Annotated in this window: 54 protein-coding genes and 1 pseudogene (2 of these 55 cut by a window edge); 23 read left to right on the top strand and 32 right to left on the bottom strand. The window is 59.8% G+C overall.

Translation table 11 applies throughout. From position 1 onward, the window contains the following. From QA646_RS24020 to QA646_RS23995, 6 genes and pseudogenes are all read left to right on the top strand, one after another. Positions 1-186, top strand: the 3' portion of a protein-coding gene (locus QA646_RS24020) for a UDP-glucuronic acid decarboxylase family protein (RefSeq protein WP_283059245.1). 855 nt of this gene lie to the left of the window's left edge; 186 of the gene's 1041 nt are visible here — the last part of the coding sequence; its start codon lies off the left edge, out of view; it ends in the stop codon at positions 184-186. Then, the gene (galE, locus tag QA646_RS24015) at positions 186-1172 is read left to right on the top strand and encodes a UDP-glucose 4-epimerase GalE (protein WP_283059244.1); all 987 of its coding nucleotides are present in this window, start codon (positions 186-188) and stop codon (positions 1170-1172) included. Before QA646_RS24020 ends, galE begins: the two co-directional genes overlap by 1 nt. Beyond that, complete coding sequence (locus QA646_RS24010; RefSeq protein WP_283059243.1) at positions 1169-3031, top strand: glycosyltransferase family 2 protein; 1863 nt, start codon at positions 1169-1171, stop codon at positions 3029-3031. Before galE ends, QA646_RS24010 begins: the two co-directional genes overlap by 4 nt. A gap of 60 nt (positions 3032-3091) precedes the next feature. Further along, positions 3092-4051, top strand: a complete 960-nt coding sequence (locus QA646_RS24005; RefSeq protein WP_283059242.1) for a glycosyl hydrolase — start codon at positions 3092-3094, stop codon at positions 4049-4051. Positions 4052-4238: 187 nt separating this feature from the next. Next, a pseudogene (locus tag QA646_RS24000) lies at positions 4239-4343 on the top strand (hypothetical protein); the annotation flags it as partial. A 309-nt stretch (positions 4344-4652) separates the two neighbouring features. Further along, a complete protein-coding gene (locus QA646_RS23995; RefSeq protein WP_283060550.1) occupies positions 4653-5996 on the top strand; it encodes a GMC family oxidoreductase in 1344 nt (447 codons plus the stop codon). On the opposite strand, the gene QA646_RS23990 is transcribed toward QA646_RS23995, so the two are convergent. Both QA646_RS23990 and QA646_RS23985 read right to left on the bottom strand, forming a co-directional pair. Beyond that, on the bottom strand, positions 5993-7222 hold the full coding sequence (locus tag QA646_RS23990; RefSeq protein WP_283059241.1) for a CmpA/NrtA family ABC transporter substrate-binding protein: 1230 nt from the start codon (positions 7220-7222) through the stop codon (positions 5993-5995). The genes QA646_RS23995 and QA646_RS23990 overlap by 4 nt on opposite strands. Beyond that, entirely contained in the window at positions 7219-7821 is a 603-nt protein-coding gene (locus QA646_RS23985; protein WP_283059240.1) for an ANTAR domain-containing response regulator, read from the bottom strand. The genes QA646_RS23990 and QA646_RS23985 overlap by 4 nt, the downstream gene beginning before the upstream one ends. Positions 7822-8156: 335 nt before the next feature. Between QA646_RS23985 and QA646_RS23980 the strand changes: the two genes are divergently transcribed. Next, on the top strand, positions 8157-8657 hold the full coding sequence (locus QA646_RS23980; RefSeq protein WP_283059239.1) for a histidine kinase: 501 nt from the start codon (positions 8157-8159) through the stop codon (positions 8655-8657). A gap of 105 nt (positions 8658-8762) precedes the next feature. Here QA646_RS23980 and QA646_RS23975 read toward each other — a convergent pair whose 3' ends face one another. Then, entirely contained in the window at positions 8763-9251 is a 489-nt protein-coding gene (locus QA646_RS23975; RefSeq protein ID WP_283059238.1) for an NUDIX domain-containing protein, read from the bottom strand. A gap of 120 nt (positions 9252-9371) precedes the next feature. Here QA646_RS23975 and QA646_RS23970 point away from each other — a divergent pair, with 120 nt between their 5' ends. Continuing rightward, positions 9372-9656: a hypothetical protein gene (locus QA646_RS23970; RefSeq protein ID WP_283059237.1), complete on the top strand. Its 285-nt coding sequence runs from the start codon at positions 9372-9374 to the stop codon at positions 9654-9656. A 151-nt stretch (positions 9657-9807) separates the two neighbouring features. Here the strand turns inward: QA646_RS23970 and QA646_RS23965 are convergent, their stop codons facing one another. Then, complete coding sequence (locus QA646_RS23965; protein WP_283059236.1) at positions 9808-10002, bottom strand: hypothetical protein; 195 nt, start codon at positions 10000-10002, stop codon at positions 9808-9810. Between QA646_RS23965 and htpG the strand changes: the two genes are divergently transcribed. After that, entirely contained in the window at positions 9989-11878 is a 1890-nt protein-coding gene (gene htpG / locus QA646_RS23960) for a molecular chaperone HtpG (RefSeq protein WP_283059235.1), read from the top strand. The genes QA646_RS23965 and htpG overlap by 14 nt on opposite strands. Before the next feature lie 89 nt (positions 11879-11967). On the opposite strand, the gene QA646_RS23955 is transcribed toward htpG, so the two are convergent. Continuing rightward, on the bottom strand, positions 11968-13332 hold the full coding sequence (locus QA646_RS23955) for an FAD-containing oxidoreductase (protein ID WP_283059234.1): 1365 nt from the start codon (positions 13330-13332) through the stop codon (positions 11968-11970). Between the two features lie 329 nt (positions 13333-13661). Here QA646_RS23955 and QA646_RS23950 point away from each other — a divergent pair, with 329 nt between their 5' ends. Then, positions 13662-15407 carry a type I secretion system permease/ATPase gene (locus QA646_RS23950; RefSeq protein ID WP_283059233.1) on the top strand — a complete coding sequence of 582 codons (1746 nt, stop codon included), beginning with the start codon at positions 13662-13664 and terminating at the stop codon, positions 15405-15407. After that, positions 15404-16714, top strand: coding sequence for an HlyD family type I secretion periplasmic adaptor subunit (locus QA646_RS23945; protein ID WP_283059232.1), 1311 nt, complete (start codon positions 15404-15406; stop codon positions 16712-16714). Before QA646_RS23950 ends, QA646_RS23945 begins: the two co-directional genes overlap by 4 nt. 196 nt (positions 16715-16910) lie before the next feature. On the opposite strand, the gene QA646_RS23940 is transcribed toward QA646_RS23945, so the two are convergent. Further along, on the bottom strand, positions 16911-18350 hold the full coding sequence (locus tag QA646_RS23940) for a family 16 glycosylhydrolase (protein WP_283059231.1): 1440 nt from the start codon (positions 18348-18350) through the stop codon (positions 16911-16913). A gap of 295 nt (positions 18351-18645) precedes the next feature. Here QA646_RS23940 and QA646_RS23935 point away from each other — a divergent pair, with 295 nt between their 5' ends. Beyond that, a complete protein-coding gene (locus QA646_RS23935) occupies positions 18646-18987 on the top strand; it encodes a hypothetical protein (RefSeq protein ID WP_283059230.1) in 342 nt (113 codons plus the stop codon). 178 nt (positions 18988-19165) lie between these two features. Here the strand turns inward: QA646_RS23935 and QA646_RS23930 are convergent, their stop codons facing one another. Further along, the gene (locus QA646_RS23930) at positions 19166-19393 is read right to left on the bottom strand and encodes a hypothetical protein (RefSeq protein ID WP_283059229.1); all 228 of its coding nucleotides are present in this window, start codon (positions 19391-19393) and stop codon (positions 19166-19168) included. Positions 19394-19644: 251 nt separating this feature from the next. On the opposite strand from QA646_RS23930, the gene QA646_RS23925 reads away from it, so the two are divergent. Continuing rightward, positions 19645-20145: an invasion associated locus B family protein gene (locus QA646_RS23925; protein WP_283059228.1), complete on the top strand. Its 501-nt coding sequence runs from the start codon at positions 19645-19647 to the stop codon at positions 20143-20145. 283 nt (positions 20146-20428) lie between these two features. Here QA646_RS23925 and QA646_RS23920 read toward each other — a convergent pair whose 3' ends face one another. The 3 genes from QA646_RS23920 to QA646_RS23910 form a co-directional block, all read right to left on the bottom strand. Then, on the bottom strand, positions 20429-20683 hold the full coding sequence (locus tag QA646_RS23920; protein WP_283059227.1) for a DUF982 domain-containing protein: 255 nt from the start codon (positions 20681-20683) through the stop codon (positions 20429-20431). A gap of 274 nt (positions 20684-20957) precedes the next feature. Then, positions 20958-21200: a DUF982 domain-containing protein gene (locus tag QA646_RS23915; protein ID WP_283059226.1), complete on the bottom strand. Its 243-nt coding sequence runs from the start codon at positions 21198-21200 to the stop codon at positions 20958-20960. Positions 21201-21485: 285 nt separating this feature from the next. Beyond that, positions 21486-22811 carry an FAD-binding oxidoreductase gene (locus tag QA646_RS23910; RefSeq protein WP_283059225.1) on the bottom strand — a complete coding sequence of 442 codons (1326 nt, stop codon included), beginning with the start codon at positions 22809-22811 and terminating at the stop codon, positions 21486-21488. A gap of 255 nt (positions 22812-23066) precedes the next feature. On the opposite strand from QA646_RS23910, the gene QA646_RS23905 reads away from it, so the two are divergent. Then, positions 23067-23543, top strand: coding sequence for an Lrp/AsnC family transcriptional regulator (locus QA646_RS23905; protein ID WP_028752029.1), 477 nt, complete (start codon positions 23067-23069; stop codon positions 23541-23543). 36 nt (positions 23544-23579) lie between these two features. Here the strand turns inward: QA646_RS23905 and QA646_RS23900 are convergent, their stop codons facing one another. The 7 genes from QA646_RS23900 to QA646_RS23870 all read right to left on the bottom strand — a co-directional run bounded on the left by QA646_RS23900 (position 23580) and on the right by QA646_RS23870 (position 32035). Continuing rightward, positions 23580-25241 carry an ABC transporter ATP-binding protein gene (locus tag QA646_RS23900; protein ID WP_283059224.1) on the bottom strand — a complete coding sequence of 554 codons (1662 nt, stop codon included), beginning with the start codon at positions 25239-25241 and terminating at the stop codon, positions 23580-23582. After that, entirely contained in the window at positions 25241-26083 is an 843-nt protein-coding gene (locus QA646_RS23895) for an ABC transporter permease (RefSeq protein WP_283059223.1), read from the bottom strand. Before QA646_RS23895 ends, QA646_RS23900 begins: the two co-directional genes overlap by 1 nt. A 2-nt stretch (positions 26084-26085) precedes the next feature. Further along, the gene (locus tag QA646_RS23890) at positions 26086-27036 is read right to left on the bottom strand and encodes an ABC transporter permease (RefSeq protein ID WP_283059222.1); all 951 of its coding nucleotides are present in this window, start codon (positions 27034-27036) and stop codon (positions 26086-26088) included. A gap of 96 nt (positions 27037-27132) precedes the next feature. Beyond that, positions 27133-28743 carry an ABC transporter substrate-binding protein gene (locus QA646_RS23885; protein ID WP_283059221.1) on the bottom strand — a complete coding sequence of 537 codons (1611 nt, stop codon included), beginning with the start codon at positions 28741-28743 and terminating at the stop codon, positions 27133-27135. Between the two features lie 74 nt (positions 28744-28817). After that, on the bottom strand, positions 28818-29534 hold the full coding sequence (locus QA646_RS23880) for an HAD-IA family hydrolase (RefSeq protein WP_283059220.1): 717 nt from the start codon (positions 29532-29534) through the stop codon (positions 28818-28820). A gap of 273 nt (positions 29535-29807) precedes the next feature. Then, positions 29808-31181 carry an aspartate aminotransferase family protein gene (locus QA646_RS23875; RefSeq protein WP_283059219.1) on the bottom strand — a complete coding sequence of 458 codons (1374 nt, stop codon included), beginning with the start codon at positions 31179-31181 and terminating at the stop codon, positions 29808-29810. 11 nt (positions 31182-31192) lie between these two features. Next, complete coding sequence (locus tag QA646_RS23870) at positions 31193-32035, bottom strand: GNAT family N-acetyltransferase (RefSeq protein ID WP_283059218.1); 843 nt, start codon at positions 32033-32035, stop codon at positions 31193-31195. Positions 32036-32361: 326 nt separating this feature from the next. Between QA646_RS23870 and QA646_RS23865 the strand changes: the two genes are divergently transcribed. Both QA646_RS23865 and QA646_RS23860 read left to right on the top strand, forming a co-directional pair. Further along, positions 32362-33030: a haloacid dehalogenase type II gene (locus tag QA646_RS23865; RefSeq protein ID WP_283059217.1), complete on the top strand. Its 669-nt coding sequence runs from the start codon at positions 32362-32364 to the stop codon at positions 33028-33030. A gap of 12 nt (positions 33031-33042) precedes the next feature. Then, on the top strand, positions 33043-34320 hold the full coding sequence (locus QA646_RS23860) for an FAD-binding oxidoreductase (RefSeq protein ID WP_283059216.1): 1278 nt from the start codon (positions 33043-33045) through the stop codon (positions 34318-34320). Between the two features lie 15 nt (positions 34321-34335). Here QA646_RS23860 and QA646_RS23855 read toward each other — a convergent pair whose 3' ends face one another. Beyond that, positions 34336-34734, bottom strand: a complete 399-nt coding sequence (locus QA646_RS23855) for a RidA family protein (protein WP_283059215.1) — start codon at positions 34732-34734, stop codon at positions 34336-34338. Between the two features lie 159 nt (positions 34735-34893). On the opposite strand from QA646_RS23855, the gene QA646_RS23850 reads away from it, so the two are divergent. Further along, positions 34894-35487 carry a TetR/AcrR family transcriptional regulator gene (locus tag QA646_RS23850; RefSeq protein WP_283059214.1) on the top strand — a complete coding sequence of 198 codons (594 nt, stop codon included), beginning with the start codon at positions 34894-34896 and terminating at the stop codon, positions 35485-35487. Between the two features lie 85 nt (positions 35488-35572). Here the strand turns inward: QA646_RS23850 and QA646_RS23845 are convergent, their stop codons facing one another. From QA646_RS23845 to QA646_RS23795, 11 genes are all read right to left on the bottom strand, one after another. Continuing rightward, the gene (locus QA646_RS23845; protein WP_283059213.1) at positions 35573-37030 is read right to left on the bottom strand and encodes an NAD-dependent succinate-semialdehyde dehydrogenase; all 1458 of its coding nucleotides are present in this window, start codon (positions 37028-37030) and stop codon (positions 35573-35575) included. 20 nt (positions 37031-37050) lie between these two features. Further along, positions 37051-38094, bottom strand: a complete 1044-nt coding sequence (locus tag QA646_RS23840; RefSeq protein ID WP_283059212.1) for a tartrate dehydrogenase — start codon at positions 38092-38094, stop codon at positions 37051-37053. Positions 38095-38103: 9 nt separating this feature from the next. Next, positions 38104-39567: an aldehyde dehydrogenase family protein gene (locus QA646_RS23835; RefSeq protein ID WP_283059211.1), complete on the bottom strand. Its 1464-nt coding sequence runs from the start codon at positions 39565-39567 to the stop codon at positions 38104-38106. A gap of 126 nt (positions 39568-39693) precedes the next feature. After that, positions 39694-40566, bottom strand: coding sequence for a LysR family transcriptional regulator (locus QA646_RS23830; protein ID WP_283059210.1), 873 nt, complete (start codon positions 40564-40566; stop codon positions 39694-39696). Between the two features lie 48 nt (positions 40567-40614). Beyond that, positions 40615-42582 (bottom strand): hydantoinase B/oxoprolinase family protein, encoded by a 1968-nt coding sequence (locus tag QA646_RS23825; RefSeq protein ID WP_283059209.1) that lies wholly within the window; start codon positions 42580-42582, stop codon positions 40615-40617. A gap of 1 nt (position 42583) precedes the next feature. Then, the gene (locus QA646_RS23820; RefSeq protein WP_283059208.1) at positions 42584-44629 is read right to left on the bottom strand and encodes a hydantoinase/oxoprolinase family protein; all 2046 of its coding nucleotides are present in this window, start codon (positions 44627-44629) and stop codon (positions 42584-42586) included. A gap of 89 nt (positions 44630-44718) precedes the next feature. Then, complete coding sequence (locus tag QA646_RS23815; protein WP_283059207.1) at positions 44719-45183, bottom strand: GNAT family N-acetyltransferase; 465 nt, start codon at positions 45181-45183, stop codon at positions 44719-44721. Then, positions 45180-45536, bottom strand: coding sequence for a cupin domain-containing protein (locus tag QA646_RS23810; RefSeq protein WP_283059206.1), 357 nt, complete (start codon positions 45534-45536; stop codon positions 45180-45182). Before QA646_RS23810 ends, QA646_RS23815 begins: the two co-directional genes overlap by 4 nt. 22 nt (positions 45537-45558) lie before the next feature. Next, on the bottom strand, positions 45559-46482 hold the full coding sequence (locus QA646_RS23805) for a glyoxylate/hydroxypyruvate reductase A (RefSeq protein ID WP_283059205.1): 924 nt from the start codon (positions 46480-46482) through the stop codon (positions 45559-45561). Positions 46483-46602: 120 nt separating this feature from the next. Next, a complete protein-coding gene (gene argE / locus QA646_RS23800) occupies positions 46603-47727 on the bottom strand; it encodes an acetylornithine deacetylase (RefSeq protein ID WP_283060549.1) in 1125 nt (374 codons plus the stop codon). Positions 47728-47735: 8 nt separating this feature from the next. After that, on the bottom strand, positions 47736-49064 hold the full coding sequence (locus tag QA646_RS23795) for an FAD-binding oxidoreductase (RefSeq protein WP_283059204.1): 1329 nt from the start codon (positions 49062-49064) through the stop codon (positions 47736-47738). 270 nt (positions 49065-49334) lie between these two features. Here QA646_RS23795 and QA646_RS23790 point away from each other — a divergent pair, with 270 nt between their 5' ends. From QA646_RS23790 to QA646_RS23780, 3 genes are all read left to right on the top strand, one after another. Continuing rightward, the gene (locus tag QA646_RS23790; RefSeq protein WP_283059203.1) at positions 49335-50234 is read left to right on the top strand and encodes a GNAT family N-acetyltransferase; all 900 of its coding nucleotides are present in this window, start codon (positions 49335-49337) and stop codon (positions 50232-50234) included. Positions 50235-50320: 86 nt separating this feature from the next. Further along, positions 50321-50875 (top strand): DUF4334 domain-containing protein, encoded by a 555-nt coding sequence (locus tag QA646_RS23785; RefSeq protein WP_283059202.1) that lies wholly within the window; start codon positions 50321-50323, stop codon positions 50873-50875. 232 nt (positions 50876-51107) lie between these two features. After that, positions 51108-51446 carry a hypothetical protein gene (locus tag QA646_RS23780; protein WP_283059201.1) on the top strand — a complete coding sequence of 113 codons (339 nt, stop codon included), beginning with the start codon at positions 51108-51110 and terminating at the stop codon, positions 51444-51446. Positions 51447-51514: 68 nt separating this feature from the next. Here QA646_RS23780 and QA646_RS23775 read toward each other — a convergent pair whose 3' ends face one another. Together QA646_RS23775 and QA646_RS23770 are read right to left on the bottom strand one after the other, a co-directional pair. Continuing rightward, positions 51515-51796: a hypothetical protein gene (locus QA646_RS23775; RefSeq protein WP_283059200.1), complete on the bottom strand. Its 282-nt coding sequence runs from the start codon at positions 51794-51796 to the stop codon at positions 51515-51517. A gap of 146 nt (positions 51797-51942) precedes the next feature. Then, positions 51943-52965: an LLM class flavin-dependent oxidoreductase gene (locus QA646_RS23770; protein WP_283059199.1), complete on the bottom strand. Its 1023-nt coding sequence runs from the start codon at positions 52963-52965 to the stop codon at positions 51943-51945. Between the two features lie 232 nt (positions 52966-53197). On the opposite strand from QA646_RS23770, the gene QA646_RS23765 reads away from it, so the two are divergent. After that, positions 53198-53473, top strand: a complete 276-nt coding sequence (locus tag QA646_RS23765; protein WP_283059198.1) for a hypothetical protein — start codon at positions 53198-53200, stop codon at positions 53471-53473. Positions 53474-53681: 208 nt separating this feature from the next. Further along, positions 53682-55514 (top strand): methyl-accepting chemotaxis protein, encoded by a 1833-nt coding sequence (locus tag QA646_RS23760; RefSeq protein WP_283059197.1) that lies wholly within the window; start codon positions 53682-53684, stop codon positions 55512-55514. A gap of 38 nt (positions 55515-55552) precedes the next feature. Here QA646_RS23760 and QA646_RS23755 read toward each other — a convergent pair whose 3' ends face one another. After that, positions 55553-56218 carry an alpha/beta family hydrolase gene (locus QA646_RS23755; protein WP_283059196.1) on the bottom strand — a complete coding sequence of 222 codons (666 nt, stop codon included), beginning with the start codon at positions 56216-56218 and terminating at the stop codon, positions 55553-55555. A gap of 177 nt (positions 56219-56395) precedes the next feature. Here QA646_RS23755 and QA646_RS23750 point away from each other — a divergent pair, with 177 nt between their 5' ends. Beyond that, on the top strand, positions 56396-56588 hold the 5' portion of the coding sequence (locus tag QA646_RS23750; protein ID WP_104826442.1) for a DUF2282 domain-containing protein. Its footprint extends 122 nt past the window's final position; 193 of the gene's 315 nt are visible here — the first part of the coding sequence; the start codon lies at positions 56396-56398; its stop codon lies beyond the right edge, outside the window.

Below are 56588 nucleotides of genomic sequence, written 5' to 3'. Positions count from 1 at the left end.
TCCAAGACCATTTGCAAGCCGTTGCCGACAGACGATCCGCGCCAGCGCCGCCCGGATATATCCCTTGCCCAGGACAAACTGGGATGGAAGCCGCTGGTGCCGCTCTCAACCGGCTTGGAAAAGACGATCTGCTATTTCGACCGTCTTCTCACCGAAGAAGCACATGAATGGGTGGGGACCGCGTGATGTCGCAGAAAAAAGTTCTGGTAGCCGGTGGCGCCGGATATATCGGCAGCCACACGGCCAAGCTGCTCCGTTCAAAAGATATCGAGCCGATCGTCTTTGACAATCTGGTTACGGGGCATCGCTCTTCGGTGCGTTGGGGACCATTCGTGCATGGCGATATCCTCGATACCAGCGCCCTGACCCGAGCCCTCCTGCAGTATAAGCCGGATGCGGTCGTGCATTTTGCCGCATCCGCCTATGTCGGCGAGTCCGTAGAGGATCCCGCCAAATATTATCGCAACAATGTCAGCGGGACGTTGTCCCTTCTGGACGCCTGCCGTCATGCCGAAATCGACAAGATCATTTTCTCGTCAAGTTGTGCGACCTACGGCACCCCGGCGTCTCTCCCCATAACCGAGACAACGCCGCAGGTGCCGATCAATCCATACGGCAGGACGAAACTCATCGTTGAGCAGATCCTGAAGGATTACGCGGCAGCCTATCAAGTGAAATATGTTGCGCTGCGATACTTCAACGCCTGCGGCGCCGATCCGGATGGAGAACTCGGCGAATGGCATGAGCCGGAAACGCATCTCATTCCGAGAGCTTTGCTCGCGGCCGCCGAGACAATCCCGCATCTTGCCATCTTCGGCGACGACTATGACACGCAAGATGGAACCTGCGTTCGCGACTATATCCATGTGACGGATTTGGCGCGTGCCCATGTTCTGGCGCTCGAGCACCTCGTCAATGGCGGCGACAACCTTTCCGTCAATCTCGGAACGGGCTACGGCGCTTCCATCAACGAGATCGTCAGCGCCATCGGCCGTATCACCAAACGCGAAGTCCCGGTCGAGATGCATGCAAGACGGGCCGGCGATCCGCCGGCGCTCTATACCGACCCGACCTTTGCGCGTGAGGCGCTTGGCTTCTCGCCTGAATACTCCGACATCGACACCATCATCAAAACTGCGGCTCCCTTTTTTGGTTTGGAGCCGCGGACATGACAAACACGACCAACACGTCCAATGAAGCGACCGAACCGCGCCTGATATCGGTTCTCCAAGGCCGCGATCGGTTGGAATATCTCGCCGGTGCTGCAGTCTGGCTGGCGATGCTCATGTATTTTTGGGCCTGGTGGCTGAAGCCGGGGCATTATATCGGCTTTTGGCGCTTTACTTTGGTGACGGCCATACTTGCTTGGGTCACCCTTCTGCCGGCCTATTTCATCGCAATATTCTATCGTGCGAAGAAACCCGCCGGACCGCTGCAATTGCCGGCAGGCAGCCGCGTCGCCATGGTGGTCACCAAAGCGCCGTCCGAGCCTTTTTCCGTCGTCGCGACGACCTTGCAAGCCATGCTCGATCAAGCATTTCCGCATGACACATGGCTCGCCGACGAAGATCCGATTCCCGAGACGTTGAACTGGTGCCGCCAGCATGGCGTCCTCGTTTCCACACGAAAGAACAGGCTGGATTATCACCGCACGACCTGGCCGCGCCGCACGCGCTGCAAGGAGGGCAATCTCGCCTTCTTCTACGACCACTATGGCTATGAGCGCTATGATTTCGTTGTGCAGCTCGATGCCGATCATGTTCCGGAGCCTGGTTATCTCGTCGAAATGTTGCGTCCGTTTGGCGACCCAAAGGTTGGTTATGTGTCGGCGCCGAGCATTTGCGATCGTAACGCATCGGAAAGCTGGGCGGCACGCGGGCGGCTTTATGCAGAGGCGAGCATGCATGGTTCTCTCCAGGCCGGCTACAATGACGGGCTCGCTCCTCTTTGCATCGGATCGCACTATGCCGTGCGCACCGTCGCCCTCAAGGAAATCGGGGGGCTGGGGCCGGAACTTGCGGAAGATCATTCGACGACGTTGATGATGAACGCCTATGGCTGGCGTGGGGTGCATGCGCTTGATGCCATCGCGCATGGCGACGGTCCCCGCACGTTCGCCGATCTCGTCACCCAGGAATTTCAGTGGTCACGCAGCCTTGTCATGCTGCTGCTGCGATATTCGCCGATTTACGTTCCGCGTCTGCCGCTGAGATTGAAATGCCAATTTGTGTTTTCCCAGTTGTGGTATCCGCTCTTTGCGCTGTTCATGGGCCTAATGTTCGTCACGCCAATTCTGGCGCTCGCCTTCCATCAGAACTTTGTTGCGGTCACCTATCCCGAATTTTTCGCCCACTGCGCACCACTCTCCATCACCTTGATGCTGTTGGCCTATCGGTGGCGCGCCAGCGGCTCATTCCGGCCGTTCGATGCCAAGATCCTGAGCTGGGAGGGAGTATTTTTCCTCTTCGCCCGTTGGCCTTGGGCGGTAGCTGGAACGGTCGCTGCTGTCAGGGACTGGATGACCGACTCCTATGTCGACTTTCGCATCACGCCCAAGGGTGCGTCCGAAGTCGATCCGTTGCCTTGGCGAGTTCTGCTGCCCTACGGCTTTCTGTCGGTGGCTTCCGTTCTGCCGGTTCTCCTTGTCGACAGGGCTGGTGAAACGCGGGGTTTCTATATCTTCGCGATTATCAACTCCGTGCTCTATACCCTTCTGCTGCTGACCATCGTCATCCAGCACGCTCGGGAGAATGTCGTCAGAATTCGAGCAAGATTATATCGGCCGGCAATGGCTGCGGGCCTTCTTTGCCTTATCGCCGCTCCTGGATTCGCCACCATCGAACGCGGATCGGAAGGGCTGGCGTCTCTGACGTGGGGTACCGGACGCTTCCGGCTTTATGAAACACAGTATGCGGTGGCCGGTGCCGGTTTTGGAAGGCAGGACCTCCAAAAACTGACGTTCAAGCCACACTGGTTGGCCGATACGTCGAATAGCGACCTTTCGCAAGATGAAACATCAAATCCGAGCTAGTCGATCAGAAACGATTAGCGGCAGACGTTGCCGATGTGTTGTTGACAGGAGGAAAAACCAATGAGCAACAAGAAAACCAAAGCAGCGACAGTCGCCTTATTTGTAACCTTGGCGACGACTGGAACAATTTTGGCGGCAAGCATACCCCGCGGGATCCCCGTCGGTGAAGCGACTCATCCCGCACCGATTACCGACAAGCGGCCGCAGATCGGTCCGGACTCGGTTATCTTCGGCGCATATGATCCGCACGGTGATTTCAAGGACGACGCGAACTCGAAGATCGAACATATTTTCCTTCCCTGGGAAGATGTCGATCTGGGAACGCTGCCGCTTGCCGATGATTATGCCCAGAAGCGGGGACGGAAGCTTTTGATCACCGTGGAACCGTGGTCTTGGGCAGTGGGTTGGCGATTGACATCCGAAGCGCTGCTCCAAGGCATTCTCGCCGGCAAGTATGATAGCAACATGGCTGCTGTCTGCGAGGCTGCAGCCACGTTGAAGAGCGATGTGACCATCCGCTGGGCGCAGGAGATGGACGAAACCGACAACCAGTTCACCTGGGCGCACTGGAAGCCCAGCAGCTACGTCACGGCTTATCGGCGAATGGTGAATGTTTGCCGCCAGCACGACAAGTCGGCGAAATATATGTGGTCGCCTAAAGGCGAACCCGGTCTTGCCGCCTTCTACCCAGGCGACGATGTTGTCGATGTCATCGGCCTTTCGGTGTTCGGGCTGCAACAGTTTGACAGGGATCATTTCGGCGCGGACCGGACGTTTGCCCAATTGCTCGCGCCGAAATACAAGCTGGTCAGGGCCTTCAACAAGCCCGTCGTCGTGGCTGAACTGGGTTATGAAGGCGATTCCACTTATGTCGCCAATTGGGCTGCGAACGCGGCCAAGCAATATCCGGAATTTCCGAAGCTGACGGCCGTCGTCTACTTCAATGACAAGGAGCTCTATCCTTGGCCGAAACCCTACGGTCTTCCCAATTGGCGGGTCGTCAAAGAGGCGAGCTTCTGATCGTGAAGTTTTTCGACCTATGCGCGCAGGATGATCTTTCACACGAGGCTCTGACGTCTCATAATATAATAGGCGTCTGAGCCTCCACTTTTTGGTCATCTTGGTTATCGACCGAAAATTTCGTAGAAGGCAGGTCTGGTCGTTTTGACGTCGGAATACCTGCTTGCAGTAACGGAAGCTGACCGTGATGAAAATCGAGCAACTGTCTAATTACGACGACAATTCGGTCATTACAGCGGACCTCGTAATCGTAGGGGCTGGCCCCACGGGGCTGACGATTGCAGCCCAATGTGCGAGAGCGGGCAGGAAAGTACTCATCGTCGAAAGTGGACTTGAACTCGAAGATTCCGAGCACTCGGCGCTCAACGAGGTCGAGAGCGTCGGCCAACCGCAGTCCGAAGCGCAAACCCGCAAGCGGATCGAATTTCACAGCCCACAAGCCAAGTTCTGGTCCCAGGAAATCCAGCCTTTCGGTGTACGCTGCCGAGCGCTTGGTGGATCGACGCATGCCTGGGCCGGGAAATCTGCATCTTTTGATTGTATTGACTTCAAGCTTCGCTCGTGGGTTCCGAATTCCGGTTGGCCAGTCGATCGCGAACACATGGATTCTTATATCCTGCGCGCAATGGACGTGCTGAATCTCAGCCCGAAGGAGCCATTGGGCCGCTTTGACAAGGAGGGACTTCATTCCTTCTATTGGCAGTTTGCCCGCTCGCGCGTGGATCGGCTTGACGTCATGCGCTTCGGCAGCGAATTCATGGCGCAACGGCCGGATAACGTTCATGTTCTTCTGAATGCGACGGTGACGCGTGTCGGCCTGAGCCCGGACGGAGCGCGTTTCTCACACCTCGACGTCGCAAGCATGGAAGGCAAGCGCGCGCGCATCCAGGCCGGACAGTGCGTGCTGGCCGCGAGCGGGATTGAAAACGCCAGGCTGCTGCTGGCGTCTAACGATGTGCATTCCAATGGAATTGGCAACCACCACGATGCCGTCGGGCGATATCTCATGGATCATCCCGGCGCACGCATCGGTGCCATCCCGCCCGACCAAATGGCCGTGCTTACCCAGCTCTTCGGCTTCTTCGGCGTTCATCACAATGGCCGCGCGCACATGTTCATGCATGGCTTGGCGCTGACCCCGGAGATACAGGAGCGCGAGAAGCTGCTGAACGCCGCTGTCTATTTCGCCACGGAGCGCGCACCGGACGATCCATGGGATGCGTTGAAGCGGCTGATGCGCCGACAGACTACAAATGTCGGACGCGATCTGCTTTCGGTTGCGACGGGTTCCGGGCTTATCGTCAAGGGACTCGGAATGAAGGTCCTTTCTGACGGCCGGACGCCCAAGGCCCTCAAGGACATCGTAATCAATACCGCCATCAGGATGTCCCCGAATTTGGTCGCCAATGAATTCCAGGATCATGGCGTGCCGCACAAGCTGGTCGGCTTGAGGATCGAGGCGATCTCCGAGCAAATTCCCAATCCCGACAGCAGGATCACTCTCAGCTCCCGAAAGGACCGGTTTGGTGTGCCATTGGCCAAGATCGCCTGGCGGATCAACGATGTCGAACGTCAAACACTGCTGAGGATTGCTGAGCTTTCACGCACCGCCCTGATGAGTGCCGGCCTGCCTGCCCCTATACTGGAAGATTGGGCGCTGGAGCGGCGGCCACAGGACATCGTCATCATCGACATGGCACACACGCTTGGCACGACGCGCATGTCGGCCGACGCGAAGACAGGCGTCGTCGACCAGAATTGCAGGGTCCACGGATTGCCCAACCTTTATGTTGCCGGCGGATCGGTGTTTCCAACCAGCGGCCACGCAAATCCCACATTGATGATCCTGGCTTTTGCGATAAGACTGGCCGATCACCTGGATTCAAACTGGCAAGGGTTTGAACCTTCCGCGTCGGATTATCACCGAACGCTGGAAACGCATTAATCAGCCGCCTTCGGCTGTCTCTGCGCTTCGATATAGGCATCGATCTTGTCCGGATCGAACAAGCCGCCATCGAAGAAACCATCGGGGCCGAGGGTCAGGCTGGCGTCGGTGGAGCCAACCGGCGTTTCCACGCGAAGAGCGCCTTCGACCTTGGCGCTGGCGCCGGGCAGGGGCACACCAAGCGCCTGCAATGCCGATCGATATATGTCCGGCCTGTAGGTATTACGGGCGATGGTCTCGTTGTGTTCATCATGGGCGACCTGTCCCCAGCGCACCATTTGCGTATAGAACCATAGCGCATGGCTCTTCCACGGGAAGGTTGCCGCCTTGGCACGCGGAACGAAGAAATCCCTGACGCTGGTGACCTGACCTCCCCCGACCTGCAAATTGCCGGAAAGAGCCGGCAACAGCCAGTCGACGGGTCGGCCGATATAGGCGGGCTTGGCGAGAATAGATGCCAAGGCCTCCCGGTTTTGCGGGTCGGAGCACCAGACAGCCGAGCGATATAGGGCTCTAAGAAGGGCGGCCATCGCGTCGGGGTGATCGTCCGCCCAGCTGGCATTGGCGCCGAGCACTTTTTCGGGGCTGGACTTCCAGATGGCGGCTTTGACCGTTGCCATATGGCCTTTGCCGCTTAAGACACCAGCAGTATTCCACGGTTCGCCGACGCAATATCCGTCGATCTGCCCGGCACCGAGCGCATCCGCCATCTCCGGCGGTGGCAGGATGATGATCTCGATGTCGCGATCTGGATCCATGCCGCAAGCTGCAAGCCAATAGCGCAGCTCGTAATTATGCCCGGAATGCGGATGGACGACGGCGAAACGCAGCGGACGTTCCGAGCGGCTGAGGACGACCTGATGCAGGGCTTTGCCGTTGCGTCCGGCATCGAGGTCATCCGTTGCGTCGGCGGCGGCCATTTCTGCCCAAAGCGCATTCGATACCGTCACCGCATTGCCGCCGAGGCCGAGCGCCATCGGTACGATCATCCGCGGAGCCAGCGGCGTCAGTCCGAGATTGCAGGCAATCGGCATCGGAGCGAGCATATGCGCCACATTGTAGCGACTGACTGCTAGGCGGTCGCGAATATTGGCCCATGAGACCTCGCGGGCGAGCTGGAGGTCGATCGCCTCGGCCTCCGCGAAACCCTCTTCCTTGGCGATGACGAGCAGGGCGCTGTCGAGCAGGGGCAGGAACCCGGCGATGATCTCGTGTTTCTGCGTCATGCATTTTCTCCTGGATCGAGCAGGCCGATCGCGGTTACCAGACTTTGCGCTATGTCTATGATCTTTCGGTTCTGGTTCATGGCCGTCCTGCGCATCAGCGCATAGGCCTCGTCTTCGGAAATGCCCCGCGATTTCATCAGCAGTCCCTTGGCGCGGTCGATCACCTTGCGGTTCTCGAGTTCGCCCCGGGTCTCTTCCAATTCGCGATTGAGGCGCGCGAATGCGTTGAAGCGGCTGATGGCCATCTTCAGGATCGGCCGTACGCGCTCCTGCTTTAGCCCGTCGACGATGTAGGCGGAAACGCCGGCATCGACGGCCGCTTCGATCGAGGCTTCGTCCGAGCTGTCGACGAACATGGCGATCGGCCGCTTCACGGCGCGCGAGAGCTGGAACATGTTTTCGAGCATGTCTCGATTGGGATTTTCCAGATCGATGACGATCACATCCGGATTGATCTCGCTGATCCTGCGGGCGATGCCATTGATGTCATGGACGACCGTGACATTCTGATAACCGGCCTCGCGCAATCCGGCCTCGATGATTGAGGCGCGAATGCGGTTCTCGTCTATGACCAATACGGCAAGGGTATGGGATTTCATCGTCGCATATCGCCTCCGGCCCAAGCTCGCTGGGTTGTTCAACCGCCAGAGCCGCCGCGTGCTTCCTTACGATCGGTTCGCCGCAATCGCAACGGCAAAGGGGGACCTATAAGTTCCTATGGCGGGAAATTTGTAAACCAGTACCGCAGAACGTTCGGGAGAGGTCCGCAGGGAGCTCGACATTGCTATCGGAAAACACCCCAAATTTGGGCCTCGGGGCGATCGGCCTTTGTCTCGTGTTCGCAATAGCTTGTCGATATTTTGGCCTTAGCAACGTGAGTCTCACGCCTGCCGCTGACAAAACAGCACACAACGGACGCTGACAGGACCTATCCATGAAAAAAACGCTTCTCATCGCCGCGGCATTCGCAGCAGCCTTTCCGCTTCTTGCTCACGCCGAAACCATACAGTTCCCAAGCGAGGAACCGATCGCCGAGGTTTCGATTCCGCATAGCTGGGGGCCTAAGGAAACGGAAACCGGCGTCGACGCAACGTCACCGGACTCCGCGATCTATTTTTCGATCGATATCGCCAGCGACAAGACGGTTGATAAGACCCTCGACGACGTTATCGATTTTCTGTCGAAGAATGGCGTCGAAATCGATGACAAGTCCAAGCATGAGTTTCCGGATTCCGTGCTCAACGGCATGAAGATGGCGCATCTCGAATGGGATGGCAAAGACAAGGACGGCCCGGTCGATGTCGAGCTCGGCTTGCTCCAGCCTTCCGAGCATAAGCTTCTGATCGTCACCTACTGGGGATCGAAGGAAACTCAGGACAAGCATGACGAAGCGGTGCAGAACATCATGCATTCGCTGAAGCCGCTCAACGACTGATCAGCCGGCGGCAAATGGCGGCAAAGGCAATCGCATATGCCTTTGCTTTTCGCCTTCATATTGGTCGACCCTGGATGTTGCGGCTGCGACGAGGCGGTCGAGCCCTCAGTCCGTGGGGTCGACTGCACCCTGCTTTGTCAAAGGGCTGAGCGCTTCCAGGCGTTCCAGGAAAGGGAGTTGGCTGCCGAGGATCTTCCGGCGGGCGTCGGTGAGAGTGAACCATTCGGCCCGATCGACTTCGGGAAAAGACTGAAGGCGGCCGCTTCCGGGCGGCCATTCGATTTCGAACAGATTACTGCGCAGGGCGGCCACGTCGAATTCGCCTTCGAGAGCAAAAGCAGTCACGTGTTTTCCGCCCTTCTGACGCAGCTCACCCAGCGGCTGCAGCCTCCCTTCGGGGAGATGGCCCATTTCCTCGGCGAATTCGCGTCGGGCGGCGGTCTCGGCCGGTTCGTCCTCCGGATATTCGCCTTTTGGAATAGACCAGGCGCCTTCGTCCCGTTTGCGCCAGAAGGGACCGCCGGGATGAACGAGCAGCACCAGCATGCCGCTTTGCGTCCTTCTGTATATCAGGATGCCGGCGCTCTTCTTCATCGACAATCATTCCCGCACATGGAGTCGTACCCTACGAGGTACATGCCCTGCTGGCCCGGCCGTGATTCAGGTCGCTGTCAGAAGGTGCCTATAGGCTACCGCAGGTAATCAGATAGATCGATGAAAATGGCACACCAGATCGTCGACAGCTACGAGATGAAGACGGTTATTCTCGGACCGGATATGCGGACTATCTTCGTCGTCAACGGCGCTTTGCCGGAAGAAGGCGCAGTATTCCCGCATTGGGCGAATGAGCGTGTTGTTATTGCCCAGGTGATGATAGCCTACATTCAAGGAGAGGCGCATCGTCTCGATATGGTCCAGGGGTATTTCGAGGATCTGGACGACAGCGGCAAGCTGAAAAACAATTCGCAACTGAACCTGTTCCACACGATCGCCAAATAGTTTTTCTCGACGATTTCGGGAAGAAATCAGCAGCCGGCGGCGCTCGGCGAGATGCTGGAACAAACGATGTGGCGCTGCAGTCCGAGGGAAAATGCAGGGATTTATGAGCGGCTGCTGGCCTATTTCGTTTACGGCCGCAAAGATCCCCTTATCAGGCAATTTCCCACCGCAGGGTCCAGCCAGCAGCCAACACTTCACTGAGATGCAGGAAAAGAACCGCCAAGCAGGCGGCCAGTTCGTCAGGGTGGCACGGATGACGGCTCTTGAATTTTTGTCCTTCTTCCGCCACCTCTTCCGCGCGACTTTTAACATTCTCAGGAGACCAGACGCACATGACGACGACCACCGCAGAAAATCCCGCTGAGAGCCACGTCTTTGAGGCCGACGTCGCCCGCCTTCTGCACATGATGGTTCACTCGGTTTATTCGGATAAGGATGTTTTCCTACGAGAGCTGATTTCGAACGCGGCCGACGCCTGCGAAAAACTTCGATATGAGGCAATCGCCACGCCGGCGCTTCTTGCGAACGATCCCGACAGCCGCATTGTACTGACGCTCGATGAGGAGGGCGGCAGGCTTCTCGTCGAAGACAACGGCATCGGCATGAGCCGCGACGAGATGATCGAAGCACTCGGAACGATCGCTCGCTCGGGAACACGGGCGTTCATGGAGCGCATCGAGGCAAACAAGCAGGGCGAGGGCGCGCAACTCATCGGACAGTTCGGCGTCGGCTTCTATTCCTGCTTCATGGTCGCCGAGCGCGTCGATGTCGTATCGCGTCACGCGGGCGCTGATAGTGCCTGGCTTTGGTCTTCCGACGGAAAGGGTGGCTACAGTGTCAGCCCGATCGATGTGAGTGAGGCGCCGGCGCGGGGCACGCGCATTACTCTGCATCTGATGGAGGACGCCAAGAGCTTCGCGTCTCGCTGGACCGTCGAGCGGATCGTCAAAGAGCAGTCCGGCCATGTACCGGTTCCGATCAGGATCGCAGAGAAGCCCGGTGCTGAAGCCACGCAGCTAACCGACGGCACCGCGCTCTGGACCAAATCCAAGAATGACATTACGAGCGAGGAATATACTGATTTCTATCGCGGCGTGTCCGGTCAGTATGACGAGCCGGCGCTGACGGTGCATTTCCGCGCCGAAGGCCGCCATGAATATTCGGCTCTCGCCTTCGTGCCCGGTTCGCAGCCGTTCGATCTCTTCGATCCGGATCGCAAGGGCCGCATGAAGCTTTATGTGAAGCGCGTCTTCATCACCGATGAGGCGGAATTGCTGCCCCGTTATCTCCGCTTCGTGCGCGGCCTCGTCGATACGGCAGACCTGCCGCTCAACGTCTCGCGTGAGATGATTCAAGAAAGCCCGATCCTGACGGCGATCCGCAAGGGCGTCACCAACCGCATCATTACGGCCATCGAAAAACAAGCGGAAAGCGATAAGGATGCCTTCCTGAAAATCTGGGAGAACTTCGGCAGCCTTATCAAGGAAGGCATCTACGAGGACTTCGAGCGCCGCTCGCAACTTCTGGCCCTGTCGCGCTTCCGCACGACTGCGTCTGCGGACGGTTATCGTTCGCTCGCCGATTACGTTGGAGATGCCAAGGAGGGTCAGCAGTCGATCTACTATCTCGTGGGCGGCAGCCTGGATCAACTGAAGGCTTCGCCACAGCTCGAAGGTTTCCGTGCCCGCGGCATCGAAGTTCTGCTGCTCACCGATTCCGTCGACAGCTTCTGGGTAACCAATGCCCCGGAATTCGAGGGCAAGAGCTTCAAGTCGATCACCCAGGGCTCCGCGGATCTCGCGCAGTTCAAGAAGCAGGAGGACGACAAGCCGGAAAGCGAAAGTACTCCGGCCGAAGTACAAGCCTTCCTCGACTATGCCAAGCAGAAGCTCGCCGATGAGGTATCCGACGTGCGCGCATCCGATCGCCTGATCGAAAGCGCCGTCTGCCTCGTTGCTTCCGAACAAGGTTATGACCGGCAACTCGAGAAGATCCTGCAGGGGGCCGGCCGTCTGGAATCCGGCGCCAAGCCAATACTCGAAATCAACATGGATCATCCCGTCGTCAAGGCTATCGCCGCCAAGGCGGATGCGCCTTCGTTGCGCGACGATGCGGCCTTCCTGTTGCTCGATCAGGCACGGGTTTTGGACGGTGACAAACCGGCCGATCCGCGCGCTTTCGTTGAGCGGCTGGCGCGGCTGATGGAAAAAGCGCTGCAGTAAGCAGGCTCATGAGCGATTTCCGCAATCCAAGACTTCGCAGCGGCTGGGTCGTTTCCCATCCGCTGCGGGAGACATCATACCCGAACCGGTTAAGCCGATTTGAGCCCGCCAAGAAGCGTGGGAATAAGTTCAGACACTGTGGGGTGGATCGGCACAGCCCATTTCAGCACCGGGTAGGGCGTGCGCGCATGCATCGCATCGATGAAACCGTGGATCGCCTCGTCGCCTTCGACGCCGAAGATTGCGGCACCGAGGATCTGTCCGGTTTCAACATCGGCGACGACCTTCATCAGGCCTTGTGTCTCGCCCTTTTCGACGGCGCGGCCGACGCGGCTCATCGGCATGGTCGATGTAGCGACTGATCGTCCTTTTGCCCGCGCCTCTTTCTCCGTTATTCCGACGCGCCCGAGTGGCGGATCGATATAGAGCGCGTAGGCGGGGATACGCTCGCTTACCTTCCGGTCTTCGCCGTCCAGGAGATTGGCGGCGACGATCTCGAAATCATTGTAAGAGGTGTGCGTGAAGGCACCGTGGCCGTTGCAATCGCCAAGTGCCCATATGCCGTCGACATTTGTGGAGAGGTGATCGTCGACGACGATATAGCCCTTGCTGTCCAGCGCTACACCGGCCTTTTCGAGGCCGAGATCGTCGGTATTGGGCCGGCGTCCCGTGGCGATGAGGAGATGGCTTGCTTCGACATCCGGATTGCCTGCGGTGGAGATGCGGATATTCTCGCCGCTCTTCGAGAGCCTGATGTCCTCGGCGTTCTTATGGATCGATATACCTTCGGCGCGAAGAACATCACCGATCGCCTGGCAGATATCGTCATCCTCCCGCGGCGCCAGGTACGGGCCGCGTTCGATGATGCTGACCTCGGTGCCGAAGCGCCGGTACATCTGCGCGAATTCGAGGCCGATATAACCGGCGCCGATGATGGCGAGATGCCGGGGCAGGGCCGTCAGATGGATGATGGAGGTACTTGTCAGGTACTCGATGTCTGAAAGTCCGGGCAAAGGGGGAATGACCGGCCTTGCGCCGACGTTGAGAAAAATGCGCGGCGCCGTCAGCGTCTCATCTCCGACGCGGATGGTCTTCGCACTCTCGAAGCGGGCATGTCCCCGTATCAAGGAGATTCCCTCGGTGGATGTGAGCGAGCTCGTGAGTGAATTTCTGGCGTTATTGATAACGGTCGCCGCACGCTTCTCGACAGCCGCCATGTCCGTCTGCATGCCGCCATCTCTGCGGATGCCGTATTCCGCGCTTCGTCGTATCACCTGAGCGGTGCGGGCGCTGGCGACCAAGGTTTTGGTCGGCATGCAGCCGGCATTGACGCAGGTTCCGCCGACGAATTTTCGTTCTATCAGAGCCACCGTCATGCCGGCAGCCGCAAGACGTCCCGCCAGAGACGGCCCCGCTTGCCCGGCACCGACGATGATTGCGTCGAAGGTTCTCATGCTTATCCCTCCCGCAGTTTGATGTCTGTTTTCATGTCCGGTTGAACTGGATGCCGACGCCCAGCCTCTTCCAGTTTAGCAGACTTGAGCGGACCCAGGTCGAAAACCTAAAGGAGCGGCGGCTATGAATTTGGAAGAGGCTCTTATCTGCGGCAAATCCATGCAATTCCGCATCCTGGTTTGTACTTAAGCGGTGCGCAGCCTTGACGACCAGCGCCGCTAGACCATCTCTGGTCGCATACCTGCCGTAAGGGAATATATGTGCCGTAGTCGACAAGCTTCAGGTGCCTCTCTGCCGCGTGTGACGATAACGTAAGGATTTAAGCAACGTGCTTGCTGTCCCGAAAGAGCCACCACAGAAGTTCATCCTGCTGATACTCTCGTCCCTTCGAAAGGCGTTTTTCAGCATTACCATTGCGAGCGCTGCGATAAACACGCTGGCGCTGACCGGCTCCTTCTTCATGCTGCAGGTTTACGATCGGGTTATTCCGGGCCGCAGCCTTCCAACGCTCGCCGGCCTCGCGATCATCACTGCGACCCTGTTCATCTTTCAAGGGGCGCTGGAATTGCTGCGCTCGATGCTGCTTGCGCGTGTGGGCGTATCTCTCGATGAACGGCTGAACCAAAAGGTCTTCGGCTCGCTCATTTTTTTGCCGACGAGGATGCAGACGCCCGATGATGGGCTGCAGCCCGTCCGCGATTTGGAGCAGGTCCGATCGTTCCTGTCCGGAGGCGGGTCTACGGCGTTGTTCGATTTGCCCTGGATGCCTTTCTATCTTGTCCTGTGTTTTCTGTTCCATTTCTGGATCGGCTTTACAGCCCTTTGCGGCGCCATCGTGCTCATTGTCCTGACGATGCTGGCAGAGGTGCTGTCCCAAAAGCCAGCGCTGCAGGCCGCGAAGTCCTCCGCCGCCCGTCTCGGCTTCGCACAGGCGGCGCGACGAAACTGGGAAGCAGTGGTCGCAATGGGTTTTAGCGGCCGTCTTACCGAGAAATGGACGGCAATGAACGAGGACTATCTGGGAAACCAGCTCTCCGCCGGCAACATCGTCGGCACGCTGACCACGATCGCGAAGATATTGCGGATGATGCTGCAATCCGCCGTATTGGCTGTCGGTGCAATCCTCGTCATCAGGCAGGAGGCAACGGGCGGCATCATCATCGCCAGCTCGATCATGGTCACCCGTGCGCTGGCTCCGGTGGAGCTTACAATCGGGCATTGGAAGAGCTTTGTCTCCGCCCGCCAAAGCTGGTCGCGGCTCGCCAAGCTGCTGGATGTGGTCCCTAGCGAACAGCGGGCAGTGGCCCTGCCGGCCCCGCAAAAGGAGCTCAGCGTCGAAAATATCAGCCTAACGCCTCCTAGTAGCCGCGACTTCATCCTCCGCAACATCTCGCTCAAGATAACTGCTGGGACAGTGCTGGGCGTGATCGGCCCCAGTGCTTCCGGAAAATCGTCACTTGCCAGAGCGATCACCGGTTTGTGGCCGGTCGTGATCGGCGCGATCCGGCTCGACCAGGCAGCGTTGTCGCAGTGGGAGCAAGGCGAGCTAGGCTGCCATATCGGATATCTGCCCCAGGATGTCGGCTTGTTCGACGGCTCGATAGCCGAGAATATTTCCCGCTTCGCGACGGACATGCAGCCCGGACCGATTATCGCGGCGGCCAAGGCGGCCGGCGTCTATGACATGATCGTCAAGCTGCCGGATGGGTTCGACACGGTCATCGGCGAGGGCGGCTCGCGGCTTTCCGCCGGTCAGAGGCAGCGCATAGCCTTGGCCCGGGCACTTTATGGCGATCCGTTTCTGGTGGTTCTTGACGAGCCGAACTCCAATCTCGATGCCGAGGGCGAGGCATCCTTGACCAAAGCCTTGATGGGCATCCGGGCACGCGGCGGCATCGCCATCGTTGTTGCGCACCGGCCGAGTGCTCTGGCTGCTGCGGATAAAGTCGCGATCATTGCCAACGGCCAGTTACAGGCATTCGGAGCCAAGGATGAGATTCTTGGAACACCGGCGAGACATTCGGGGACCGGACCGGTGCGCTTGATGATCGCCGGCGAGGATGTGAGTGGATGAAAAACACGAGCTTGTCTTCCACAGAACGAGCGATCCGCCGCCTTTCCATTTTCATAGTGGCGACAGTTCTTCTCCTTTTCGGCGTCCTCGGCGGCCTTGCGGCAGCAACGAAGATTTCGGGAGCGGTCATTGCCTCCGGTACCCTTGTCGTCGACAGCTATGTAAAAGCCGTTCAACACCTCAAGGGCGGGATCGTCGGGGAAATCCGTGTGAAGAATGGCGACCACGTCGATGCCGACCAGATATTGATCCGCCTGGACGATACACAAACCAGAGCCAATCTCGGCATTATCAGAAAGCGTTTGAATGAGCTTTCCGCCCGAACGGCGCGTCTGGTCGCCGAGCGTGACGACAAGGATGCGATCAGCTTTCCGGCAAACCTGCTCTCCAATGCCGGTGACGATGGTGTGGCGAGCATACTTGCCGGCGAGCGGCAACTGTTCGCCGACCGGTTGGCGTCGCGACAGGGCCAGAAGTCGCAGTTGCGCGAGAGAGTTCAGCAGTTGAAACAGGAAGTGGACGGCTTCGTCGCGCAGGAGAAGGGGAAACGGATCGAGATCGAGCTTGTCACCAAGGAACTGAGCAGCCTTCAGCGACTGTTCGATCAAGGCATCGTTCCGGCGGCAAAGGTCTATTCGCTGCAAAGGGACAGCGCTCGTCTGACGGGGGAACTTGGTAACCTCATCTCATCGATCGCTCAGACCAACGGCAAGATCACCGAAACCGAGCTTCAGATCATTCAGATCGACGATGACCACAGCTCCGAAGTCTCCGATCAATTGCGGCAGGCCGAAAGCGATACCGGTCAATTTTCGGAACGGTTGATCGCCGCGGAGGACGATCTCAAACGCGTGGATATAAGAGCGCCGCAGGCAGGCATCGTCGATCAGTTGAATGTCCACTCGGCCGGCGCCGTGATCGGGCCGAAAGAGACCATCATGCAGATCGTCCCCGACAAGGATGCACTGGTCGCCGAACTCAAGCTTCCGCCGCAGGATATTGATCAGATCGCTGTCGGGCAGGTGGTCGCCTTGCGTTTTTCCGCCTTCAACCAGCGCATTACACCGGAACTGAATGGGCATGTCGAAACCGTTTCGGCCGATCTGACGACCGACCAGCATTCAGGGCTCAGCTATTACATCGTTCGCGCCAAAGTGCCGAAAGATGAATGGGATCGATTGGGGAAGCTGACGCCTCTCCCCGGTATGCCGGTGGAAGCGTTCATGCAGACGGGCCGAAGAAGCGTTCTCGCCTATCTGACCAAGCCGATGACCGATCAGATAAAGCGCGCATTCAGAGAGGATTAGGACGTTCCTCTGAGGCGTTATATGAGCCGATATACCGGGTTCAGGGTATAAGCGCAGCCGCCATGAACGGCTGCGCAGAGCGCTTAAAGCAATTCCCGGAAAAGTGCGCAGCGGTTTTCCATCCGGGATGCGTAAAAACAAAGAGATAGAGCAGGAAAGCGATTCCGTGAAACGCTTTCCTGCTCTGGGGCTTTTATCAGATATGCCAGTCCGGAGTATGGGCAGCCGCTGTCGCTGCGGTCTGGGTGAGATGGTCATTCAACTGATAGGCCTTGATGTAGTCAATCTTCATCTCAGACCCGTTTTGCAGGCTATCCGTCGGAGTGCCTGCTACGCCGCCGACGGCCTGATCCACCAGCATATACATGGGGCTGTGCATATCGGCTGGCGTGTCGGCATGGGCAACGGCCACATCGTCGAAATACCAGACGATCTGATCCTGATCCCACAGCACGCCGTAATTGTGAAAGCCATCGGTGCTGGGAACCTGCACCGGAATGAGCTGCTTCGTGTGCTGACCCGTTTCGTTCGAATGAACAGTGACATTGACCGTGCTCGGATCCTGCCCGCGCATTTCCATCACATCGAGCTCGGGCGGCCAGGAACCGTCTTCCGGCAGAAGCCAGAAAGCCGGCCATGTGCCTTGATCGTGGGGCATCTCGGCCCGCATTTCGAAATATCCATAAGTCTGGGCGAAAGTGGAGTGGGTCGTCAGAATGCCGGACGTATAGTCATAGCCGTCCAGAAGCGATTTCAGCGAATCGGGCGTCGGTTTGGCTGTAATCGTCAGCACGCCGTTCGAAACGGAAAATGGATTGGCCGATGCGGTCGGGCCATAGAGCGGATTGACAAACCACTGCAACTCGCCGTCTCCGGTTATGCTGCTGCCCTTGTCTGGCGCCCACCAGTATTTCGCATCCCAGGTGCCTTGCGTTCCCTGATGCAGAGAAAGCGTATTGAAATCGTCCGAAAATGTTTGCGTGAGGTCGGAACGGTCGAGCCCGAGCTGGAACTGGTCCGAATGCAGGTCGGCAGCGGTCTTGTTGGCAAAAACAAGGCTTTCGCCGTTGCCGAGATCCAGATGCAGATTGGCGCCTTGCTGAGTAAGATGACTGACGACCTGATCGAAAGACGTCAGCCCGTATTGGTTCAGGCGCACCTTGTCATCACTGCTGAAGTCGGTGATGAGGTCGCTGCCATTGCCCTTGGTGAAAATAAAGGTATCGGCGCCGCCTCCGCCGATCAGAACGTCGTTGCCCGCCCCGCCGTCGATAGTCTGGCTGCCCGTGCCGCCGGTGATGATATTGTCGGCGCTGTTGCCGAAGGCATGGCGGCCATCGCCGGTCACCGTGAGATTCTCGAAATTATCGGGAAGCGTGTAGTCCATCCAGGTGTTGATGGTATCTACGCCCCCGCCGGGCGCCTCGGACGCGTGGTTGATGTTTGAATAGAGATAATAAATATCGTCTCCCGTGCCGCCGACCATCGTTACGTTGACGGAGCCGTCACCCCAGATCGAATCATTTCCCGCCGTGCCGTAAAGCGTCGGACCGGAGCCCGTGGCGGAAAACCAGCTTGTGGAAGTGCCGCTGTAATAGAGCGTTTGGCCTAGTGCATTGAGAACCGTATTGGGCATCGGAAACCTCTCCATTGTGCTTGGCTGTCCCCTCCACAGAGCCAATATTCCTCCGTGCTTACGTTGGAAAGATAACATTTTCCGCGCCGCAGCATAGCCCCTTTGGATGTTAATTTCAGCCATGCGTAATGTTTTTCCGGCTAAAGAGCGCTGCATTCAATCTGAAGCTGTCCTGTTGTACGCATCATCCGAAAGGGAAGCGGCGGCGTCGCAATGAAAGATGGAAACAGGGTAGCGCGATTTCTTCCGGAACCAGAAAGGCACACAGAGGTTTGGTCGAGAGGAGGATTGATTCATGAGCAACTTTGATCATCAACCGACACCAAACGATCGGCCACCGGAAATCCCGCCGAAGCGGCGTTCAGGGATGGTCGGCACAGCGATTATCGCGGCGATCGTACTTCTCTTCGTCATCGCGGCTATTTCATCGAACTATTGGCGAGAAAACCCGGCGGGCACCGACCAGCAAACGACTTCGTCCACCACTCTTCCGGGTTCGGGATCGGGAGCAGGTACGGTTAACAACACGCAGCCGAATGAGCAGATGCAGCCCGCACCTGCGGATCGCAGTGAAAATAATCAGAGAGGCATTACCAGCACCCCTTCGCAGCCCAGTAGAAATGGCGTTCAGCGATAGCGGTCGTTCGCCGACGAGCTCGCCTGTTCCTGATGAGAGCCATATGTCATGTCAGCACGAATGCTGAACGCGCATGTCCGTTTTACGGTGAAGGTTGAGTAGCCTTTGCGATTGGTGAGGCTGTGGTGCCGAGCCGCTGTGGGCAAATGGCGAAATGGCGCAAGGCGTCAAGGAAGCACTACAAATAGCCTCCGAAAACCAACAGAAGCACGCCGGCAGCGATAAACAATAATCCCGGCCAGTTTCTTGACACTCCGAGAAAGCGGAGCCCCTGGTGCTGTGGCTCCAGCGTTTCACCACCTTGCATCGATCGGTGCGGTTCGCTCAACCGTCTGCCGAGGGCCTCCCTAAGCAGGTAAAGCAACCCTCCGATGACCAATATTACTCCGATTAAAATCGCTGACATGAACATCTCAGCCTTTTGTTACGGCCAATAAGACAGAAAGCAGTTCTGACCTTCATTGTTCCGATTATCTCTTCGGCGCATCGCCCGGGAGGATGTTTTTCAGCCGCGTTCCGGTGACCCCATGCGGCAAACATTAACAGATTTTAATCGACCCCTTAAGAAACAGATAACGAACATGCAGCCAGACTGCCCGAGCCAGAGAGTTGTACGCTCTTTTGGCTTCGGCACGTCATAGGAAGAGGCAGGAAATCATGTTCGCTAGAAGACTCCCCACCGCGTTTGCGCTCGTATTGTTCGGTTTTTCCACGGCATATGCTGAGCCACCCGCCCGTATCGGGCAATTTGACGCTTGGGGCGCCTATTCCTATCGGTCCGGAGGAGAGGTGAGCTGCTATGTCCTATCGACCCCGACCAGCCAGGCACCGTCGACGGTTGACCACGGGAACAACTACTTCATCGTCGCGCGAGGGCCCGACGGCAAGGCATATATGCCGGAAGCCGCCATGGGGTATGATCTGAAGCAGGGAGCGCCGATGCAAGCCACGATCGGGGACGCCACTTTTACCATGTTTACGAAGGACCGGCACGGCTGGGTCGAAGATCAATCAAAAGAGCCCACGATGGTGGATGCGATGAAATCGGGCAGCGAACTTAGCCTGCAAGCCACATCGCGGCGCGGGACAGCGACGAGTTATTCCTATTCGCTTTCAGGCATTACGGCAGCCCTGAAGCGAATAAAGGTCTGCGAATGAGATGGCGGCTTGTCGTGGAGCCCGGTGGCGACTTGCGTAAGAGCCGATGGCCGTGAACAAAAGCCCGCCGCAGACCGGGAGTCGGTAATCGCGGCGGGCTCACGCTCCAGTGGCCGGCGTGGTACACCGTGAGCTGCGGGGAAAGCGTCCCACTGGCATGAAACCAAGAAGAAGCATTTAAGTTCCGCGACTTGTCTGTGTTGCGACAATTCGCGCGTCGGACCATGGCCGCGTGCGATGCAGCCGGCCGCTCGCACCAGATGAGGAGCGGCTTGGGGGTCTCTTACTGCAGCAAAGCTACGCCGGCTTCTTCCGCCGCCTTGATGAATGCTTCTCGGGCGGCTTCCGCGCAGACCACACCCATCATCGCATCAAGGCATGTCCGTACGGCGGTCACATATTCTTCGCCATCTTCAATCGGCCAATGTTCCAGCAGCGTCTCAGCCGCATCCTGTACCGAATTGACCCGCCGATATCCCTCCGTGCCTCCCATCACGAGCGTCACGGCGGAGAAGGGCCGCAAGGTGTTTCGTTTCAAAACGCATTACCTCCGAAACATAAAGACCTTGGTAACCTTGCAAAAAGCATTCCGCGGAAAGCAGCACGACCCGTTCTCCTACATGTAAGGGGCTAAATCGCAGGGTATGCTTCCTGAGAACCAGGCATGCCGATGCCCGGCTGCGCGGCAGACAAGGCAGGGCTCGGCCTGAGGCGGCCAAAGCTCGGGCTGTGAGGGAGAGATGTCGATGAAGCGTAAAACAGGTTGCCGTGCTCCGCGTTACACGCGGCACGGGAGCGATCGGCAAATAACCTCAGCGACGGGCCAGAAGCGCCTCGATCGAGGCCATTTCAAAGGCGTCACGCGCCTCGCTCGCCGTACATTCGTGCTCGAGGGCGGCGCTGCAGACCTTCTTAGCTTCCCTTAGAAAGACGCCATCGGCAATCGGCCATTCTCTTTCCAGACACCCCACAGCTTCGGCCGGACTCTTGACGACCTTCTGTTTCCCACTGCTGACAATGACGGAGACGGGTGCCTTCCATGCGAGAGCGCTCATTCTGATCCTCCTTTGTCTTTCAGGTGAAGTTAGGCAAACGATGGTTTTGTCGGTCGGTTCCACGAGTGAGATCAAAAAGTTCCATCTCCGCACGAAAAAGCTGCGCAAGTAAACATGGCTTTGCAAAGCGGGCTGCTTCCGATGACGCCCTGTCAAGGGCATCAATCGTTGGACAGCCGGACTTAAGGCTACTGGCGTCCAGATTTTCGGCGATGGTGTTTGCAAGCACAATTCCGGTGCTGGCGACTGGCTATATTACGCGCGGTCGGGCCACCTGTGAAGCCGTCAAAATTCCGCGACCGCGCCCCAGACCGAGCCATTCAGCCGATCCGGATGATACGGTTTCGGATCGACGATCGGTTTCGCGCCCGTGACGAGATCGGCGACGAGATGACCCGCCCCCGGGCCGATTCCGAACCCGTGGCCGCTGAAGCCTGCCGCCAGGATCAATCCGGGGAGTGCCGGAATTTCGCCGATTGCCGGCACGCCGTCGGGCGTGCTGTCGATATACCCGGCCCACGCGGCGGAGACGGGCGTTTGGGCAAGCGCTGGAAGCAATGTCCGCGCCCGCTCTAGGGTCAATTCGATCTGCTTGCGATCCGGACGAGGATCGAGAATGCGGTTCTGCTCCATCGGTGTCGGGCGGTCGAGCCGCCAGCGCGACAGGGTTTCATGCCCGCTCTTTACACCTTCGAGACAGCCGGGAGCGAGGCTGCGCCAGCGCTTGGCGAACATCGGCACGAAATGGCGGGCGAAACGAAACTGCTGCAATGTCGGATCTATGCGGGCGCGGCCGCTGATCGCAAGCGTGTAGCCACCGTCACCTCTGCGCGTGGCCGAGACCGCGGCAGTGTGCAGCGCCGCCGGCAAACCCTCGGCACCGGGCGCGACCGAGAGGATCGAAGCGCGGATCGACGCTTGTGGAAAGCGAATGCCGAGCTGCCGGCAAAAGGACGATGCCCAGGCGCCGCCGGCCATCACCGCCGCGCGGGTGCGGATTATGCCGGCCTCGGTCACCACGGCACTGACATGGCCGGCTTTGGTCTCGAGGCCGCGAGCGGCGCACATCTGATGAACGCTGCCGCCGAGCGCCATGATGGCACGGGCGACCACAGGGGCAGCGCGAGACGGATCGGCAGTGCCGTCAGTCGGCGAGAAGACGCCGCCCTTCCAGCGCCGGCCGGTCGCCGAGCCGAATTCGCTTGCCTGCTTTTGGTCCAGCATATGGGTGGTGACGCCGACGCCGCGGGCAAACTCACCCCAGCGCGCCCAGCCGGCGAGTTCCGCATCGTCATTGCTCAGATAGAGCAGGCCGCAACGGCTGAATCCTGTGTCCTCTCCACTGTCATTGCCGAAGTCCTCCCAAAGAGCCAGGCTCTTGGTTGCCATCGGCAGTTCGCGGGCATCCCGGTTCTGCTGCCGGCACCATCCCCAGTTTCGGCTGGACTGCTCGGCGCCGATCCGCCCCTTTTCCAGAAGCGCGACCTTCAAGCCCCGCCGCGCGAGATAGTAGGCGGCAAAGCTTCCGACGATGCCGCCGCCGATCACCACGACATCAGCCTCGTCGGGCAGGGCAGGGCTGGTTGCGATGTGCAGAAGGGGGGCGGGCATGGCACTCTCCGGTTTACAGGCGAGCATTTTAGTCGAGGTTTCCCAGCGCAAATGCTGCAGATCGCCGTCAGACAGCATTTCCTTCGGTCGCATGCAGCTATGGCGAATACTTGTGCTAAGGTGCGGATTTTACGAAGTTATATTGGCGCGAACGGGTTGAATTCCGCTTGCTAAGTAAGGCTTTCCGCATAAGATGACAAAAGATTATTCCGCAAGGCGGCGGCGCCATGCCGCCCGCGAAATTGGAGCGCGCCGATGAAACTCGACCGGATCGACATCAAGATCCTCTACGAATTGCAGAAGAACGGCCGCATCACCAATGTGGAACTGGCCGAACTCGTCAACCTCTCTCCCAGCCCCTGCCTGATGCGGGTCAAGAAATTACAGGCGGAAGGATACATCGTCGGCTATTCGGCACAGATCAACATCGCCAAGCTTGGGCAGACGCTCACCGTGTTCACCGAGGTTACGCTCAAGAACCATCGCCAGATCGATTTTGCCCGATTTCTGGCGGCGGTCGAGAAGGTGGACTCGGTGGTGGAGTGCCATCTCGTCTCCGGCGGCTATGACTATCTGGTGAAGTTCGTGACCGCCGGAATTGCCGAATACCAGACGACCATGGAACGGCTGATCGACATGGAAATCGGCATCGACAAATATTTCAGCTTCGTCGTGCTGAAATCGCCGATCGTCAAAGCGCATATGCCGCTCACCAGCCTGTTTCCGGTCTGAGCCGTCTTCGCTGCTGTCTATTCGCCGGACGGCAGCTCAGCGTTTCGCAAAGGCGCCCACCAGCTCAGGATTTTGTTCCAGGCTGTCCAGCCAGCCGGTGCTGAGCTTCGGCACGGAGGAGAAGAGCAGTTTGGAATAGGGGTGTTTGGCGCCGCCGGCGAGATCGGCGGATGCGAGTTGCTCGATCTTCTCGCCTGCATACATCACCGCAATCTCATCGCAGATCGCCTGCACGGTCGATAGATCGTGGCTGATGAAGACGTAGGAGAGGCCGAGTTCGCGTTGCAGCTCCTTGAGGAGATCGAGGATGGCGGCCGCAACGACCGTGTCGAGGGCTGATGTAATCTCGTCGCAGAGGATGAGCTTCGGCTCGGCGGCAAGTGCGCGCGCGAGGTTGATGCGCTGCTTTTGGCCGCCGGAGAGTTCCGGCGCGCGCCGATGCTTGAGAGCCTTGGGCAGGTGGACCATGTCGAGTAGCTGATCGATGCGCGCCTCGCGCTCCCTGCGGCCGAGATTGTGATAGAAGGCAAGCGGACGCCCGAGTATTTCACCGATCGACTTGGCGGGATTGAGCGCCGTATCGGCAAATTGAAAGACGATCTGCAGCTTTTGCAGCTCTTCGCGCTGGCGATTGCGGGCATCGGCTGCAAGCTGTTTCCCGTTGAAGACGATGTTTCCGGAAACCGGTGGCAGGATGCCGGCTATGACGCGGGCAAGCGTCGATTTTCCGCAGCCGGATTCGCCGATGACGCCGAGGTTACGGCCGGCTTCGAGCCTGAGGCTCACGGATCTGAGTGCGGTCGCTGCCGGCAGACCGTCCGGCCGGATAGGGCCATAGCCCGCCACCACGTTGGTAACCTCCAGCAGGGCCGGTATCTTTTCTGGCTCCTTCGATACCGGAGAGGCATAGAGCTTGGGTTCGAAAGCACCCAGCAACTGGCGTGTATAGGGATGCGAGGGCGCAGAGAGGATCTGCTCCGTCTTGCCGATTTCCTGGACTTCCCCGCCCTTCAGAACAACGATGCGGTCGGCGACCTGCGCCACGACGGCGAGGTCGTGAGACACATAGACGCCGGCGATGCCGCCCTTTTTCATCACCGATTTGAAAGCTCTGAGAACCTCGATCTGCGTGGTGACGTCGAGCGCCGTCGTCGGCTCGTCGAAAATCATAAGTTTCGGATTGCCGATCAGTGCCATCGCGGCTGAAAGCCGCTGCAACTGGCCTCCGGACACCTGATGCGGATAGCGCGAACCGATCGTGTCCGGGTTCGGCAGGCTCAGCGCCTTGAAGAGCTCGACGGCGCGGGTCTTTGCCTCCTCGGCCGGCATCAGGCCGTGGATGCGGGTGATTTCGATCACCTGCTCCATGATCGTCTGCGCCGGATTGAAAGCTGCCGCAGCACTTTGCGGGACATAGGCGACCTCGGTTCCGCGAATGCGCGCTCTGGCCTTTTCGGGCAGGCTTGCCATGTCCTTGCCGGCGAGCAGGACCTGGCCGCCGCTGATGCGACAGCCTTGCCGGGTATACCCCATCAGGGTCAACGCGATCGTCGTCTTGCCCGAGCCGCTTTCGCCGATCAGGGCGACGATTTCCCCCTCCTGTATATCGAAGCTGACGCCGCGGATGATGTCGACCTGGCGGCCCGCATCCGTCTTGGCCTCGACCTTCAGGTCGCGAATGTCGACGAGTTTGGCCATCAATTGCTCCGGTCTCGAATCTTCTGGGGGAGGTTGTCGATCAGCAGGTTGACGCTGATCGTCAGGCTGGCGATCGCAATGCTCGGGAACATCACCGCCGGCGCGCCGAAGGGCAAGCCGCCGATGTTTTCGCGCACCAGCGCACCCCAGTCCGCATTCGGCGGCTGCACGCCGAGGCCGAGGAAGGAGAGCCCCGACAGAAGCAGCACGATGAAGACGAAGCGCAGGCCGAGATCGGCCATCACAGGCCCAAGGATGTTGGGCAGGATTTCCGAGCGGATGAGATAGAGCGCCCCTTCACCGCGGGCGCGGGCAACCGTGATGAAATCCATGGTGTTGATATTGACCGAGAGCGCCCGCGAGAAGCGATAGGCGCCGGGCGTATAGATGACGGCGAGCGTCATGATCAGCACCGGGATCGACGATCCGACGCCGGCGACGACCACAAGGCCGAACAGCTTGCTCGGGATGGAGTTCAGCGCGTCGAGAAAGCGGCTGAGCACGCTGTCGAACCAGCCGCCGATCACCGCTGCGATCATGCCGAGCGCGACACCGACGAAGCAGGCAATGCAGACGGCGGCAAGCGAAATGCCGACGGTGTAGCGCGCGCCCATGAGGATGCGGGAGAAGATGTCCCGGCCTAGATAATCGGTGCCGAGCCAGAACTTGGCCGACATCGGCCCGAAATAATCGAAATCGACGATGTCGCCGATCGGGTAAGGCGTCAGCAGCGGCGCGAAGATGGCGACCAATGCCCAGGCAAGGATGACGGCAAGGCCGAGCATACCGACGACATTGAATCGGAAACCGAACCGGCGAGGTGTGAGTGCGGTAAGAGCCATGGTCAGCGCAGCCTCGGATTGGACATGATGGCGATGATGTCGGCAATGGTGATCAGCAGCAGATAGACCAGGCAGAAAATCATGGCGCAGGTCTGAATGAGCGGCAGATCTCGCGTTGCGACCGCGTCCACCATCAGCTTGGCGATGCCGGGATAGTTGAAGATGGTTTCGACGATGATGACGCCGCCGAGCAGGTAGGAGAGCGAAAGCGCCACGGCATTGACGATCGGGCCGAGCGCATTCGGCAGGGCGTGCTTCAGGACCATGCGCGGGCGCGAGGCGCCTTTCAGGAGCGCCATTTCGACATAAGGCGTGTTCAGCGTCTCGATGACGGCGGCTCGGGTCATGCGGATCATCTGTGCCGATATCACGAAGCTCAGCGTGATGACCGGCATCGCGAAGACACGCAGCATCTGGGAGAAAGAGTGGATCTCATTGGCGAAGGCGAGCGCGGGCAGCCATTTGAGATAGACGGCAAAGATCAGCACCGCCGATGTTGCGACCATGAATTCGGGCACTGAAATCACGCCGATCGAAATCACGGTAACAATCCGGTCGTAGAGGGAGCCGCGCAGCATGGCCGCGGTGATGCCCAGCGTGAGAGCGATCGGCACGGAAAACAGTGTCGTGGCCGCCGCAAGCTTCAGCGAGTTTCCGAGCCGGGCACCGATCAGATCGGCGATCGGCATGTTGTTGGCATAGGAAATGCCGAGATCGCCGGTGGCGAGCCCGGCAAGCCAGCGAACGAAACGCAGGATGGCCGGATCATTGAGATGCATGGCGGCGCGCAGGCCCGCGACAGCTTCGGGTGTTGCGGCTTGACCAAGGAGGATCTGAGCCACATCGCCGGGCAGCATTTCCGTTGCCGCAAACACCGTGAATGACACGATGAGCAGCGTGATCAAGGCTACGATCACGCGGCCGAGCACGAGAGATAGAACGTGGCGGTTCATGACAGATCCCCATCGCGAGAACGGAAGTGCCGACTATACGGCACTGTACCCGACAAGTGGTGCCGAGGCACCACCCGTCGGGCACGAAGGCAGGGATCAGGCATCAAGCCAGACATATTCCGCGAAGGCATAACCCATCATGCCGCCGAGCGGATTGGCCTCCAGGCCGTGCAGCTTCGAAGAAATCGCGTCGACATTGGAGATATAGGCCGGAATGGCGGTACCCGCCTCTTCGGCGATCATCGCCTGCATGTCGCCGTAGATCGCCTTGCGCTTGGCCTGATCGAGCAAGCCGCGCGCCTCGATCAGCATGCTGTCGAACTTCTCCGACTTGTACTGGCTCTCGTTCCAGGGAGCCTGGGAGGCGTAGAGCAGCGAGAACAGAATGTCGGGGGTCGGACGCGGATTGATATTGCCGAAATGCATCGGCGCCTTCAGCCAGTAGTTCGACCAGTAGCCGTCTGAGGGCACGCGCTGGACGTCGAACTTCATACCGATCTCGGCGCCGGCCTGCTGCAGCACCATCGCCATGTCGACAGACGAGGTTGCAGCGTCGGACGCGACAACAGGAATGGACTGGCCGAGCAGACCCGACTTCTGGAAGTGGAACTTGGCTTTCTCCGGATCGAAGGCCTTCGGCTTCAGATCGGCATTATGGTAGATGTTGGAAGGAGGCACAGGCTGGTCGTTGCCGATCTCGGCAAGTCCGCGTAGCGCCGACTTCTGGATGACTTCCCGGTTCAGGAGATACTTGACGCCGGTCACGAAGTCCTTGCTGTTGCCCGGGCTCATATCCAGACGCATGTTGAGGTCGGTATAATTGCCGGAGGTGGTCTTCGACAATGTCACGCCCTTCTGGCTGTCCAGGAGCCGCATGGAGCGTGGATTGATGGATGCGGCGAGCTGGATATCGCCCGAAAGCAGCGCATTGACGCGTGCGGAGTCGTCTTCGATCGCGAAGAACTCGAAGGAGTCGAGGTACGGACCGCTTTTCTTCCAATAATTCTTGTTCTTGACTGCGATGGACCGGACGCCGGGTTCGAAGCTTTCGCAGACGAATGCGCCGGTGCCATTGGCCTTGCTGAAGTCCGTGGTGCCATCGGCAATGATCATGAAATGATGGATGGCAAGGATGGTCGGAAGATCAGCGTTCGGATTGGCGAGGGTGATCTCGACGGTCTGCGGATCGACGGCCTTGATGCCGGTCATCTGCTTGGCGATCGCATTGACCTTCGAGCCGACAGCCGGATCAAGATGGCGCTTCAGCGAATAGACGACGTCGGCGGAAGAAAGGGTTTTGCCGTCGTGGAACGTCACGCCCTTGCGAAGCTTGACGGTCCATACCTTGGCGTCGGAGCTTTCGATGCTTTCGGCAAGTTCCATCTGCGTGACGCCGTCCTTGTCGAGGAAGGACAGGCGGTTATAGAAGGCGCAGCAGCGGACATAGTCCGTCGAAAGCGATGCCTTGGCCGGATCAAGCGTGTCGGCCGTCGATGACGACCAGCCGGCCGCTTTCAGTGAGCCGCCCGAGACCGGGGTTGCGGCGAAAGCCGCCGAGGCGCGGCCGAAGATCGCGCCGCCGGCTGCGGCAGCGATGCCGCCGGCAAGGAACATCTGCAGGAGATCGCGGCGGGTAGCACCGCGGCGAATGGCATTTTCGACCATGGCATCGTCTGCGCTGGTCCAATTCGTGATCTTGTCGTTCATTTGCGTTCCCCTTGTTAAGGTTTGATTGGCGCGCCTCGTCTTTTCACGCGAGGTCGGTACCGGATAGTCGTCACTCAGGCGGCCCTGACTGCCTCCACCGCATCGGCAAGCCCTGCTATGGAGGTGAAATGGAAATCGGGCCTGGTGAACTCCTTGGGCTCGATCGTGCCGCCATAGCCCTTCTGGGCATGGCGCCGCTCGATCCAGCAATTGGTCATGCCGAGCTGCCGCGAGATGCCGATGTCGTGATACTGGCTCTGTGCAACATGCAGAATGTCGTCTTTCGAACCGCCTTCCTTCGCGACAAAAGCGAAGACCTGCTCGAAGAAGGCCGGATCGGGCTTTTCCGTGCCGGTATCGTCAGTGGTGAATGCGGCATAAAACGGGTTGCCGAGTTCTTTGGAAAAGTGCTCGAACGCCCAGCGGCGGGCATTCGTCATGGCGATAAGCTTGTAACGCTGCGAAAGGCGCTGGAGAGCTGCGGCGCTATCGGGAAAGCCTTTCCAGCCCTTGCAGGAATCACGCAAGCGCTCGCCATATGCCTGTTTAGCCGGTAGCCCCAGCTTCGGCGCGATGGCCAGATAGACACGGAGCAGATCGTCGGGAAACAGATCGGCATCGTCGGAATAGCGTTCAGCGCGATAGAGGGCGAGCGCTTCCTCGCCATCGACGGAAACACCTGCTTGATCGGCGATTGCCGCCAGGCAATCCTTGATGCCGCCTTCGAAGTCGATCAGGGTTCCGACGACATCAAAGGTGAAATATTTGAAATCCGCTAGGCTCTTTGCCAAGTGTCTGCCCTCGCCAAATGTCTGTTCTTGATCGAGTGCACCCAGTTCCGATCGCCGGCTGAATGCAGAAGAAAATGCTGTTTTCATTCCAGTTGGAATTTTCGGGTATCTCCCGAAAATCCCGGCTTTTCGGCCTTTGAGCATCTGCAGTCAGCTCAGTTTCGCAGTAAAGGCTCGCCGGATTCTCTGAATGGCAGAGCTGCGGCGGCACAATATTGCGAATATGAGCGCAAAGCGGTATTTCGCCGCGCCCAACCAAGCCCGTTTTCGCACTCAGGCGAGCACCGCGCGCACATCAGGGTCTTCCAGGGTCTGGTCCAGCGTCCTGCGCGTGCGTTCGATGATCGCGTCGATCTCGCCATCGGTGCAGCAGAGCGGCGGCGCATAACCGAGAACACCGTTGCCGAAGGCGCGAATGACGAGCCCGTTGTTCCAGGCGCGATCGAAGATCCGCCGCGCCGGCTCGGCAGCCGCGGGCAAGGGCGTCTTGCGCGCCTTGTCGACCACCAGCTCGACGGCAGCGAGCATGCCGCGCCCGCGCACGTCGCCGACAAGCGGATGCGAGGAGAGATCGCGAAGGCCGGCCATCAGCCGCGCTCCGGCCTTGACGCCGTTTTCCAACAGGCCGCTCTCGTAAAGGCGCAGCACTTCCAGGCCAACCGCAGCGCTGACGGGATGCGCGGAATAGGTATAGCCGTGGCCAACCGCGGCGGCGCCGGCGCCGTCGGCAATCGTATTATAGACCCGCTCCGTTAGGAAGACGGCTCCCATCGGCACGTAGCCCGAGGTGAGCCCCTTTGCGGTGGTCATCAGGTCAGGCACGATGCCGTCGTCCGAACAGGCAAACAGCGGGCCGGTGCGCCCGAAACCGGTGATTACCTCGTCCGCAACGAACAGAATGTCGAGTTCGCTGCAAAGATCGCGCATTGCCTTCATCCAGCCGGCCGGCGGCACCAGCACGCCGCCCGAACCTTGGATCGGCTCGGCGTAGAAGGCCGCCACGCGTTCGGCGCCAAGCTCTTCGACCTTGGCGCGCAGTGCGGCTACCGAGGCGGCGATGATCGCCTGCGGATCGGTGCCGACGGGATTGCGGTAGGCGTAATGCGAAGGGATCTTATGCTGCCAGTCGAGCGGCATGCCGAAGCCGGCATGGAAGGCCGGAAGCGCCGTCAGGCCAGCGCCGACGGTGGATGAGCCGTGATAGCCCTGTTCGAGGGAGATGAACTGATCCTTCGTCGGCTTGCCGAGCGCGTGATAGTAATAGCGGATGAAGCGGACCGTGCTGTCGACGGCGTCCGAGCCGCCGAGCGTAAAATAGACATGGTTGAGGTCGCCGGGAGCGCGATCGGCCAATTCGGCGGCGAGCCGGATGGCCGGTTCGGAGCCGAGGCTGAAGTAGCCGGTGGCATAGGGCAGTTCGCGCATCTGGCGGGCGGCCGCCTCCACGATACTGTCATGACCATAGCCGGCATTGACGCACCAAAGACCGGCAAAGCCATCGATCATCTGATGACCCGATGCATCGGTAACAGTCGCGCCCTTGGCGGATTTCAACACGCGGACGCCGGCCTGCTCGTGACCGCGATAAGAGGCGACGGGGTGAACGAGGTGGGCGCGATCGAGTTCGATAAGGGAATTGCTCAGCATGATGTCTCTCTTCAGCCCAGAGCCTGACTGGCCAGGGCAAATGTGTGAACGCTGGGAACGGATGAAAGGGCGGATGAAGTTGTGCGGCGCATGGTGATGCCGCCACCGACATGGGCGAGGCCGTGTTCGAGAAGGAAGGAGGCAAGGCCGGTCTCGCTACCGGTATCGACGCGCATGAATGCACCCGACCGGGCTGCTGCGAACAGAAAGCTCAAAAGGTCTTCTGCATCGCCGGCGTTTTCCGCAACGACCGGGCCGCAGAGTTCGCCACGGCCGAAGGACCGCAAGGCCCCGTAACCGCGAAGCATGTCGGCTTCGCGGAGAACCGCCAGACGCCCAGCCTTGAACAGGGCTTGGACGAGTGCCCTGCGATCGGCGCCGAACGCAACGCGGTCGAGAGCGATGATCTGGTCGAGATCGTCGGCTATTGCCCATTCCACCGAAGGAGGCGCGATGCATGCTTGCAAGGGACCCTGGTGCTGAACGATCGCGCCGGTCCTTTCAAAGCCGAGGCTTTCATAAAGAGCCAGACCGTCAGCGGTCGCCACCAGCCGGCACTCGCGGTCACCGACGATCTCGAGAGCTGCCTGCATGATCCGGCGGCCGATGCCGCGCCCACGCATCGATTCGTCGACGATCACCATGTTGATCGTTGCGACGTCATCGCCATAGGGAGTGACGAAGATTGTCGCGACAACCTTGTCATTCTCGATAGCCACAAGGCCGCGGCTAAGCTCCAGCAGCATCTGCCACTCTTCCAGCCGGTGCGGCCAGCCGGCCTGACGCGACAGTGTCAGGGCGGATTGAAGGTGAGAGTGGTCGAGGGGGCGAAGATCGATCCCGTTTGCCTGCACAGGCTTTTTCTCCCGTCCGTTGCTTTTCTTTTTGATAGACCCGCAGCGAAAGAAGATCGTCCCGACGAAAGGGCATCAGCGGTATCTTCCACCGTCGGTCGGCATGCCCGCCGCATCTTATGCCGGGCGGCCGGCGTTGCGGGCTGCGATTGCGGATTTCGGCGGCAACATATTTGTGACGACACGCAACTCTCTGCCAAAGCGGAGCAGCGATACAAAACTTTCTGCTTCGTGACGGCTTAAATGCGGTGAACCGATGGAAGAAGGCTGCCTATGATGTTCTCGTTCATCAGCGCCTGCGCGGCATTCTGCAAGGATCTAAAGACATGACGAAGTTCCGGCCGAAATACATCACCTTCGACTGCTACGGCACTCTGACGAATTTCCAGATGGCCGAGGCAGCCCAGAAGATCTATGGTGGCGAGCTCGATCAGCCGCGCATGGCGCAGTTCGTCAAGAATTTCGCCGCCTATCGGCTGGACGAGATCCTGGGAGACTGGAAACCCTATAATGAAGTGATCCACAACGCCGTCGAGCGCACCTGCCGCAGGAACGGCGTCGCTTTTCGCGCCGAGGATGCCCGTTCAATCTACGAGACGGTGCCGAGCTGGGGGCCGCACCCCGACGTGCCGGCTGGGCTTGCCAAGGTCGCCAAGGAAATCCCGCTGGTCATCCTGTCGAATGCGATGAACGAGCAGATCATGCACAACGTCGAAAAGCTCGGTGCGCCCTTCCATGCCGTCTTCACGGCCCAGCAGGCCAATGCCTACAAGCCGCGGTTAAAGGCGTTCGAATATATGTTCGACATGCTCGGCTGCAATCCGGAAGACGTGATGCATTGCTCCTCGTCCTTCCGCTATGATCTGATGTCGGCCTATGATCTCGGCATCAAACACAAGGTCTGGGTCAACCGGGGTCATGAGCCTGCCAATCCCTATTATGAATATACCGAGATCAAGGATATTTCCGGTCTGCCCGGCGTCGTCGGGCTCTGACGGGAGGCGGCCATGCAGTTCAAATCCTATTGGCACGACACAGCCCCGCGCTTTGCAAAGCAGAGCGCCGCGCCCCTCGAAGGTCATTATGATGTCGCGGTCATCGGCGGCGGCTTTACCGGACTGGGGGCGGCGCGCCAGCTCGCCAAGGCCGGCGCCAAGGTGGTCGTGCTGGAGGCGGGCACGGTCGGTTCCGGCGCGTCCGGTCGCAATGGCGGTCATCTCAACAACGGCATCGCCCATAGTTTCATCGCAGCGAAGGAAGAGCTGGGAGTGGAGCGGGCGAAGGCGCTTTATCGCGCCTTCGACGATGCCGTCGACACTGTCGAGCGGATCGTCACGGAAGAGGGGATAGACTGCAATTTCCGCCGGGCGGGTAAGCTGAAGCTTGCATCCAAACCGGCACATTTTGACAGCATTGCCCGCAATTTCGAGGCGGTCCATCGCGAGATAGACCCGGAGACGGCATTGTTGACCGCTGACGATCTCAAGTCAGAAATCGGATCGACATCCTTTCACGGCGCCATGCTCTCCAAGAAAAGCGCCATGATGCATATGGGACGCTATGCCGTCGGTCTTGCAGAAGCCGCAGCGCGTAGCGGCGCGGTGATCTTCGAGAATGCCGCCGTGACCGACAGGAAGGTCAATGGTAGCCGGCATGAATTGACGACTGCCCGCGGCAAGCTCTCGGCAGACAACGTCTTTGTGGCAACCGGCGCCTATACTCCCGGCATCTTCAGCTATTTCCGGCGCCGCATCGTGCCCGTCGGCAGCTTCATCATCGCCACGCGTCCGCTGACCAAGGCGGAGATCGCCGCGACCATGCCCGGCAATCGCACCTGCGTCACCTCGCTCAACATCGGCAATTATTTCCGGCTCTCGCCGGACAATCGCCTGATCTTCGGCGGCCGAGCGCGGTTTTCCGCGACGTCGGATCAGCAATCCGACGCCAAGAGCGGCGAGATCCTGCGCGCCGGCCTAGCGGAAATCTTCCCGCATCTCGCCAAAATCGAGATCGACTATTGCTGGGGCGGCTTGGTCGACATGACGAAGGATCGGTTCCCCCGGGCCGGCTACGTCGATGGCCTCTGGTATGCGATGGGCTATTCCGGCCATGGCGCGCAGATGGCGACGCATATGGGCATGATGATCGCCGATGCCATCTTGGGAAAGGCCGACCGCAATCCGGTCAAGAGTCTCGAATGGCCGGCGGTGCCGGGGCATTTCGGCAAGCCCTGGTTCCTGCCGCTGGTCGGCATGTACTACAAGACGCTCGACCGGTTCCAATAGCCAAGCTTTCGAAAATCATGCCTTCGACGGGATACGGGCGATGACCTTGATCTCGAAGTCGAAGCCGGCGAGCCAATTCACGCCGACTGCAGTCCAGTTCGGATAGGGCGGACTGCTGAAAATCTCCTGTTTGACGGCCATGATTGTTGCGAATTGGTTTTCCGGATCTGTGTGGAACGTCGTTATGTCGACGATATGATCGAACGTGCACCCCGCCGCTTCGAGGGTTGCCTTGAGATTTTCGAACGCCAAGCGGACCTGGTGCCCTAAATCAGGTTCCGGTGTTCCGTCCGGACGGCTGCCGACTTGCCCTGACACGAACAGGAGGTCGCCGGAGCGAATGGCGGCCGAATAGCCGTGTTCCTCATATAGCGCATGCCTGCCGGCGGGGAAAATTGCCTCGCGTTTGGTCATTCTCGATCCTTTCTTCATTTGTCGTGGCGACAGTGGATGAGCGCAATGTAAGCCGCTTCACACGCTTTCATATCTGATATACGGTACGTATGTGAAATAGCCGACATACGCGCCGTATGTCAAGTCCACATACGCAATGTATATGAAATTGAGGGCAGGATGGCGAAACGACGTATCGATACGATGGAGGAGAACCGTGCCAAACTGATCGCGGCGGCGCGAAAGGCCTTTGCTGAAAAAGGGTATTCGGCTGCTTCGATGGACGAGCTGACAGCCGAGGTCAGCCTGACGCGCGGGGCGCTCTACCACAATTTCGGCGACAAGCGCGGGCTTCTCGCGGCAGTTGTCGATCAGATCGACTCGGAAATGGCATCGCAGGCCCAAGAGATCGCCGCACGGGAGGGTGACGATTGGAAGGGGCTACTTGCTGAAGGCGCCGCCTATATCGAGATGGCACTGGTTCCGGAAGTTCAACGTATCGTTCTGCTCGACGGACCTGCTGTGTTGGGTGATCCGTCAAAATGGCCCAGCCAGAGCAGTTGCTTTCAGGAAACCAAGCGGACGGTAGAGCGTCTTATCGCCAAAGAGGTTTTCAAGCCTCTCGACGCGGAGGCGGCCGCTCGGCTTCTTAGCGGCGCTGCGCTCAACGCCGCTCTTTGGGTCGCAGCCAGCGACGATCCGAAGCAGGTGCTGCCAAAGGCTATCGAGACCTTCCATGCCTTGGCTGCGGGTCTTCTCATGAAGCCCGCGTGAATCCCGGTCGGGCAGGAAAGCCGTCAAGATGTCCGCGCTGCATGTCGGTAGGGCGCCCCTTTCGGCGCGCCCTTTTTTAGCAGGCTCAGGCGAGCCCGCCGATGTGGAGGGTCTTCAGTTCGAGATATTCCTCGATACCATGTTGGGACCCTTCACGGCCAAGTCCGGATTGCTTGACGCCGCCGAACGGCGCGACTTCGGTGGAGATCGCGCCGGTGTTCAGGCCCACCATGCCGAATTCCAGTGCTTCGCCGACGGCCCAGGAGCGCTTGAGGCTTCCGGTATAAAAATAAGCCGCGAGCCCGAAGGGTGTGCCGTTGGCAATGGCGATCGCCTCCTCGTCGGTCTTGAAGCGGAAGAGCGGTGCGACTGGTCCGAAGGTTTCTTCGCTGGCAAGAAGCATGTCCGTTGTTGCGCCCGACAGGACGATGGGAGCGGCATATTGCCGGCCTTCCGGCAGGTTCGAAGCCTTCGCAACGATCGTCGCGCCTTTTTCGATGGCGTCAGTGACATGGCGCTCGATCTTTTCGATGGCGGCGGCATTGATCATCGGGCCGATATCGACGCCCGCCTGTGTGCCCGGACCGACCTTCATGGCGGAAACGCGGGCCGCCAGTTTCTCGGCAAAGGCATCGTAGACCTTGTCCTGCACCAGAATGCGGTTGGAGCAGACGCAGGTCTGGCCGCCATTGCGGAATTTGGAGGCGATGGCGCCTTCGACGGCGAGATCGAGATCAGCATCATCAAAGACAATGAAAGGCGCGTTGCCGCCGAGTTCGAGGCTGAGCCGCTTGATGTTGTCAGCCGCGCCGCGCATCAGGAGCGCGCCGACGCGGGTCGAGCCGGTGAACGAAATCTTGCGGACCGTTTCGTTGCGCAGCAGCTCGTTGCCGATCTCGGTCGGCAGGCCGGTCACGATGTTGATGACGCCGGCGGGAATGCCGGCCCGTTCGGCCAAAACGCCGAGCGCCAGCGCCGAATAGGGGGTAAAGTCGGATGGCTTGATGACGACTGTGCAGCCGGCTGCGAGTGCGGGCGCCACCTTGCGGGTGATCATCGCGTTGGGGAAATTCCAGGGCGTGATGATGCCGCAGACGCCCACCGGTTCCTTGAGGACCACGATGCGCCGATCGCGGGTCGGCGACGGAATGGTCGTGCCGTTGATGCGGCGGGCTTCCTCGGCAAACCATTTGACGAAGGAGGCGCCGTAGCGGATTTCTCCGCGCGCTTCGGCTAGTGGTTTTCCCTGCTCGGTCGTCAGGATCAGCCCGAGATCGTCACAATGTTCGATCATCAGATCATGCCAGGCTTCCAGCAGTTGCGCCCGCTCGGCATGGGTCTTTGCCCGCCAGGCCGGGAAGGCGGCACGGGCCGCTTCGATGGCAGCGCGGGTCTCCGTTCCATCCATGTCGGGAACCGTGCCCATTACCATCTGAGTCGCCGGATCGATGATGTCGACGGTCTTGCTGGAAGCGGCATTGCGCCAGAGTCCATCGATCAAGCCTTGCTGGCGAAACAGGCTCTGGTCCTTGAGGTCGATCATTGTCGTCGTTTCCTTGTCGTTCAGGCGAGTGCGTGCAGCACGGCATCAGTGATGGTGTCGGTCTTGTCCTTGCCGGGCACCGTGCCGATACCGGTCTCGGTTGCTGCGGCAATAGCATGGAGAATCGCATCCGCAGCAGTCTTTTCACCGAGATGATCCAACATCATGGCGGCTGACCAGATCGCGGCGATTGGATTGGCGATACCTAGATGGGCGATATCGGGCGCGGAACCATGCACGGGTTCGAACATTGACGGCGCAGTGCGGTTCGGGTTGAGATTGGCGGAAGCGGCAAAGCCGAGCCCGCCCTGGATGGCGGCCCCGAGGTCGGTCAGGATATCGCCGAAAAGATTGGAGGCGACGACAACGTCGAGGCTTTCCGGCGCCATGACCATGCGTGCCGCCATGGCATCGATGTGATAGCTCGTCACGGTGACATCGGGATATTCGGCAGCAAGCCGTGCGGTGATCTCATCCCAGAACACCATGGAATATTTCTGCGCATTCGACTTGGTGACGGAGGCGAGCTTTCCGCGGCGCGCACGGGCCTGTTCGAAGCCGAAGCGCAGGATGCGTTCCACGCCCGCCCTGGTGAAGATCGAGGTCTCGACGGCGACCTCGTTTGCCGTGCCCTGGTGCACCCGTCCGCCGGCGCCGGAATATTCGCCCTCGGTGTTTTCGCGAATGCAGAGGATATCGAAGTCGCGCGCCTTCAGCGGCCCTTCGACGCCCGGCAGCAGCCTATGCGGCCGGATATTGGCATATTGTTCGAAGGCCTTGCGGATCGGCAGAAGCAGGCCGTGGAGCGAAACGGAATCGGGCACCTCGGTTGGCCAGCCAACCGCACCGAGCAGGATGGCGTCGAATTTGCGCAAGGTCGCAATGCCGTCGGGGGGCATCATCGCACCCGTTTCCTTGTAGTAGGCGCAGGACCAGGGAAAGCTGGTCGGCTGCAGCTTGAAGCCCGCCTTTCCAGCCACTTTTTCCAGTACCTGCCACGCAGCGGCGGTGACGTCCTTGCCGATGCCGTCGCCGGGTATGAGAGCGATCCTATAGGTCTTCATGTCGGCTCCTCAGATGTTGATCAGCACGGACTTGGTGCGGCGATTGGCGAGATAGGCATCCCGGCCGAGATCCTTGCCGATGCCGGAACTCTTATAGCCGCCGGTCGGCAGAATATGGTCGCGGGAACGTCCATAGCGGTTGACCCAGACAGTCCCGGCCTGGAGACGACGCGTCACGCGAACAGCTCGGGAAAGATCGCGCGTGAAAAGCCCTGCCGCAAGCCCATAGGTCGGATGATCTGCAAGCTGGAGCGCTTCCTCCTCCGTCTCGAAGGTTTGCAGCGTCAACACCGGCCCGAAAATTTCTTCGGTGACCGCCGGCGAGGTCTGATCGACTCCGGCAAGCAGTGTCGGGGCATAAAAATAGCCTGCTCGATCCAGCCGCGAACCGCCCGTCAGGCATTCCGCGCCGGCGTCGATCGCGGCTTGAACGATGCTGCCTATCCGCCCGATCTGGCGCTCCGAGATGATAGGCGAATATTGGCTGGTCTCATCCCAGGTCGGGCCTGGTTTGATCTGACGCATATGTCTGAGGATCGCCTCGCTGAGAGGCTCGGCAATCGCGCGCTCGGCAATCAGCCGGGACCCGGCCACACAGGCCTGGCCGGCATTGGCGAGAATATTGCGCGCAATCGCCTCGGCGGCGAGATCGAGATCGGCGTCGGCAAAAACGACTTGCGGACTTTTGCCGCCGAGTTCCAGCGTCATTGGTTTGACGCCGCTACGGGCGATATTCTCCATGATCGCCGCGCCGGCCGATGTGGAACCGGTGAAGCTGATCTTGCCGATGCCAGGATGGCCGGTAATCGCCGCGCCGGTGGTCGGGCCGTCGCCGAGAACGATGTTGATCAGGCCGGCGGGAATGCCGGCGCGAACCGACAGCTCCGCCATGTACAGCGTAGAGAACGGCGTCATTTCGGAGGGTTTCAGCACCACGGCATTGCCCGCTGCCAATGCGGGGCCCAGTTTCCAACCCGCCATGGAAATCGGGAAGTTCCAGGGCGTGATCGCGCCGACGACTCCATAGGGTTCGCTCATGATCATGCCGAGGCTGTGCTCATCAGTCGGCACCAGATCGCTGCCTTCCTTATCGGCGAATTCTGCGAAGAAGCGGATCTGTTCGGCGGTGATGGCGATGTCGCCGGCGATGAGCTGTCCGATCGGGCGGGTAGAGGAGACGGCTTCCAGACGTGCAAGCGTCACAGCCTCTTCTTCCATGAGGTCGGCCCAGCGAACCAGCGCCTTCGTTCGCTCACGGGGCCGGAGCGACGACCAGCCGCTCGTCTTGAGAGCCCGGTTTGCGGCCTCGACGGCCCGATCGACCAGATCCTTTCCGGCAACCGGACATTCCGCGAAGGCAACGCCGTCAGAGGGTCGGCGCATGGTCATGCCGCCGCCGGCGGCGATATAACGACCATCGATGAAATGTCCGCTTGGGAGGTCGAGCGAATCTGGATCGAAACTAAGGGTCATGGCTGCTCCTTACCGCCGGGTAGGGCAAGTCTATCGGCTGCACCCTGGCAGTTTCGATTGAGTGCTTTTGCTGTCGCGACGGAATATCCCGTTTGCCCCCGGTGTTTCAGCGCAAGATTCGGCGCCTCAGAGAACATCACGCAACGTCGCGAGAAACGGCCGCACAAATCGGGAGGCGGGGCGAGCGTCGTTGGTGGCTGCTACCATCTGCATAGCGATGTGCGGTTCGAACGGGCGGGCAACCAGGCCCTCGAAGCCGTGCCAGGCAACAAGCCCGTCGACCAGGGCGATGCCGAGGCCCTCACGCACCAACGGTACCGCGCCGACGGAGGAGGCAATCTGAATGGCAACCTCGCGCTGACGGCCGCAGCTTGCGAAAGCCGCGTCCATTGCAGCACCTATTTCCGCATGGGCGCCGTAGGAGATCAGCGGCATACCGTCGAGATCCGAAGGGCCGATCCTTTCCTTTGACGCCAGAGGATCATCGGCCCGCATCACCGCCACGATGGGAACATCGCTGAGGATTTCGCTACGAACGGTCGGGGCTTCGATCACCGACAAGGTGATGGAGAGGTCGATGTCGCCGAGAAGCAGAGCCTCGGCGATCTCGCGTTTCGGCAGCGCATGGAGATGAACCTTCACTTCCGGATGCTTCGCGCGAAAGTGCAAGAGCGCCTTCGGAAGCACCGAATAGGTGACTGCCAGGCTGATACCGAGCCGCAACAGTCCGATCTTCTGCGCGCCGATATCCCGCGCCAGCGATTTCAGCGCTTCGATTTCGCGAAATACCCGGTCGGCATCCGCAAACAGCAGATTTGCCTCCATGGTCGGTACGAGCCGTCCGCCGATGCGATCGAACAGCGGATAGCCGAGCTGACTTTCCAGATGGTGGAGAAACTTGCTGGCCGCCGGCTGCGAGATCCCGAGCGAATTCGCTGCAGCGGTCAGCGTGCCGTCGCGCATGATCGCCCGGAAGATTTCTAGCTGGCGTGCATTCATGAGGTCCGCCTTCAGGTTATGGAAGTCATAACCATTCGGCTCTGACTGTCAAACGCCGTAGCGTTCGCGTATGTCGGCGAAGATGGCGCGCATTTGCTCGGCCATGCCACCGTCCGACCTGTTTGAGTGGGACGCGACCGCATCGAAGATCCTGTGCTTCAGAAAGAAACGCCAGCCGACCGGCACGCCGGCAAGGAAGGCCGTCAGCAGATCGTAGCGGCCCTCCGTCCACACCGATTCGAAGGCGATCCGCTCAGCGGCATAGGTGATGGGATCGGTCTTTGGTGATCGCTCGACCCGCAAGGCCGCCGTCGTTTCGTGGTCCACCACGCCATCCGACATCGCCACGCCATAGTCGCGTCGTGCGCTTTCCATCGAGACAGCGCCGCACCGTATATCTCGGATGACGGTTTCGACCGGCCGCTCGAAAGGATTGCCGTAGCCGCCGGCTCCAGGGCCAATGACGCGGATCACATCGCCGGGACTGCAGTGCACGATATCCGTATTCCCAAGCGAAATTTCGTCCTCTCTACCGGGATTGCGGATGAAGCGCGAAATCGTGCCGGCATGGCCGCCTGCGAGCCCCCAGGAGGGCATGACCGAGCGATTGCGGTTGCGGGCCGTCACCACGGTCTCCGGCGCCGAGACCTGGAACTCCATCACTGCCGACAAGCCGCCGCGATAACGACCCGGCGCGCCGGTATCGGCCTCCAATCCGTAACGCAGAAAACGGATCGGCACTTCCGCCTCGCTGATCTCGATCGGCGTGTTGCGCAGGAAACCCGTGGCGCCGCCGGCACCGTCGCTTCCATCGCCCATCGGCGTTCCTCCGCCGCCGCCGCCGACAGGGCCGATCGAGGCCATGACCGGCCGGCCGTTCCTATCGCTGGTCTTGATGTTCATGATGGCATTGCCGCCGGGAGATGCAGCCGGCATCAACTCCGGAAGCGCCTTCGCAAAGGCGCCAACCGTTACGATCTGGGTCATGGCGCAGGTCAGCGAGCGCATGCCGACAGCGGCGGGACGTTGACAATTGACGATACTCCCTTCGGGAAGCACCGCGCGCGCCGGCCGCAGCGTTCCGGCATTGAGCAGCAGGGAATTGTCGAGCGTGTACAAGACATAGGTCAAGCCCACCATCACCAGCGGATGGCGTTCGCGCCCGCCGGTCGGCATGTTGAGAGACGACCCCAATTGCGGATCGCTGCCGGTATAGTCGAGTTCGATCTCGTCGCCGCGGATGCGCAGCGTCAGCGCCACACGGCAGGGCTTGCCGCCGACGGAATCCTCATCGGCGTAGTCCGCGAAGAAATAGTCGCCATCCGGTATGCGCCTGAGAATGGCGCGCGTCTGTTCCTCGGCATAATCGAGGATCTGGCCGACACCATTGATGAAATCCTCAAAGCCGAAGCGCGCAATGATCTCCTTCAACTTGCGCTCGCCGATATTGACAGAGGCGATCTGGGCGTTGAGATCGCCGATGTTCTGATCCGGCAGGCGGACATTGGCGCGGATCGTGCGCAGCACGAAATCGTTCAGCACGCCGTTCGCGACGAGCTTGACCGGCGGAATACGCAGACCTTCCTGCTCGATTTCGGTGAGCGAGCGCGACAGCGAGGCGGGCACGGCGCCGCCCACATCGGTATTGTGGATATGGCCGACTACGAAACAGGCAATCTCATCGCCATGGAATACCGGTTTCCAGATATGGATATCGGGAGAATGGGTCGCGACGAAGCCGCTATAGGGATCGTTGGTGATGCAGATGTCGCCTTCGGCATAGTCGTCGAACATGTCGAGGAGCGGGCGGTAGTCGATGCCGCTATACCAGGGGGCTCCGAATTGTCGCGGGCTTGCGAAGGCAAGCCCTTCACGCGTCACCACCTGGCAGGAAAAGTCCTCCGTTTCCTTGACGAAGGCGGAATGCGCCGTGCGCATCAGCGTGAAGGCCATGGCATCGGCGGCGGCTGCACAGAAGTTGGCGAGCACTTTCAGATTTCTGCGATCGATCGCCATGTCAGGCCTCCATGCGGGTGATGACGAGATTGCCGAACCTGTCGACATCGACGGCGAAATCCGGCGGTACCACTGTGGTCGTATCGTCCTGGGCAACAATCGCCGGGCCCGTCAGCCGATGTCCCGCCCGCAAATCGCTGCGGTGATAGACCGCAGTCGTGGCTAGGCGTCCGTCGAACCAGGCTTCGACCGAAAAGCGCGGCTGGGCAGGTTCGTATGCCGGGCTGAGTTCGGAAAGATACGGTTTCGGCGTCGCACCCGATATGGTCAGGCGAAGATTAATCATCTGCACCGGCGAATCCGATGCGGCATGGCCGAAAAGCCGCTCATGTTCGGCGTGGAAGGCATTGACGATGGCATCGGCATCGATCTCTTCGAGCCAATCGCCCTGAAGTGCGACTTCGATCTCGTAAGATTGGCCCAGATAGCGCATATCGGCAAAGGCCTGGATGGAGGCAGACCCGGTGAAGCCCTGTTTTTGCCGTAGCCAATGCTCGGCTTCGGCTTTCAGTTCCCGGTATGGCGCGGCAACATTTGCCATCGCCTCCGGTGTCACGTCGCAATAGACGGTACGGATGAAGTCGTTCTTCAGATCGGCGATCAGGCCCCCGAGCGCCGAGACGACGCCGGGAGTGGGCGGCACTACGACACCTTTCATGTCCAGTTCGCGGGCCAGGAAGCAGGCCAGCATGGCGCCGGCGCCGCCGAAGGCGAAAAGATGAAACTCCCGCGGGTCTATCCCGAAGCGGGAAACCAGGCCGCTGACCTCGGCATACATGCCCGAGACCGAGATGTTGAGGATGTCGTTTGCCGTCGCTTCGATCGTGCTGCCAAGCGCAGATGCAAGCGGAGCAATCGCCGCACGTGCCGCGGCACGATCGACTTCGACGGCGCCATAACCGAGCGGCATGTGGCCGATGAGATTGCAGGCTGCGACCGCGTCGGTGACCGTCGGCTTCATGCCGCCGCGCCCGTAGCAGGCAGGACCCGGCGTCGAACCGGCGCTGTCCGGGCCAACCTGCAGCATGCCGAAGGCATCCACCCAGGCTATGGAACCGCCGCCCTGTCCGACGGAGCTCACCGATACCGAAGGAATGTGAATCTGGAAGTCGCCGATCAGCTCGCCGACACCATATTGCGGCAGACCGTCGACAATGACGGCGACATCAGCGCTGGTGCCGCCGATATCGAGGCTCAGGATGCGGTCGAAACCGTTGGCCTTGGCGAGATAGCCGGCTCCGATCACCCCGGAGGCCGTGCCGGAAAGAATCATCTGCACGCAATCGTTTCTCGCCTGGTCGATGCCCATCACGCCGCCATTGCTCTTCGTGATCAGCAGAGGGCAGGCGAGCCCTTCCTGTCTGAGCACGCTTTCGAAGCGGTCGAGATAGCGGGAGACGCGCGGCTGCACATAGCCGCTGATGACGGCCGTGATGGTGCGCTCATATTCGCGGATGATCGGCCAGGTCTGCGCGGAGGAGAAGACCGGCAGGCCGGGAGCTAACCTTTCGATCATCGCCTTGACGGCAAGTTCGTTGGCCGGATTGCGATAGGCGTTGAGGAAGGCGATGACGATACCCTTGCAACCGGCCCGTTCGGCGGCACGGACGGCCTTCTCGACATCATCCTCGCGCGGAGTGCCCAGTATGTCGCCCGTAGCAGCGGTTCGCTCGTCGATGCCGAACACGCGGTCGCGTCCAATCAGCGGCTCCGGGCGCACCGAATAGAGATTGTGGATCTGCGGGATTTTCAGGCGCGCGATCTGCAGCACGTCCTCAAAATTCCGTGTGGTGAACAGCGCGAGCTCATGGCCGTTGCGTTGGATGACCGTGTTGACGCCGACCGTCGTGCCATGGGTGAAATAATCGACCTCTGCAGGATCGAGCCCGTCGCGGGTCTTGAGCGTCGAAAGACCCGCTGTGATTTCCGCTCCCGGCTCATCCGGCCGGGAGAAGACCTTGAGGGTGGAGATGCGGCCGCTGGCCTCATCAAACACCGCAAAATCGGTGAAGGATCCGCCGACGTCGACCCCGATGCGATAGCCCATGTGCTGTTTTCCTCGTGCTGGTGCGTGCACAATGGCGGGGGAACGCCACGGTCGCCAGTAACAAGAGCAGCGCAATCCATAACCGGTGGTTATGGATTTTTGGCGGATTTCCGGATGGTCATGTAGTAATCCGGATGCGGGACCGGCGTGAAGCCGGCTCTTGCGTAGACCGCATGAGCATCGCGCGTCGCCAGCATCCAGGTGCTCACTGTTTTCAGCTCGGGATGGGCGCGGATCGCCGTCGCAAGAAATGTCGCCAGGCCCCGACCCCGATGCTCCGGCAAAGTGAAGACATCGCGAAGATAGGCAAAGACGGCTAGATCCGTGACGACGCGTGCAAAAGTGGCCAAATCGCCATTTGTCGCATAGATCGCGACCGGCAGCGAACCGGCGAGCGCCCGTTCGAGCAGAGCGCGATCAAGGCCGCGTGCCCAATAGGATTCTTCCGCGAGATAGCGATGGATCCGATCGACATCGAGCCGACCGCGATCGGTGCTCAGCGTATAGCCCTCATGTTGGGCCTCGAAGACGGGCAGGTCGATGAGGCTTGTCATGGGCTGACGGTCACATAGATCTTGCGGACGGTCTCGATCGTCCGCCAAACACCTTTGAATCCCGGTTTCATGACGAAGCTGTCGCCGGCGCGATAGGTGACGGGTGTGCCACCCTCTTCAGTCAGTTCAATGACGCCCTGAAGGATGTGGCAGAATTCGAACGTCTCGCCCTTGATCGAACGGCTTTCGCCCGGGGTCGCCTCCCACACGCCGGTGTTGATCATCCCGTCTCGCGCGCTGTCCTGGGCCCAGGTCTTGAAGGACGGATCTCCGGAGATCAGACGGTCCGGCATCGCCTTGGAGTGTTTCGGCTCGAATGCCGGCTTCGGGTCGATGGTTTTCAACAGAGACATAGGGTTCCTTTCCTCATGATGGTCAGTAGCCGCGGCTGCGGTCGACAAGGCCGATCGGGGCAAGCCCCGCCTGGTGGCGGCGGATATTGGCGATGACGGCGTTTGCAGCCGTCTCGGGCTGCGTGATGCTGGCAATATGCGGCGTCAGCACGATCTTGGGATGGCGCCAGAGCACATGTTCGGTCGGTAGCGGCTCCGGTTCGGTGACGTCGAGGATGGCGCCGCCCATATGCCCGCTGTCGAGAGCTTCGATGAGAGCCTCCGCGTCGAGCTGCTGACCGCGGCCGGCATGTACAAGGCAGGCTCCTTGCGGCAGAGCCTTGAAGAGATCGGCATTGAGGATACCCCGTGTCTCGGGCGTCAGCGGCAAGAGGCAGACGAGGATATCGACGCCTGCCAAAAACTCCAGCAACTGATCCGTTCCGCTATAGCAAGCGACGCCCTCGATGCTGCGAGGCGAGCGACTCCACCCGCGAAGCGGAAAGCCGAAGGGGCGGAGCCGCTCGATAACGGCAAGGCCTAGATTGCCGAGGCCGAGTATGCCGATACGCCGGTCGGCGGCTTGGCGAACCGGGCGGGCGGCCCATTGGCCTGCCCTTTGCTGCTCGATATAGCCGGGCAGATCGCGATGCAGCGCCAGAACGCCGAGCGTCACATATTCCTGCATCATCCTGATAATCCCGTCCTCGACCATGCGGACCAGTTTGACCTTCTCAGGCAGCGCGGCAAGCGAGAACTGGTCGACGCCTGCGCCGATCGAAAACAGGATTTCGAGATTGCGATAGCGGTCGAGATCGGCCGGCGCCGTCCAGGTCAGCAGATATTTGACCGCTGCGGGATCGACGCTAGTCGAATCCGTGACGAAGGGGAGGGAAGGCAGCTCGCGCGCGAAAGCCGCGGCAAAGATTCTCGCCCGCTCGGCATCGGAATTGAATAGAAAAGCCATAGATTCCTCGCGCTTAATTCAAAACATCCTGCTGAGATTTCCACGGCAGGACGGATTGAAATGACGTCTGTCGACCGCATATCGATCCATTTTTGCGTTTGGACACGCTTTTCCTCGCCATTATTGGGCAAGACGATCTCCCAGCGCTTCAATCATCCTGACACAAGCGAACAATTCGCCATCCTCGATAAATTCGTTGGCTTTGTGAGCCCTCCCGATATCACCCGGACCGCAGATGATCGCCTCCATTCCAGCCGCCTGATAAAGGCCTGCTTCCGTGCCGTAGCTGACGGCGGCGAGCGGTGTTTGCTCCGTCAGTTCCTCCATCAGTAGGGCAAGCGGCGCTTCGGCGGCAAGGGAAAGCGCAGGATAGCTACTCATGATCTCCCAATGCGTCGCAAAGCCCCGTGCCTTCAAGGCAGCTAACCGGCTCTCGATCTCGGTAAGCAACGCGGTGGGATCGACGCCGGCAATTGCGCGGGCCTCCAGCTCGGCCGTACACTCCTCAGGAATGATATTGACGGCCTGCCCGCCATGGATGGTACCGATCTGCAGCGAGGAATAGGGCGGCTGGAAATTGTTGTCGAACGGTCCTTCGGTCAGACGCTTGGCGGTCATGACTGCTTCACCGAGAATATCCGCCATTGCATGGATGGCATTTAGGCCGAGATCCGGCCGCGACGAATGGCCGGCTCGTCCACGGAGCATGACCCTTGCCGCCGCTTTGCCCTTGTGGGCGCGGACAGCACGCATGCCGCTCGGCTCGCCGATGATGCATCCCTCCGGCTTCGCGCAGAGATCGGGAAGCCGTGCGATGAGATACGGAACCCCGCGGCAGCCGGCTTCCTCGTCATAGGAAAAAGCAAGATGCAAGGGTCGGGCGAGTGGGCGTGCGGCAATGGCCGGCAGCGCAGCAAGCGCGCAGGCGAGAAAGCCCTTCATGTCGCTCGTGCCGCGGCCGGCGAGCTGCGTGCCGTTGCGTTGCAAGCGAAAGGGGTCGCTTGTCCATCCGGGTTCGATAGCTGCGACCACGTCCATGTGCCCTGAAAGCAGATAGCCGGGCTGGTCGGCCGGGCCGACGGTCGCAAACAGGTTGGACCGGTCTCCTTCGGGTCCGGCAAGGACGGTCACCTTTGCGCCGATCCGCTCCAGATAATCGGCGATCCAGCCGACGATCTCATGGTTTGGCGTACCGACCACGGAGGGAAATCCGACCAGCTTTTCGAGGATCTGTTCCGCTGTCATCGCAATCATCACAGCATCCCCGGCTTTCCGAGATCGGTACCGTCGATCATGCGCTCATACCGATAGGGCGCGGGATCGACGCAGGGCTTTTCACCGCGAATGAGATCGGCGGCCAGCATACCGGCGGCGGGGCCGATCCCGAAGCCGTGACCGCTGAAGCCCGAGGACACGAATAGGCCAGGCCGCGAAGCGATCGAAGAGATCACCGGTATGGCATCCGGGGTGGAATCCACCATGCCGCCCCAGCACTCGGCGGGGCGGATACCTGCAAGCTCGGGATAGGTCGTTACAAGCCGGGCAATGCCGCGCTTGACAAGATGAACATCCGGCAGCGGATCGAGCGTGCGGAGGCGCTCGAAGGGAGAAATGCCGTCTGCTTTCCAGCGGGCGATGGCTTCCGGCCCATCGATAAATTGACGGCCGAGGGCAAAGGTCAGGCCCTTCCGCCTCGTCTGAAACGTGCGCCAGAAATCGCGTGCTTGCAGCAGGCCGTAAGGCGTGATCTGCAACTGACCGAGACCGCTCAAGCCAACGGTATAGCCGCCATCCAGCCGGCGCCGGATCGTCACGTCCTCCATCGCGATCCCGCCGTCGGTCACAACCGGCGCAGCAACGGTATAAAACGACGTAGATTTGACGCATGCCTGCAGGAAGCGAATTCCGTGATGCCTGAGGAACATGCCGCTCCAGGCGCCGCCGGCAACCAGAACGGCCGAGGCGCGGATTGCACCCTTTTCCGTGACGACGCCGCTGATCCGCCCCGCTTCCGTTTCAAGTTCACGGGCGGCACAATTCTGGACTATGACGGCGCCAAGCCGCTGAGAGCCGCGCGCCAATGCCGGCACGGCAAGCTCAGGCTCGGCGCGTCCATCGGTCGGGGAATGGACGCCGCCGTTCCAATGACGGCTGTTGCCGGGAAGCATCGTGGCACATTCGGCTCCCGTCAGCATTCGCGTGTCGACGCCGAATTGCTTGCCGACGTGGCTCCAGCGCTCCCAGGCGTTCAGGTCGGTCTTGCGCGTCGTGGCATAGACAAGGCCGCTGCGGCGAAAGCCGGTTTCTTCGCCGAGCTCCGCATTGAGATTATCCCATCTGTGCAGGGCAAGCTGTGCGAGTGGCAGTTCCCTTGGATCACGGTTCTGCTGGCGACACCAACCCCAGTTGCGGCTCGATTGTTCGCCGGCGATCACGCCTTTCTCGATGAGGACGACGGAGGTTCCGCGCCGGGCGAGTTCATAAGCGGCTGCGACACCGGCCATGCCGCCGCCAAGGATGACAACATCGGCGGATTTCGGGACATCCTGGTTGCTGGTGACGCGACCGACGGGAGGGGACATCGATGGACCTCTGGAGGTGTGGAGGGAAGCTACCCGGAAGCGGAAAGCTTCATTCAGAATAAGCCGCGGCCTGTCCCCTGCCTGCCGAAAGCCCGGCGGCTTTGGTGGAATCTTTCGAATTCGCGGGGATCTCAAGCGTATTCTGTTGCGCAATCACCGCTACAACCAAAGCGGGGTGGTCGGCTGCCGGAAACGTGAAAGCCCATCCCGTACGATAGGCCAAGCGTTCCGGCTGGTTCGGGAACGCGCATGTGGGGAGGCGAGACAGTCATGGCAAAATCCAGTTCGATCCAGCTGGATTCCTTCGAACTGACCCTCAGCGAGATGGAAAGTGCCGATCTCGACGCTCTGCATGCACTTTCCCTATCGGTCGGCTGGCCGCATCGCGCCGAGGATTGGCAGATCGTTCGCGAGATGGGTCGTGGCGTCGTGGCACGCGATGCGATAGGCCGCGTGCTCGGCTCCGCCATGTGGTTCGATTTTGCTCCCGATTTCACCACCATCGGCATGGTCATCACCTCTCCAAGATTGCAGATGCTGGGGACCGGCCGCTGGATGATGGAGCATGTACTTGCGCAAACCGGTTCCCGCGCTCTCGGCCTCAACGCCACGCGCGCGGCCAAGCGGCTTTATCAATCACTTGGTTTCCGCGCGGAAAAGCTCGACTATCAGTGCAACGGCGAAGCGGTTTCTCCGCTCGAGGTATCACTGCCGCCGCGCACCCGGCTGCGGGCGCTCGATCCGGCCGATCTTGCGGAAATTGCGGCGCTGGATATGCTTGCTTATGGCGCAGATCGCATGCCTGTGCTTGCCCGCCTCCTAAATGTCTCGAAAGGTCTGGGGCTCATACGAGACGGCCGCATCGCCGCATATTCGCTTTGCCGCCGCTTCGGGCGCGGTCATGTGATCGGCCCGGTCGTCGCAACGAGCGACGAAGATGCAATTGCCGTCATTCGGCCGCATGTCGCCGACCATGCCGGCAGCTTCCTGCGGATCGATACCCGCCAGCAGGCCGGCGCCTTTCCGCAATTCCTGGCTCAATCGGGCCTGCCCGTCTACGATACGGTGACGAGCATGTCGCTGAGACGCGCTTGGCTACAGGACGACAACGCTCAGCAAGGTGGCGGAAGGCCGATTGTTTATGGTTTGGCGAGTCAGGCTTTGGGGTAGCGTCTCCAAGACGTATCGAAGAACCAGCATTCGGCCGCTTTTCGATGCGATGATTCGGAGCTTGATTCGATCATGAAGTTTCCGAGTTGAGCGACGTGGAAAACACCGCCAAGCAAATTCCGAGCAGTTTCCGATCGCAGGCCGAAGCCTTTGACTACTTCGACAGCCTAAGCGTGACACCGGTCACCGAACTAGCCGGTTTGTGGCAAGGTCATGGAGTGGCCTGCGGGCATCCGCTGGACGGCGTTTTGGAAAATCTCGGATGGTATGGCAAGCGCTTCACGACTGATCTTAGAGCCGATGCTCTGCTGTTTGCGGTAGGACCTCATCGGCTCGTGGCCATTGACCCAGGAATGATCCCTCTGAGGCTGGCTCTGCGCTTTCATCGCTTTGGACGGACGCATGCAGCACGCAACTTATTTTCTTACCTACGGAGAATGTGTCGGGCAAAGGGGCCGGTCGCCTCTCTCAGGACCATGTCCTTCAGGGGCAAAACGAGCGCGGCAATGGTCTATGACAGGCAGCCGATTACCGACCATTTCCGCAGAATTGACGATGACCGGCTTCTCGGCGTCATGGCTGTCGAAGGAGACAGCCGGCATTATTTTTTCGTTCTGACGCGTACAAAGAACGAGTCTTAAGACGCAAGGCGCCGCCTCACCTGGCAACATACGACTGTTCTCCGCAAATGCCTGCGCTATTTAACTTTATTAACGGCATAGAACGTCGCTTCTCTCGGTCCAGCTTGGCACCGGATGAAGGGGCTGGTATGCCCCGCGAATCAGAGTGGTTACATGAATAGCTTGTTCGGGTGGCATTCAGGTAAGTGCTTTATGATCCCGCCCATATCGCCGACATAGGAGGAAGCGAAAGATGTTTGGACGTATCACAGGAATTTCTTGCATTGGGTTGGTCGCAATGGCCGCAGTGCAATTGCTGCCTTCGGTCGCCATGGCGCAATATTACGACGACGATAACGGCCCCCCGCCGCGGTGGGATCGCCGCCAAGATCAGGACTGGGGTCGCCCGCGGGGGGACTGGGATAGCGGCTGCAGCCGGCGCGAGCTTATGCGATCCGCCCGTGAAGAGGGTTTCCGACGCATCGATTCCATCCAGATGAACGGACGGCGTATTATCGTCCGCGGCTGGAACGACGGCGGGCCCGACCGCATGGCCTTCGCCAACCGACCCGGTTGCCCGGCTCTGTACTAGCAGGCGATGATATATCATCGCGAGCCGATAATGAGGCCCGGCAGGGAATGCCGGGCCTTAATCATGAGTTAGTCGCAACGCCGGATCGTCTTTGTTATCCGGTCGCCATCTTCATTCATGCGGGTGATGGTCTTGGTATAGCACCGGTCGCGGTCGTAATAGCGATCGCGATGAAGCCTGCCGACCGAAATGCCGCGATCGCTAATGATCACGCCAGCTCGATCGCGGTGGTGATAGTAGCCGTCATCGTACGAGGGGCCGCCAATGACGAGGTCGTCCGCGAATGCGGGCACAGCAACGGAACCCATGACGAGAGCCGCCATTGCGCATGCTATGATTGTATTTCGCATGTGTCTATCCTCCTTAATTGCATATTTAAGCAACGATTGAGGAGAGACATGGTTCCCATATAGGGCTTCAGTCGAACGTCGCGTTAAAGAGCGTGGCAAGCCGCCCAAGTATCAATTGCCGAAAACTGATACCTTCCCGAGCGGCTTCAGCGCCAGCCGAGGGCAGGCGCGACGTGAGTCAGGATAGCTTCGATGACATGGGCGTTATAGTCCACGCCGAGCTGGTTGGGAACGGTTAGGAGCAGCGTATCGGCCTCGGCAATGGCCTCGTCCTTTGCCAACTGCTCGATGAGTACATCCGGCTCTGCAGCGTAGCTGCGACCGAAGATCGCCCGGGTCTTCTCGTCGATGAAGCCGATCTTGTCTTCATTCTGATTGCCGTATCCGAAATAGGCGCGGTCGCGATCGTCCACCAGTGCAAAAATGCTGCGGCTGACCGACACCCGCGGCTCGCGCTTATGGCCGGCGGCCTTCCATGCCTCGCGAAACACTCTGATCTGGTCGGCCTGTTGGACATGGAACGGAAGCCCGGTTTCGTCATCCTTCAGCGTGGAGCTCTGCAGATTCATCCCGAGCTTTGCCGCCCATGTCGCGGTGGCATTCGAGCTGGCGCCCCACCAGATCCGGTCGCGCAGACCTTCCGAATGCGGCTCGATACGCAGGAGGCCGGGCGGGTTTGGGAACATTGGTCGCGGATTGGGCTGCGCAAAGCCTTCGCCGCGCAACACGTCGAGCAGGACTTCGGCGTGGCGCCGGGCCATCTGAGAATCCGTCTCGCCTTCGGCCGGCGCGTAACCGAAGTGGCGCCATCCATCGATGACCTGCTCGGGGGAGCCGCGGCTGATGCCGAGCTGCAGGCGTCCGCCGGCGATGATGTCGGCGGCACCGGCATCCTCGGCCATATAGAGCGGGTTCTCGTAGCGCATGTCGATGACCGCCGTCCCGATCTCGATACGGCTGGTCTTCGCGCCAACGGCCGCCAGCAGCGGGAACGGCGAACCAAGCTGGCGGGCGAAATGATGCACGCGAAAATACGCTCCGTCTGCGCCCAGTTCCTCGGCCGCGACGGCGAGGTCGATAGATTGCAAAAGAGCGTCGGACGCCGATCGCGTCTGCGATTGGGACGAGGGCGTCCAGTGCCCGAACGATAGGAAGCCGATTTTCTTCATCGTCGTGTAGCCTCAAAGGTATGGCGTGCGCAGCTTACCTATTGGCACAATTCCGGCTCGACATACAGCGTCGATGCTGACGCGACGAAAACGAGCATGCTGTGAGGGTAATAGGATGGAGTTTAGGCCATGCCTCCATCCTGTGAGCGGCAAAGGAGATCGAGGGGAACAATCGCGTCGATCGGCTGTTCTGCGGTCGTCTGCAGCAAAGGATTGAACACGGGAGTCAGCTATGCGGCGCATTATCCTTCTCGCGGCCATCGGCCTGATTACCTGCTCATGCGATCAGACGAGCACCCACACAGGCAGCTTTTCGCTACAGCCAATTCCGGGAAGCATCACCTACGGGGGGCAGCCGACGATGAAGCTCATGAAGTCTCCGATTGGAAGCCAGGTCCCCCACCATTTCACCGACCGGTGGGGAGATGATGTTTTCGAAACCTATATTATCCAACCGGATCGCAGCCTCAGATTGGTTGATCGCAGAATCATCGAGCAACCGTTTTAGGATCGTATCTCCCATGAATTTCCTGTCGGTGATCCCGCGTTCTGGATGATTTATACTTGAAGTTATGCTAATTCTTTAAATTATTTGGCGATAGTGACAGTATTAACGTTTCTACTATAAGTAGAATACAGAACAAAATCGGCGAATGAGAAATAATTAAGCATTGTTTGTATATCCTCGTGTTCGGTCTTTACCGCGAGGGGCACTTATGGCGTCAATTCAGCATAAAATTATCATTGCAAGCGTCGCAATTTTCGCGTTGGCAGGCGGTGCGACGAGCGTTGGTATATGGTCGACATCCACCCTGTCCGGAAACAATGCAGAAGTTGCCCGTTCCGCCCAAGTGCTTCGCAATCACATGCAGGCCGATATGATGCATGACGCGCTTCGCGCGGACGTGCTTGCATCTCTTCTGGCGGCGAACCCGGCCGCAGGCATGGCCGCTGACGCTGTGAAGGCGGATTTGGCAGAACACGAAGCGTCGTTCCGGGAGATGATCGCGGCCAATAAAGCGCTAGCAACCGATGCGGCCACGCAGCGCGTGCTCGCCGGCGTAGAGTCGCCGCTTCTTACCTATATCGACAGCGCCACGAAGATGGTCGACCTTGCAGGCAAAGACCCGTCCGCCGCCATGAAATCTCTGCCCGAATTCATGAAACAGTTTTCTGCGTTGGAAACAGCGATGGAACAGGCCGGGGATCAGATTCACGCGGTCTCTGAAGACATCGCAAAACGCAGCGCCGACACACAGGCTCTTGTCACCACGCTTTTGAACGTGATCCTCGGGTTAACCGCGCTGTTCGCGGCCGGCCTGTACCTGCTGACCCGGATGACGGTCACGAAGCCGATGCTGGCACTCTCCAGCGATATGGAGAAACTTGCCGGTGGCGATACCAACATTACCTCTGCAGGGGCCGGTCGCTCGGATGAAATCGGAACCATGGCATCGGCGGTCGAAGTCTTCCGCCAGGCCGCAATTTCAAACAAGCAGCTCGAACAGAAGGCAGAGGCAGCGCGCTTGGAAGCCGAAGCCGACCGGATCGCGGCGCGAAAGCAGGCGGATGAGGACGCCGGTGCGCGCCTGCGCGCGGTCACATCGGACCTCGGTACCGGGTTGAAGAGGCTCGCCTCCGGCGATCTCGCCTTTCAGATCGATGTTCCCTTCTCGCCCGAATTCGAGAGCCTTCGACACGATTTCAATGCCTCGGTGAAACAACTCGGAGATACGCTCGGCGCAATATCGAGGGCGATTACGGCGATCGACGACGGCACCAGAGAGATCGCATCGGGCGCCAATGATCTTTCCAGACGAACCGAACAACAGGCGGCATCGCTTGAAGAGACGGCTGCGGCACTCGATCAGATTACGGTCAACGTGTCGAATTCGAACAAGCGCACCGACGATGCTCGTGCTGAGGCGACCAAAGCGAACCATAGCGCCGCAAAATCCGCCGAGGTGGTGTCGCATGCCGAGGAAGCGATGCGTCGTATCGAGGCCTCCGCAGAAGAGATTTCCAGCATTATCGGCGTCATCGACGAAATCGCCTTCCAGACCAACCTCCTGGCGCTGAACGCGGGCGTCGAAGCCGCGCGCGCCGGTGAAGCCGGCAAGGGTTTTGCCGTCGTCGCCCAGGAAGTGCGTGAACTCGCACAAAGATCGGCTCAGGCCGCCAAGGAAATCAAAGGACATATTCAGAAGTCTTCAGCCGAGGTCGAAAGCGGCGTAAAGCTGGTGCTTGATACGGGCCAGGCTCTGAAGACCATCAGCGGGCAAATTGCCGGCATCAGCCAACATATGGACGCAATCGCCATCTCCGCCAAGGAGCAGTCGACCGGGCTTGCCGAAGTGAACGTTGCCGTCAATTCCATGGACCAGACAACGCAGCAGAACGCGGCAATGGTCGAACAGTCCACGGCCGCATCCGCCAGCCTTGCTCAGGAAGCGGCCAAGCTTCGCGATCTCATCTCTCAGTTCAAGCTGCAGTCGGCTTCGATGCAACCCGTTGCTCAGCGCCGCATAAGGGGCGAGATGGCGGCATAGCCCGCTTATCGTGAAGGCGCAGCCGGCGCTGTAGAGGCTCAGCCGGCCGCTCGCCGATCTCCCAGGCGGGCACTCCATGCTCGCACCGTCTCAGCCATCGTCCTAAGGTGGTCGGCGGCCGTCAGGCCCGAAATTGCCTTGCGCGGTTTCAGGTCATGATCGCCATCTTCGAGCCAAACTATTTCGATGGCGTCCGACAGTGCATAGTGGGCCACTTCCTCCCGCATGCCGAATGGATCTCGCGTGCCCTGACAGATCAAGGTCGGAGTCTTCAATTCGGCGAGGTGCGCTGTGCGCAGATTTTCGGGTTTTTCCGGTGGATGAAAGGGGTAGCCCAGGCAGAGCAATCCGGCGATCTTGCCGGCTGCGTATAGGTCATCGGCAATCATGCTCGCCACCCGGCCGCCCATCGATTTGCCACCGATTACGAGCGCGCCGGCGGCATTGAGCTCGGCGACTGCCGCCAGATATTCGCCCTTCAGCGTTTCCGCCTTGGGCGCAGGTTTTCGCAAGCCGGAACTGCGCCGGCCGGCCATGTAAGCGAATTCAAAACGAGCAACACGAAAATTGCGTTCGGCCAAGACCCCAGCGGCAGCGTTCATCGAAGCGGAATCCATCGGTGCGCCCGCGCCATGCGCGAGGAGAATGGTGATCTCGGCGCTTTCCGGACCTTGAAGAAGAAACCTGCCATTTGCGATTGCCATACGGCTAGTCTTCGCTCTCCCTCTCCAGTTTGGCAATGACGCACTGGCAAAAATTCGGGGCAATGAATCCAATCACGCGTTCGTGACGATCTCGGCTGTAACGAATCTCCCTTCCCGAACGAATACCTGACGTGCCCCAAAGACAGGGGCGTCAACGAACCCAAATGGAGATAGTTCATGTTGAAAGCTACTGTGAGTTCTGTTCTGCTCGCCGGTGCGGTTACCACGGCGCTTGCGTCCATGGCCGCCGCCGCACCGCTGACGAAGGCTGAAGCCAGTGCTGCCATCGCCGCTCACAAGGAGAAGTGCTACGGTGTTGCTCTGAAGGGCCAAAACGATTGTGCCGCCGGCCCGGGAACCACCTGCCAAG

Source organism: Rhizobium sp. CB3090, assembly GCF_029714285.1.
GTDB lineage: Bacteria > Pseudomonadota > Alphaproteobacteria > Rhizobiales > Rhizobiaceae > Rhizobium.
Note: the sequence above shows the minus strand (reverse complement) of the source record. Positions and strands in the feature narration are given on the sequence as shown.

Coding starts and splice junctions, on each gene's coding strand:
- QA646_RS23990 (WP_283059241.1), bottom strand. CDS start 7,222: ATGACGCAGAAACACGAGATCATCGCCGGGTTCCTGCCCCTGCTCGAC.
- QA646_RS23825 (WP_283059209.1), bottom strand. CDS start 42,582: ATGGCGATCGATCGCAGAAATCTGAAAGTGCTCGCCAACTTCTGTGCA.
- QA646_RS23850 (WP_283059214.1), top strand. CDS start 34,894: ATGGCGAAACGACGTATCGATACGATGGAGGAGAACCGTGCCAAACTG.
- QA646_RS23915 (WP_283059226.1), bottom strand. CDS start 21,200: ATGAGCGCTCTCGCATGGAAGGCACCCGTCTCCGTCATTGTCAGCAGT.
- QA646_RS23875 (WP_283059219.1), bottom strand. CDS start 31,181: ATGCTGAGCAATTCCCTTATCGAACTCGATCGCGCCCACCTCGTTCAC.
- QA646_RS23810 (WP_283059206.1), bottom strand. CDS start 45,536: ATGTCTCTGTTGAAAACCATCGACCCGAAGCCGGCATTCGAGCCGAAA.
- QA646_RS23895 (WP_283059223.1), bottom strand. CDS start 26,083: ATGGCTCTTACCGCACTCACACCTCGCCGGTTCGGTTTCCGATTCAAT.
- QA646_RS23935 (WP_283059230.1), top strand. CDS start 18,646: ATGAGCAACTTTGATCATCAACCGACACCAAACGATCGGCCACCGGAA.
- QA646_RS23845 (WP_283059213.1), bottom strand. CDS start 37,030: ATGATCGACCTCAAGGACCAGAGCCTGTTTCGCCAGCAAGGCTTGATC.
- QA646_RS23820 (WP_283059208.1), bottom strand. CDS start 44,629: ATGGGCTATCGCATCGGGGTCGACGTCGGCGGATCCTTCACCGATTTT.
- QA646_RS23955 (WP_283059234.1), bottom strand. CDS start 13,332: ATGAGAACCTTCGACGCAATCATCGTCGGTGCCGGGCAAGCGGGGCCG.
- QA646_RS23770 (WP_283059199.1), bottom strand. CDS start 52,965: ATGAAGAAAATCGGCTTCCTATCGTTCGGGCACTGGACGCCCTCGTCC.
- QA646_RS23975 (WP_283059238.1), bottom strand. CDS start 9,251: ATGAAGAAGAGCGCCGGCATCCTGATATACAGAAGGACGCAAAGCGGC.
- galE (WP_283059244.1), top strand. CDS start 186: ATGTCGCAGAAAAAAGTTCTGGTAGCCGGTGGCGCCGGATATATCGGC.
- QA646_RS23970 (WP_283059237.1), top strand. CDS start 9,372: ATGAAAATGGCACACCAGATCGTCGACAGCTACGAGATGAAGACGGTT.
- QA646_RS23860 (WP_283059216.1), top strand. CDS start 33,043: ATGCAGTTCAAATCCTATTGGCACGACACAGCCCCGCGCTTTGCAAAG.
- QA646_RS23900 (WP_283059224.1), bottom strand. CDS start 25,241: ATGGCCAAACTCGTCGACATTCGCGACCTGAAGGTCGAGGCCAAGACG.
- QA646_RS23885 (WP_283059221.1), bottom strand. CDS start 28,743: ATGAACGACAAGATCACGAATTGGACCAGCGCAGACGATGCCATGGTC.
- QA646_RS23760 (WP_283059197.1), top strand. CDS start 53,682: ATGGCGTCAATTCAGCATAAAATTATCATTGCAAGCGTCGCAATTTTC.
- QA646_RS23865 (WP_283059217.1), top strand. CDS start 32,362: ATGACGAAGTTCCGGCCGAAATACATCACCTTCGACTGCTACGGCACT.
- QA646_RS23855 (WP_283059215.1), bottom strand. CDS start 34,734: ATGACCAAACGCGAGGCAATTTTCCCCGCCGGCAGGCATGCGCTATAT.
- QA646_RS23930 (WP_283059229.1), bottom strand. CDS start 19,393: ATGTCAGCGATTTTAATCGGAGTAATATTGGTCATCGGAGGGTTGCTT.
- QA646_RS23995 (WP_283060550.1), top strand. CDS start 4,653: ATGGATTCTTATATCCTGCGCGCAATGGACGTGCTGAATCTCAGCCCG.
- QA646_RS24005 (WP_283059242.1), top strand. CDS start 3,092: ATGAGCAACAAGAAAACCAAAGCAGCGACAGTCGCCTTATTTGTAACC.
- QA646_RS23780 (WP_283059201.1), top strand. CDS start 51,108: ATGTTTGGACGTATCACAGGAATTTCTTGCATTGGGTTGGTCGCAATG.
- QA646_RS23925 (WP_283059228.1), top strand. CDS start 19,645: ATGTTCGCTAGAAGACTCCCCACCGCGTTTGCGCTCGTATTGTTCGGT.
- QA646_RS23835 (WP_283059211.1), bottom strand. CDS start 39,567: ATGACCCTTAGTTTCGATCCAGATTCGCTCGACCTCCCAAGCGGACAT.
- QA646_RS23980 (WP_283059239.1), top strand. CDS start 8,157: ATGAAAAAAACGCTTCTCATCGCCGCGGCATTCGCAGCAGCCTTTCCG.
- QA646_RS23985 (WP_283059240.1), bottom strand. CDS start 7,821: ATGAAATCCCATACCCTTGCCGTATTGGTCATAGACGAGAACCGCATT.
- QA646_RS23910 (WP_283059225.1), bottom strand. CDS start 22,811: ATGCCCGCCCCCCTTCTGCACATCGCAACCAGCCCTGCCCTGCCCGAC.
- QA646_RS23815 (WP_283059207.1), bottom strand. CDS start 45,183: ATGACAAGCCTCATCGACCTGCCCGTCTTCGAGGCCCAACATGAGGGC.
- QA646_RS23830 (WP_283059210.1), bottom strand. CDS start 40,566: ATGAATGCACGCCAGCTAGAAATCTTCCGGGCGATCATGCGCGACGGC.
- QA646_RS23890 (WP_283059222.1), bottom strand. CDS start 27,036: ATGAACCGCCACGTTCTATCTCTCGTGCTCGGCCGCGTGATCGTAGCC.
- QA646_RS23755 (WP_283059196.1), bottom strand. CDS start 56,218: ATGGCAATCGCAAATGGCAGGTTTCTTCTTCAAGGTCCGGAAAGCGCC.
- QA646_RS23840 (WP_283059212.1), bottom strand. CDS start 38,094: ATGAAGACCTATAGGATCGCTCTCATACCCGGCGACGGCATCGGCAAG.
- QA646_RS23765 (WP_283059198.1), top strand. CDS start 53,198: ATGCGGCGCATTATCCTTCTCGCGGCCATCGGCCTGATTACCTGCTCA.
- QA646_RS24010 (WP_283059243.1), top strand. CDS start 1,169: ATGACAAACACGACCAACACGTCCAATGAAGCGACCGAACCGCGCCTG.
- QA646_RS23775 (WP_283059200.1), bottom strand. CDS start 51,796: ATGCGAAATACAATCATAGCATGCGCAATGGCGGCTCTCGTCATGGGT.
- QA646_RS23905 (WP_028752029.1), top strand. CDS start 23,067: ATGAAACTCGACCGGATCGACATCAAGATCCTCTACGAATTGCAGAAG.
- QA646_RS23945 (WP_283059232.1), top strand. CDS start 15,404: ATGAAAAACACGAGCTTGTCTTCCACAGAACGAGCGATCCGCCGCCTT.
- argE (WP_283060549.1), bottom strand. CDS start 47,727: ATGACAGCGGAACAGATCCTCGAAAAGCTGGTCGGATTTCCCTCCGTG.
- QA646_RS23795 (WP_283059204.1), bottom strand. CDS start 49,064: ATGTCCCCTCCCGTCGGTCGCGTCACCAGCAACCAGGATGTCCCGAAA.
- QA646_RS23940 (WP_283059231.1), bottom strand. CDS start 18,350: ATGCCCAATACGGTTCTCAATGCACTAGGCCAAACGCTCTATTACAGC.
- QA646_RS23805 (WP_283059205.1), bottom strand. CDS start 46,482: ATGGCTTTTCTATTCAATTCCGATGCCGAGCGGGCGAGAATCTTTGCC.
- QA646_RS23790 (WP_283059203.1), top strand. CDS start 49,335: ATGGCAAAATCCAGTTCGATCCAGCTGGATTCCTTCGAACTGACCCTC.
- htpG (WP_283059235.1), top strand. CDS start 9,989: ATGACGACGACCACCGCAGAAAATCCCGCTGAGAGCCACGTCTTTGAG.